Source organism: Paenibacillus sp. NPDC057886 (genome assembly GCF_042796655.1).
Taxonomy (GTDB): Bacteria; Bacillota; Bacilli; order Paenibacillales; family Paenibacillaceae; genus Paenibacillus.
On the sequence record NZ_JBHVMZ010000006.1, the window covers coordinates 288,358 to 346,028 of the forward strand.

50 protein-coding genes and 1 other RNA gene (2 of these 51 only partly in view) are annotated in these 57,671 nt (G+C 48.4%); 49 read left to right on the forward strand and 2 right to left on the reverse strand.

What is annotated here, in order from left to right; all coding sequences use genetic code 11:
- The 17 genes from ACFVQB_RS21480 to ACFVQB_RS21560 form a co-directional block, all read left to right on the forward strand.
- Nucleotides 1–400, forward strand: the 3' end of a protein-coding gene (locus ACFVQB_RS21480) for a stage II sporulation protein P (RefSeq protein WP_379443682.1). Its footprint begins 896 nt before the window's first position; 400 of the gene's 1,296 nt are visible here — the last part of the coding sequence; its start codon lies off the left edge, out of view; its stop codon occupies nt 398–400.
- Nucleotides 401–461: 61 nt separating this feature from the next.
- A complete protein-coding gene (locus tag ACFVQB_RS21485) occupies nt 462–821 on the forward strand; it encodes a hypothetical protein (RefSeq protein ID WP_379443684.1) in 360 nt (119 codons plus the stop codon).
- A gap of 146 nt (nt 822–967) precedes the next feature.
- Nucleotides 968–2,782 (forward strand): translation elongation factor 4, encoded by a 1,815-nt coding sequence (gene lepA, locus ACFVQB_RS21490; RefSeq protein WP_379443689.1) that lies wholly within the window; start codon nt 968–970, stop codon nt 2,780–2,782.
- 68 nt (nt 2,783–2,850) lie between these two features.
- Entirely contained in the window at nt 2,851–4,035 is a 1,185-nt protein-coding gene (gene hemW / locus ACFVQB_RS21495; RefSeq protein WP_090998035.1) for a radical SAM family heme chaperone HemW, read from the forward strand.
- 116 nt (nt 4,036–4,151) lie between these two features.
- Nucleotides 4,152–4,622 (forward strand): N-acetyltransferase, encoded by a 471-nt coding sequence (locus ACFVQB_RS21500; protein ID WP_063567287.1) that lies wholly within the window; start codon nt 4,152–4,154, stop codon nt 4,620–4,622.
- 253 nt (nt 4,623–4,875) lie between these two features.
- A complete protein-coding gene (hrcA, locus tag ACFVQB_RS21505) occupies nt 4,876–5,907 on the forward strand; it encodes a heat-inducible transcriptional repressor HrcA (protein WP_090901675.1) in 1,032 nt (343 codons plus the stop codon).
- Nucleotides 5,908–5,952: 45 nt separating this feature from the next.
- Nucleotides 5,953–6,528 carry a nucleotide exchange factor GrpE gene (gene grpE, locus ACFVQB_RS21510; RefSeq protein WP_076288071.1) on the forward strand — a complete coding sequence of 192 codons (576 nt, stop codon included), beginning with the start codon at nt 5,953–5,955 and terminating at the stop codon, nt 6,526–6,528.
- A gap of 156 nt (nt 6,529–6,684) precedes the next feature.
- Nucleotides 6,685–8,529 (forward strand): molecular chaperone DnaK, encoded by a 1,845-nt coding sequence (gene dnaK / locus ACFVQB_RS21515; protein WP_079349668.1) that lies wholly within the window; start codon nt 6,685–6,687, stop codon nt 8,527–8,529.
- A gap of 129 nt (nt 8,530–8,658) precedes the next feature.
- Nucleotides 8,659–9,780: a molecular chaperone DnaJ gene (gene dnaJ, locus ACFVQB_RS21520; protein ID WP_063567290.1), complete on the forward strand. Its 1,122-nt coding sequence runs from the start codon at nt 8,659–8,661 to the stop codon at nt 9,778–9,780.
- A 150-nt stretch (nt 9,781–9,930) separates the two neighbouring features.
- The gene (locus ACFVQB_RS21525; protein ID WP_379443703.1) at nt 9,931–10,299 is read left to right on the forward strand and encodes a hypothetical protein; all 369 of its coding nucleotides are present in this window, start codon (nt 9,931–9,933) and stop codon (nt 10,297–10,299) included.
- Nucleotides 10,300–10,532: 233 nt separating this feature from the next.
- Nucleotides 10,533–10,712: a YfhD family protein gene (locus ACFVQB_RS21530; protein ID WP_024628492.1), complete on the forward strand. Its 180-nt coding sequence runs from the start codon at nt 10,533–10,535 to the stop codon at nt 10,710–10,712.
- Nucleotides 10,705–11,094, forward strand: coding sequence for a hypothetical protein (locus ACFVQB_RS21535; RefSeq protein WP_379443709.1), 390 nt, complete (start codon nt 10,705–10,707; stop codon nt 11,092–11,094). Before ACFVQB_RS21530 ends, ACFVQB_RS21535 begins: the two co-directional genes overlap by 8 nt.
- 161 nt (nt 11,095–11,255) lie before the next feature.
- Nucleotides 11,256–12,221: a 50S ribosomal protein L11 methyltransferase gene (prmA, locus tag ACFVQB_RS21540; RefSeq protein WP_064636372.1), complete on the forward strand. Its 966-nt coding sequence runs from the start codon at nt 11,256–11,258 to the stop codon at nt 12,219–12,221.
- Between the two features lie 3 nt (nt 12,222–12,224).
- A complete protein-coding gene (locus ACFVQB_RS21545) occupies nt 12,225–12,899 on the forward strand; it encodes a site-2 protease family protein (protein WP_379443715.1) in 675 nt (224 codons plus the stop codon).
- Between the two features lie 145 nt (nt 12,900–13,044).
- The gene (locus ACFVQB_RS21550) at nt 13,045–13,809 is read left to right on the forward strand and encodes a 16S rRNA (uracil(1498)-N(3))-methyltransferase (protein WP_063567294.1); all 765 of its coding nucleotides are present in this window, start codon (nt 13,045–13,047) and stop codon (nt 13,807–13,809) included.
- A gap of 2 nt (nt 13,810–13,811) precedes the next feature.
- Nucleotides 13,812–15,158, forward strand: a complete 1,347-nt coding sequence (gene mtaB / locus ACFVQB_RS21555) for a tRNA (N(6)-L-threonylcarbamoyladenosine(37)-C(2))-methylthiotransferase MtaB (protein WP_063567295.1) — start codon at nt 13,812–13,814, stop codon at nt 15,156–15,158.
- Between the two features lie 111 nt (nt 15,159–15,269).
- Complete coding sequence (locus ACFVQB_RS21560; RefSeq protein WP_379443722.1) at nt 15,270–15,704, forward strand: NUDIX hydrolase; 435 nt, start codon at nt 15,270–15,272, stop codon at nt 15,702–15,704.
- Between the two features lie 51 nt (nt 15,705–15,755).
- Here ACFVQB_RS21560 and ACFVQB_RS21565 read toward each other — a convergent pair whose 3' ends face one another.
- Nucleotides 15,756–16,757 (reverse strand): Na/Pi cotransporter family protein, encoded by a 1,002-nt coding sequence (locus tag ACFVQB_RS21565; RefSeq protein ID WP_379443725.1) that lies wholly within the window; start codon nt 16,755–16,757, stop codon nt 15,756–15,758.
- Between the two features lie 193 nt (nt 16,758–16,950).
- Between ACFVQB_RS21565 and ACFVQB_RS21570 the strand changes: the two genes are divergently transcribed.
- The 31 genes from ACFVQB_RS21570 (at nt 16,951) to rnpB (ending at nt 55,079) form a co-directional block, all read left to right on the forward strand.
- On the forward strand, nt 16,951–17,286 hold the full coding sequence (locus ACFVQB_RS21570) for a hypothetical protein (protein ID WP_379443729.1): 336 nt from the start codon (nt 16,951–16,953) through the stop codon (nt 17,284–17,286).
- Between the two features lie 21 nt (nt 17,287–17,307).
- Nucleotides 17,308–18,684 carry a class I SAM-dependent rRNA methyltransferase gene (locus ACFVQB_RS21575; RefSeq protein ID WP_379443732.1) on the forward strand — a complete coding sequence of 459 codons (1,377 nt, stop codon included), beginning with the start codon at nt 17,308–17,310 and terminating at the stop codon, nt 18,682–18,684.
- Nucleotides 18,685–18,879: 195 nt separating this feature from the next.
- Nucleotides 18,880–22,383: a helicase-exonuclease AddAB subunit AddB gene (addB, locus tag ACFVQB_RS21580; protein WP_379443735.1), complete on the forward strand. Its 3,504-nt coding sequence runs from the start codon at nt 18,880–18,882 to the stop codon at nt 22,381–22,383.
- Nucleotides 22,380–26,696, forward strand: coding sequence for a helicase-exonuclease AddAB subunit AddA (gene addA, locus ACFVQB_RS21585; protein WP_379443738.1), 4,317 nt, complete (start codon nt 22,380–22,382; stop codon nt 26,694–26,696). The genes addB and addA overlap by 4 nt, the downstream gene beginning before the upstream one ends.
- 71 nt (nt 26,697–26,767) lie before the next feature.
- On the forward strand, nt 26,768–27,952 hold the full coding sequence (locus tag ACFVQB_RS21590; RefSeq protein ID WP_379443740.1) for an exonuclease SbcCD subunit D: 1,185 nt from the start codon (nt 26,768–26,770) through the stop codon (nt 27,950–27,952).
- Nucleotides 27,949–31,371 (forward strand): SbcC/MukB-like Walker B domain-containing protein, encoded by a 3,423-nt coding sequence (locus ACFVQB_RS21595; RefSeq protein ID WP_379443742.1) that lies wholly within the window; start codon nt 27,949–27,951, stop codon nt 31,369–31,371. Before ACFVQB_RS21590 ends, ACFVQB_RS21595 begins: the two co-directional genes overlap by 4 nt.
- 516 nt (nt 31,372–31,887) lie before the next feature.
- Entirely contained in the window at nt 31,888–32,187 is a 300-nt protein-coding gene (locus ACFVQB_RS21600) for a hypothetical protein (RefSeq protein ID WP_379444455.1), read from the forward strand.
- Nucleotides 32,188–32,400: 213 nt separating this feature from the next.
- Complete coding sequence (locus ACFVQB_RS21605; RefSeq protein ID WP_024628477.1) at nt 32,401–32,760, forward strand: histidine triad nucleotide-binding protein; 360 nt, start codon at nt 32,401–32,403, stop codon at nt 32,758–32,760.
- Nucleotides 32,761–32,947: 187 nt separating this feature from the next.
- Complete coding sequence (gene rpsU / locus ACFVQB_RS21610; RefSeq protein WP_005547957.1) at nt 32,948–33,121, forward strand: 30S ribosomal protein S21; 174 nt, start codon at nt 32,948–32,950, stop codon at nt 33,119–33,121.
- Between the two features lie 15 nt (nt 33,122–33,136).
- On the forward strand, nt 33,137–33,580 hold the full coding sequence (locus ACFVQB_RS21615; protein WP_053781272.1) for a GatB/YqeY domain-containing protein: 444 nt from the start codon (nt 33,137–33,139) through the stop codon (nt 33,578–33,580).
- Nucleotides 33,581–33,856: 276 nt separating this feature from the next.
- Entirely contained in the window at nt 33,857–35,239 is a 1,383-nt protein-coding gene (locus ACFVQB_RS21620; RefSeq protein ID WP_379443750.1) for an NfeD family protein, read from the forward strand.
- 163 nt (nt 35,240–35,402) lie between these two features.
- Nucleotides 35,403–36,413: a flotillin-like protein FloA gene (gene floA, locus ACFVQB_RS21625; RefSeq protein ID WP_076288088.1), complete on the forward strand. Its 1,011-nt coding sequence runs from the start codon at nt 35,403–35,405 to the stop codon at nt 36,411–36,413.
- Between the two features lie 13 nt (nt 36,414–36,426).
- Nucleotides 36,427–37,020, forward strand: coding sequence for a hypothetical protein (locus ACFVQB_RS21630; protein WP_379443755.1), 594 nt, complete (start codon nt 36,427–36,429; stop codon nt 37,018–37,020).
- A 174-nt stretch (nt 37,021–37,194) separates the two neighbouring features.
- Entirely contained in the window at nt 37,195–37,488 is a 294-nt protein-coding gene (yqfC, locus tag ACFVQB_RS21635) for a sporulation protein YqfC (RefSeq protein ID WP_024628472.1), read from the forward strand.
- Nucleotides 37,485–38,678 (forward strand): sporulation protein YqfD, encoded by a 1,194-nt coding sequence (yqfD, locus tag ACFVQB_RS21640; RefSeq protein ID WP_379443760.1) that lies wholly within the window; start codon nt 37,485–37,487, stop codon nt 38,676–38,678. The genes yqfC and yqfD overlap by 4 nt, the downstream gene beginning before the upstream one ends.
- 6 nt (nt 38,679–38,684) lie before the next feature.
- Nucleotides 38,685–39,656, forward strand: a complete 972-nt coding sequence (locus ACFVQB_RS21645) for a PhoH family protein (protein ID WP_024628470.1) — start codon at nt 38,685–38,687, stop codon at nt 39,654–39,656.
- 15 nt (nt 39,657–39,671) lie between these two features.
- Nucleotides 39,672–41,921 (forward strand): HD family phosphohydrolase, encoded by a 2,250-nt coding sequence (locus ACFVQB_RS21650; RefSeq protein WP_063567029.1) that lies wholly within the window; start codon nt 39,672–39,674, stop codon nt 41,919–41,921.
- Between the two features lie 33 nt (nt 41,922–41,954).
- Nucleotides 41,955–42,452 (forward strand): rRNA maturation RNase YbeY, encoded by a 498-nt coding sequence (ybeY, locus tag ACFVQB_RS21655; protein ID WP_063567028.1) that lies wholly within the window; start codon nt 41,955–41,957, stop codon nt 42,450–42,452.
- Nucleotides 42,452–42,823: a diacylglycerol kinase family protein gene (locus ACFVQB_RS21660; protein ID WP_024628467.1), complete on the forward strand. Its 372-nt coding sequence runs from the start codon at nt 42,452–42,454 to the stop codon at nt 42,821–42,823. Before ybeY ends, ACFVQB_RS21660 begins: the two co-directional genes overlap by 1 nt.
- Nucleotides 42,824–43,059: 236 nt before the next feature.
- Nucleotides 43,060–43,473 (forward strand): cytidine deaminase, encoded by a 414-nt coding sequence (locus ACFVQB_RS21665; protein WP_076288093.1) that lies wholly within the window; start codon nt 43,060–43,062, stop codon nt 43,471–43,473.
- A gap of 41 nt (nt 43,474–43,514) precedes the next feature.
- Nucleotides 43,515–44,414 (forward strand): GTPase Era, encoded by a 900-nt coding sequence (gene era / locus ACFVQB_RS21670; RefSeq protein WP_090901607.1) that lies wholly within the window; start codon nt 43,515–43,517, stop codon nt 44,412–44,414.
- A 101-nt stretch (nt 44,415–44,515) separates the two neighbouring features.
- Nucleotides 44,516–44,656, forward strand: a complete 141-nt coding sequence (locus ACFVQB_RS21675) for a YqzL family protein (RefSeq protein WP_379443790.1) — start codon at nt 44,516–44,518, stop codon at nt 44,654–44,656.
- A 33-nt stretch (nt 44,657–44,689) separates the two neighbouring features.
- On the forward strand, nt 44,690–45,442 hold the full coding sequence (gene recO / locus ACFVQB_RS21680; protein ID WP_379443794.1) for a DNA repair protein RecO: 753 nt from the start codon (nt 44,690–44,692) through the stop codon (nt 45,440–45,442).
- 409 nt (nt 45,443–45,851) lie between these two features.
- Nucleotides 45,852–46,739, forward strand: coding sequence for a glycine--tRNA ligase subunit alpha (gene glyQ, locus ACFVQB_RS21685; RefSeq protein ID WP_063567023.1), 888 nt, complete (start codon nt 45,852–45,854; stop codon nt 46,737–46,739).
- Nucleotides 46,732–48,807: a glycine--tRNA ligase subunit beta gene (gene glyS / locus ACFVQB_RS21690; RefSeq protein ID WP_379443799.1), complete on the forward strand. Its 2,076-nt coding sequence runs from the start codon at nt 46,732–46,734 to the stop codon at nt 48,805–48,807. Before glyQ ends, glyS begins: the two co-directional genes overlap by 8 nt.
- A gap of 207 nt (nt 48,808–49,014) precedes the next feature.
- Nucleotides 49,015–49,503, forward strand: a complete 489-nt coding sequence (locus ACFVQB_RS21695; RefSeq protein WP_379443803.1) for a YaiI/YqxD family protein — start codon at nt 49,015–49,017, stop codon at nt 49,501–49,503.
- Between the two features lie 47 nt (nt 49,504–49,550).
- The gene (gene dnaG, locus ACFVQB_RS21700) at nt 49,551–51,371 is read left to right on the forward strand and encodes a DNA primase (protein WP_379443806.1); all 1,821 of its coding nucleotides are present in this window, start codon (nt 49,551–49,553) and stop codon (nt 51,369–51,371) included.
- 43 nt (nt 51,372–51,414) lie between these two features.
- Nucleotides 51,415–52,554, forward strand: coding sequence for an RNA polymerase sigma factor RpoD (gene rpoD, locus ACFVQB_RS21705; RefSeq protein WP_024628459.1), 1,140 nt, complete (start codon nt 51,415–51,417; stop codon nt 52,552–52,554).
- 184 nt (nt 52,555–52,738) lie between these two features.
- A complete protein-coding gene (locus ACFVQB_RS21710; RefSeq protein ID WP_379443809.1) occupies nt 52,739–53,497 on the forward strand; it encodes a tRNA (adenine(22)-N(1))-methyltransferase in 759 nt (252 codons plus the stop codon).
- A complete protein-coding gene (locus ACFVQB_RS21715; RefSeq protein WP_379443819.1) occupies nt 53,473–54,588 on the forward strand; it encodes a Nif3-like dinuclear metal center hexameric protein in 1,116 nt (371 codons plus the stop codon). Before ACFVQB_RS21710 ends, ACFVQB_RS21715 begins: the two co-directional genes overlap by 25 nt.
- A gap of 81 nt (nt 54,589–54,669) precedes the next feature.
- Nucleotides 54,670–55,079, forward strand: an RNA gene (gene rnpB, locus ACFVQB_RS21720) — RNase P RNA component class A.
- 239 nt (nt 55,080–55,318) lie between these two features.
- Here rnpB and ACFVQB_RS21725 read toward each other — a convergent pair.
- Nucleotides 55,319–56,548 (reverse strand): aminotransferase-like domain-containing protein, encoded by a 1,230-nt coding sequence (locus tag ACFVQB_RS21725; RefSeq protein ID WP_379443821.1) that lies wholly within the window; start codon nt 56,546–56,548, stop codon nt 55,319–55,321.
- Between the two features lie 109 nt (nt 56,549–56,657).
- Between ACFVQB_RS21725 and pdxR the strand changes: the two genes are divergently transcribed.
- Nucleotides 56,658–57,671: the 5' portion of a MocR-like pyridoxine biosynthesis transcription factor PdxR gene (gene pdxR, locus ACFVQB_RS21730; RefSeq protein WP_379443823.1), read on the forward strand. It continues 507 nt past the right edge of the window; 1,014 of the gene's 1,521 nt are visible here — the first part of the coding sequence; the start codon lies at nt 56,658–56,660; its stop codon lies off the right edge, out of view.

Below are 57,671 nucleotides of genomic sequence, written 5' to 3' on the forward strand. Positions count from 1 at the left end.
GTATCTCATCGATATTCACCGTGACTCACAGCGTCATAACAAAACAACGACGACCATTAATAATCTGGGTTATGCCAAAGTATATTTTATTATAGGACATGAAAATCCAAACTGGCAGCAGAATGAAGCCTTTGCGGCCAAAATTCATAAGAAGCTGGAAGCGAAATATCCAGGGGTATCTCGGGGCGTTTGGGGCAAGGACGGCGGCGGGGCCAACAATGGCGAATACAACCAGACGCTTTCTCCCAACAGCATATTGATTGAGATTGGCGGCATCGACAATACGGCTGCTGAACTGGAGCGGACATCCAAAGTACTCGCCGACATGATTGCAGAGGTGTACTGGGATGATCAGAAGGTGGACAAAGCGAGTGTGGAAAAGACGTCACAAGGTGGCTAGAGGCTAATATTCCTAATATGGAAGAATCGAAGAATCGGAGATAAAACAGGAGGCGAGGAATGTGTCCAGATTCGGCAAAAGATTGTTTTCCATCTGTGTATTAATGTTGCTGGGTGTTCTGTTTGGGATGCAGCTGGCAGGCAGCAGCTTTAATAGGGGCGATGATTCGGCCGGCAACCCTGCAGTTGTGAAAACTCAGCCGGTGTCACCGGCTGCCGAGTCTGTTCAGACCACGCCCGTACAACAGGAGGACAAGGAACCCCCAGTGGTCCCTGTTCTGTCACCGAGTCAGGTGCTTGGCGCAGAGCAGAGCAAGGCACCGGTCGACGTGCTGGCTGACAAAACGGCAGGTCTTCTTCAAAATCTGTCCCATAACGGAATGAAGTGGGTAGTATCCTTATTTAGCGGAGTCGCTGAATAAAAGGCTATGAAATACAGGCAAAATAAACCCTTGGGAGTTCGCAATTGTGACGATAATTATAAAGTTGAGGCAACGCGGGATTGATGCACCCTGCATCAACTGTTATAATGAAGTGATTGACACTAGGCTGTTTCTGGGGGTAAGGAATGACTGACATTCGGGCAAGACAACGTAAAATTCGTAACTTTTCAATTATTGCACATATAGATCACGGCAAATCAACACTTGCGGACCGGATCTTGGAGTACACAGGTGCGCTAACTACACGTGAAATGCAAGAACAAGTATTGGACCAAATGGACCTTGAACGGGAACGTGGAATTACGATCAAGCTGCAGGCGGTTGCACTGACTTACAAAGCGGATGACGGCGAAGAGTATCTGTTAAATCTGATTGATACGCCGGGACACGTAGACTTCACGTATGAAGTTTCACGCAGCCTTGCCGCATGTGAAGGTGCCTTGTTGGTAGTGGATGCGGCGCAGGGAATTGAAGCCCAGACGCTGGCTAACGTATATCTGGCATTGGATAATGACCTTGAAATTTTACCGGTAATCAACAAAATTGACCTTCCAAGTGCTGACCCGGATCGGGTTAAACAGGAAGTGGAAGATGTCATTGGATTGGATACAAGTAATGCGGTTTTGGCTTCAGCCAAAGCGGGAATTGGTATCAAAGAGATTCTGGAGCAAGTGGTGCAAAGTGTTCCAGCTCCCCAAGGTGATCCTGAACAGCCTTTGAAAGCGCTGATTTTTGACTCTCACTATGACCCGTACAAAGGCGTAATTGTTTACGTGCGTGTTGTAGACGGCAAGATCAAATCAGGTTCCAAAATCAAAATGATGGCAACAGGCAAAACGTTTGAAGTCATTGAAGTTGGTGCGTTCAAACCTCGCATGACCATCGTGGACGAGCTGAACGTCGGTGATGTTGGGTTTATCGTTGCAGGTATCCGGCATGTAGGTGATACACAAGTCGGGGATACAGTGACAGATGCCAAAAATCCGACACCTGAACCTTTGCCGGGCTACCGCAAAATTAATCCAATGGTATACTGCGGTCTCTATCCGATTGAAACATCGGATTATGTTGACCTGCGTGAAGCGTTGGAAAAATTGCAATTGAACGATGCATCGCTCAGCTTTGAGCCGGAGACTTCCAGTGCACTCGGTTTTGGATTCCGTTGCGGATTTCTTGGACTGCTTCACATGGATGTTATCCAGGAGCGGATTGAGCGTGAGTTCAACATTCCGTTGATTACGACTGCACCAAGCGTAATTTACCACGTGACGTTGACCAATGGTGAAGTCATGCAAATTGACAACCCATCCAACTATCCTGAGGTGGGCAGAATTGATTTTGTTGAGGAACCGTATGTTAAGGCTTCAATTATCGTACCAAATGATTATGTGGGCACCATTATGGAGCTTTGTCAGAATAAACGCGGTGAATATGTCAATATGGAATATTTGGACACAACTCGGGTTACCATTACGTATGAGATCCCGTTGTCCGAGATTGTATATGACTTCTTCGACCAATTGAAATCAAGCACCAAAGGTTATGCATCCTTCGACTACGAGCTGTCCGGTTATCGTCAGTCCAATCTGGCGAAAATGGATATCTTGCTCAATGGTGAGCAAGTCGATGCCTTGTCCTTCATCGTTCACCGTGACCGTGCGTATAACCGCGGACGCATTATCTGTGAGAAGCTGCGCGAGCTGATTCCACGGCAAATGTTCGAGGTGCCGATTCAGGCATCTGTGGGTACCAAAGTTGTAGCTCGTGAAACGGTAAAAGCAATGCGTAAAAACGTACTTGCCAAATGTTATGGCGGTGACATCTCGCGGAAACGGAAACTGCTTGAGAAGCAGAAGGAAGGTAAGAAGCGGATGAAGCAGGTTGGTAACGTAGAGGTGCCGCAGGAAGCGTTCATGGCGGTGCTGAAAATTGATGATTAATAACCAATAAACCAAGCTGAAAGGGAAGCCGGATGGCTTTCCTTTTTTCAAATAGAGGGGGACTTGCCATGACATTGGCAGCACACAGCCGGAAAACAGGTGCACCCCAAGCGGTGTATCTTCACATTCCCTTTTGCACAAATAAATGTTTCTATTGCGACTTTAACTCCTATGTATTGAAGGATCAGCCCGTTATGCAGTATCTTGAAGCGCTGGAACGGGAGATGGAACATACGGTTAAAGCGAATCCGCCGGGAGAAATCAAAACCATATTTGTGGGCGGCGGCACGCCGACTGCACTGAAACCGGACGAAATGGCCGTATTCCTGAAGTCCGTTAAAACCTATTTCCCGAATTGGGCAGATGATATTGAGTTTTCAATGGAAGCTAACCCGGGTACAACTGATGCAGAGAAGCTTGCAGTTATGAAAGAAGGCGGAGTGAATCGCGTCAGCTTTGGGGTACAGGCTTTTCAAAATGATCTGTTGACAGGTATTGGCCGGATTCATAATACAGATGATGTATACCGCAGTTTGGAAAATGCCCGAGCAGCTGGATTGCATAACTTGTCCATTGACCTGATGTTTGGTTTGCCAAACCAGACCGTCGAGATGCTGAACGAGAGTATCGACAAAGCACTGGAACTGGATCTGCCGCATTACTCCATTTACAGCCTGAAGGTGGAAGAGAATACGCTTTTCCATACGTTGTATCAGAAGAATCAGCTACCGCTTCCTCATGAAGACGACGAGTTGCAAATGTATCTTCTATTAATGAAGCGTATGAAAGAAGCGGGTTACGGACAATACGAGATCAGTAACTTTGCCAAACCCGGCTTCGAGAGCCGTCACAATATCACGTACTGGCGTAATGAGGACTATTACGGTCTGGGTGCAGGTGCACATGGATATGTAGGCCGCGAACGCCATATGAATATAAAAGGTATAAACCCGTATGTTGAAGCTTCCAAAGGAGGTCTGCCGCGTCTCGATCATTTTGAGATCAGTCGTGCCGAGGCAATGGAAGATTATCTGATGGTTGGGTTGAGAATGCTGGAAGGTGCTTCATCCTCACGGTTTAATGATCAGTTCGGAGAGCCTATGGAGGAAGTGTTTGCGAAGCCTTTGGGCAAAATGTTGAATGCAGGACTGCTGGAGAAGACGCCAGACGGCTTCCGGCTTAGTGAGCAGGGCATCCTGTTCGGAAATGACGTTTTTGCCGAGTTTATCGGGTCTATATCGCTGAATTCGTAGCTTGAAATTCTATACGCTCTGTTGTATATTTATTCATATTGATTTTACAGAGCGTGTGATTTATACAACTACGAAGTCGGCTTTCCTCTGGAAAGCTTTTATAGGAGGAGAGCAGGATGTCGGCCATATGCAGAAAAGCCGTACCGGAAGATGTTGAACCATTATTTGAAATGATTAAGGGCTATGCAGAGCGTGGGATCATGCTTCCGCGTTCACGGGAAGTACTGCAACGGCAGCTGGAGCACTTTGTTGTAGCTGAAGTGAATGGTCAGGTTGTAGGCTGTGGATCTCTTTGCCGTTTGGGCAATGATCTGGTGGAAGTCAGATCGCTAGGTATCTCTGAAGGTCACAAAGGCATGGGCATTGGCTCACTGTTGCTGGATCGGCTGGTAGAGGAAGCGGAGAAACAGCAAATTCCCAAGGTCATGGCGTTGACATATGAGGTTTCCTTTTTCCTCAAGAACGGTTTTGCCGTTGTGAACAAGGAAATCTTCCCGGAAAAAGTATGGACCGACTGTGTTCATTGCAGCAAACAGGATTGCTGTGATGAGATTGCTGTATTGAAAGAGTTGAATATTTCAGCCTGATAAATGAATGAACCGTATGGATTGAGCCGAGTATACTCTATCTCACCTGCGGTTCTTTTTAATTCGTGAGATGTACAGTAAAGTTGTTATGTCTAGGAGACATTGGTCTATACTATAAATAGATGAGCGTACTCATCGAACTGACTTGACAACGCTCACGTCATTTTGGTATTTTTGTATTACCGCTTAGCACTCATCTAACCGGAGTGCTAACGACATGGGACAGTACAGTCAGAAGGAGGGAATACTCACCATGTTAACAGAGCGTCAACGAATGATTCTGAACGCTATAGTGGATGACTATATCCGTTCAGCTGAGCCCGTAGGGTCCCGGAGCATTTCCAAAAGGGGAGATGTTGGATACAGTCCGGCGACGATCCGTAATGAAATGGCGGACCTTGAAGATATGGGCTTTCTGGAACAACCGCATACATCGGCAGGACGCATACCTTCACACAAAGGCTATCGATATTATGTCGATCATTTGGTTCCCTGGAATCAGGTGGAGCCGCAAGAGCTGGACGATCTGAAGTCATTTTTCGCAGAAAAGCTGAACGTGATGGAACAAGTTATTCAGCATGCCTCAGTTATTTTGTCTCATATGACGAATTATACTTCGATCCTGCTCGGACCGGAAGTTTTTCACACGTCACTTCGCCATTTTCAACTGCTTCCGCTTAATGAAAACGAGGCTGTAGCCATCATTGTAACGAATACGGGTCAGGTGGAGAACAAAACAGTTCAGATTCCACCCGAAATTTCGGTAGCGGAGATGGAGAATGTAGTTCGTTTATTAAACAGCAAGCTGGTCGGCGTGCCGATTTACAAATTAAAGTCTCGTCTCTACACCGAGCTAGGGCAAGAGATGGAACGGCATATTACACGTTATGAGGAAGTCATGCAGGTGCTGAACAGCGCCTTTGACAACGAGCATGACAATCGTCTGTTCCTTAGTGGTGCTACCAATATGTTGACCCAGCCAGAGTTTAGAGATATTGAAAAGGTAAAAGATATTCTTGACCTGCTGGATGAGACACCAACACTTATGAAATTGATGATGCCCGTGCAAGGTGGATCTGGTATTCAGGTGCGAATAGGCACCGAGAATGATCATGAAGCCTTCGCCAATTGCAGCCTGATAACGGCATCCTACTCACTGGATGGAGAGGCTTTGGGCTCCATCGGAATTTTGGGACCTACGCGAATGGATTACGCACGTGTCATTCATATTTTAAATACATTATCCCGTGATTTGACGGCCATGCTAACGCATCGTTTCAAATAAGGATACGGGAATGAACCATTTCATTCTTATAAGGAGGTGAACATCTTGAAAGAGGAGCAATCATTCGCAGCAGAAGAACAGGAACAGCAAGCAACTACAGCAGCGGAGCAGGAGCCTGTCAACGAAGCCGGAGCTGCAGAAGCACAGGCGGAAGAGATGACAGATCAGGAGCAAGATGAGATCGCACGTTTGAAGGCGGAAGCTGAGGAACATCAGCAACGCTTTGTCCGTGCGCAAGCTGATTTTGATAACTTCCGTCGTCGTACACAGAAGGAAAAAGAAGAATTGGCGAAATACGCTTCGATGAAGCTGGTCACCGAACTGGTGCCGGTCATTGATAACTTCGAGCGTGCCATGGCTACTGTACCGGAAGGTACGGAAGTCGAGTCCTTCTCCAAAGGCATCGAAATGATCTTCCGTCAGCTGGAGACTGTGCTGAACAATGAAGGTCTGACGTCAATGGATACGGTAGGACAACCGTTTAACCCCGAATTCCACCAGGCGATCATGTCAGTGGAGAGCGATGAGTATGAAGAAGGTACCGTTGTTGAGGAAGTCCAAAAAGGCTATATGCTGAAGGATAAAGTACTTCGTCCGGCTATGGTTAAAGTTAGCTCATAATTTCTATTACAGAATGAAGTGAGTTCACTCTTGATTGTACGATGCCACCGAAGTTTAATATAAAGGTTAGTACACACATAGAGCACGATTAGGAACAACAAATACAAATAAGGATCAATCTGATCCATTTAAATTGTCGAGGGAGGAAATTTTCCGATGAGCAAAGTAATCGGTATTGACTTAGGAACAACAAACTCATGCGTAGCGGTTATGGAAGGCGGCGAGGCTGTCGTTATTCCAAATCCGGAAGGCGCACGTACAACCCCATCCGTAGTGGGTTTCAAAAAAGATGGAGAACGCGTTGTTGGTGAAACGGCTAAACGTCAAGCAATCACGAATCCGGATCGTACGATCATCTCGATCAAACGTCATATGGGTACGTCCCACAAAGAAACAATCGATAGCAAAGACTACTCTCCACAGGAGATCTCTGCAATCATCCTGCAAAAACTGAAATCCGATGCTGAGGCTTATCTGGGTCAAACGGTAACTCAAGCGGTTATCACGGTACCAGCTTACTTCAATGACAGCCAGCGTCAAGCAACGAAGGATGCAGGTAAAATCGCAGGTTTGGAAGTTCTGCGTATCGTCAACGAGCCAACAGCAGCAGCTTTGGCATACGGTATGGAGAAATCCGAAGACCAAACGATTCTCGTATATGACTTGGGTGGCGGTACATTCGACGTATCCATCCTTGAACTGGGTGACGGCTTCTTCGAAGTTAAAGCGACTAGTGGTGATAACCAACTGGGTGGCGATGACTTCGACCAAGTAATCATTGATTATCTTGTAAGTGAGTTCAAAAAAGATCAAGGCATTGACTTGAGTAAAGATAAAGCAGCGGTTCAACGTTTGAAAGATGCAGCGGAAAAAGCGAAAAAAGAACTTTCCGGCGTATTGACTACAACCATTTCCCTGCCGTTCATTACTGTGGCTGATGGCGTTCCTCAACATTTGGAGTTGAACCTGAGCCGTGCGAAATTTGAAGAAATCTCTGCTGGTCTGGTTGAGCGTACGCTTGAACCAACTCGTCGTGCATTGAGCGATGCTGGAATGACAGCCAACGATATCGACAAGATCGTCTTGGTTGGTGGTTCCACACGTATTCCTGCAGTACAGGAAGCGATCAAAAAACTGACAGGTAAAGAGCCTCACAAAGGTGTTAACCCGGATGAAGTTGTAGCTTTGGGTGCTGCTGTACAAGCGGGCGTACTGACAGGTGACGTGAAAGACGTTGTATTGCTTGACGTAACTCCATTGTCCCTGGGTATTGAAACTGCGGGTGGCGTATTCACTAAGATGATCGAGCGCAACACAACGATCCCTACAAGCAAATCCCAAGTATTCTCCACTTATGCAGACAACCAACCAAGCGTTGAGATTCACGTTCTGCAAGGGGAGCGCGAAATGGCAGCGGGTAACAAATCCCTCGGTCGCTTCATGCTGGGAGATATTCCTCCAGCTCCACGTGGCGTTCCACAAATCGAAGTTAGCTTCGATATTGATGCCAACGGTATCGTTAATGTATCTGCAACAGACAAAGGTACAAACAAAACTCAAAAAATCACCATCACTTCTTCCAGCGGTCTGAGCGATGCTGAAGTTGAGCAAATGATGAAAGATGCTGAGTTGCATGCTGAAGAAGATAAAAAGCGCAAAGAACTCGTTGAAGCGAAAAACAGTGCAGATCAACTGATCTACTCTGTTGACAAAACGATTAAAGATCTTGGCGAAAAAGCAGATGCTGGTGAAGTTGAAAAAGCGAATGCTGCAAAAGAAAAACTGCAAGGCGTTCTGGCTTCCGACAATCTGGAAGACATCAAAGCCGCTACAGAAGAACTGACAGAGATCGTTCAACAGCTGTCCGTAAAACTGTATGAGCAAGCACAAGCGCAAGAGCAAGCAGCTCAAGGTGCTGAAGAGCAACAAGGTTCTGCAAAACGTGACAACGTCGTAGACGCTGATTACGAAGTTGTGGATGAAGATAAAAAACAAAATTAATTCACGATTCCTAGTGAATTAATCATCGGTGACGTTCGGATCGAGGGGAAAGTCATAGCCGGGGCTCCCGTGCTTTGGCTTTCCTTTTGTCACGATGTGCGATATGGTGAATGATATGGGGGTGGAAGAGTGGCTGAAAAACGTGATTATTATGAGGTACTCGGCGTCGGCAAAAATGCCAGCGACGAGGAAATCAAAAAGGCATACCGCAAGCTTGCCCGTCAGTATCACCCTGACGTAAACAAGGCTGCTGACGCGGAAGCCAAGTTTAAGGAAGTTAAAGAAGCTTATGATGTGGTCAGTGACGGCCAGAAGCGGGCACAGTATGATCAATACGGTCATATTGATCCAAATCAGGGCGGCTTCGGCGGCGGTGGCGATTTTGGCGGCGGCGGCTTTGGCGACATCTTCGATATGTTCTTTGGCGGTGGCGGTGGACGACGTGATCCGAATGCTCCGCAACGGGGGAACGATCTGCAATACACCATGACGATTGAGTTCAAGGAAGCGGTATTTGGTAAGGAAACGGACATTACCATTCCGCGTACCGAAGGCTGTGATACCTGTCATGGCTCAGGTGCGAAACCAGGAACCAAACCGGAGACCTGTTCCGTCTGTCAAGGTAGCGGTCAACAGGAAGTGGTCCAAAATACACCGTTTGGCCGTATGGTCAACCGTCGTGCTTGTTCGAACTGTAACGGTTCGGGACAAATTATCAAGGAAAAATGTACAACGTGCAGCGGCAGCGGTAAAGTACGCAAACAACGCAAAATTCATGTTCGCATTCCAGCGGGTGTAGATGACGGCGCTCAATTGCGTATGACTGGTGAAGGTGAAGGTGGTCTTCGCGGAGGACCAGCAGGAGATCTGTATATTGTCATCCGTGTGAAATCACATGATTTCTTCGAGCGTGAAGGCGATGATATCTATTGCGAAATTCCGCTCACTTTTGCTCAGGCCGCATTGGGAGATGAGATTGAAATTCCAACGCTGTCCGAGAAAGTGAAGCTGAAAGTACCTGCCGGTACACAAACAGGAACATATTTCCGTCTTAAAGGCAAAGGCGTACCACGCCTGCGCGGCATGGGGCAAGGGGATCAGCATGTGAAAGTCGTTGTAGTTACGCCTAGCAAGCTAAATGACGAGCAGAAAGACCTGCTTCGCCAAATCGCTGCGCTGGATGGAGAACAAACTCATGAGCATGAGCAATCCTTCTTTGACCGGGTGAAACGGGCCTTCCGTGGAGACTGAGTCTTAATGATTAATTTAAAAAGGACACCACAGCGGTTTTTCCGCGGGGTGTCCTTTTTTGCATAATATGGGCACGGTTGCGGAAAGATACCAGACATGAGCATTCAGTGGTTTACTGATGTGCCGAAACTAGGGAAGTAGGTGAACCGGATGACCGAGAAAAATATTTTGGCTTATTTCCATAGCCCGGAGCAGGCGGAAGGGGTGGCCAAAAAACTGGAGGCATTACGAGTGGAAGACCTGTCTATCAACCGATTCAGTCGTTATGCGGGTGTCGGGCCAAGTGGAGCATCCTATACGCCAGGCGTATCAGGCAGTTTTTCTTCCTGGGTACCAGGTGCTCTAGGTACAAATGCCAGCGCGGGAATTATGGCCGCAGCAGATCCTTCTGCAAGTGGTATGAGCGATGGCGGACAAGAGGGCCCGACAGGCAGAGATGTATTACTGACCGTTGTCGTTGACGAGGCGGTACATCATCGTGCCCTATCCATTATCGAACAAGCCGGCGGTATGATTTAGTTTCACCAAATCTATATAAGATGGACAGAGAATTACACTTTAACGGAGAGTGTAGAACCAATCTGAAGAAGCGAAGCGTTCGCCTTTATCCCCGGATTTCTCCCTTTAAGAAGGGAGATGAAGAAATCTGGGGATAACAGCGATCGGAGGATGGTACTACAATCGGAGTGGTACAGTGTAACAAGTATTAGTTCATTTTATATAGATAACTATTTTGAAGGAGGAACATAACGATGGCAGAACATGAACGTCCAGGCAAGATTTTGACGAAAACGGAAAAGATGAAGCGAATGCAGTCCGCCAAAAATGAGGATGTGGAATTCAGTGCCGAAGCTGCGGATCATGAAGATATAGAGGCTTTGCGCCGCAGTGAAGCGGCCGATCGTCGTCAGGGTCGGGAGATTCATGACTGAAGATCGCTCTGCAGTGATTATCGAAGCGATGTTTACGAGCTGGTCCGAGGCTGAATCTGCTCGCAGAGCTCTGGAATTGCTGCACCCAAACCAGTTGAGTATCGAGAGTCTGAATGACTCATCGTCTTCAATGGATTTGGGAGCGCCTGAGGGCACGGATAACTCGACCATGGCTGTGATTGGGGGATTCAGCGGTGAGCTGAATGTACTTTCCCTCATTAGCGACGAGACCGAGGTGTTGTCGGGCGGACAAGTGTATGACGATTCGGATGCTGGCTCAGGCAGGCCCAAGCAAGAAATCTTGCTGACCGTATCCGTATCCAGTGACTCTCTCCCGCAAGCTGCAGAGATGATTACCCAGAATGGTGGACGCTTTTGCTAACAAGTTAAACGACTTTAGTCATAATTAAAACAGGGTATTCGCGCAGTCAGGCTGCGGTATCCTGTTTTTGTTGTTTCTTTTACTGCTGCGGTTTTGTACTCCTGCTTGCTTGTGTAGTACAATGGTTGGGATGTTTGAAAAATGAGGAGGAAAAACGAAGTATGTTATGGCATGAACTAACAATACATACCACAGAAGAAGCTGTGGAGATGATTTCGAATTTTTTACATGAAGCGGGTGCTGGAGGGGTCTCGATTGAAGAGTCCGGTACTTTAAATAAAAAACGGGATACGACGTATGGCGAGTTGTACGAGTCTCCTTTGAATGATATTCCTGAAGGCTTTGCGGTCATTAAAGGATACTTCTCCGAAGGTACGGACATGGATGCATTGCAATCTGAAGTAAGTCCACGCATTGAGCAACTTTCCGAATTCGATATCCAAACAGGTGAGGTTCGTTTTGAGACTCGAACAGTGGATGAAAATGACTGGGCGAATGCCTGGAAACAATATTTCAAGCCAGTACGTGTCTCGGAACGTCTAACCATTAAACCGACATGGGAAGAGTATACACCGGAAAGCCCGAATGAGAAAATTATTGAGCTTGATCCAGGCATGGCGTTTGGTACAGGAACACATCCAACCACTTCGCTTTGTCTGCGTACACTGGAATCGGTAATTCAGGGTGGCGAGGAAGTCATTGACGTAGGTACAGGCTCTGGCATTTTGGCCATTGGGGCTGTCCATCTCGGTGCAAAACATGTGCTTGCGCTGGACCTCGATCCGGTTGCGGTAGCAAGTGCTAAAGAAAATGTGGAACTGAATGGGCTGGGACAACAAATTACGGTTAAAGAGAGTGATCTGTTGTCTGTTCTGGGTAGTCAGGACCCTGCTCTGGGCGTGAAGCTTCCGGTGAAAGTCATTGTTGCCAACATTTTGGCCGAGATTATTATGTTGTTTGTGGATGATGTCTATCATGCGCTTGAGTCTGGCGGCGTTTATATTACTTCAGGCATTTGGAAAAATAAAGAGCAGCTCGTCCATGACGCGCTCGTTGCTTCCGGCTTCGAAATAAGTTCGGTTCATCGCGATGAGGACTGGATCGCGTTTGTGGCCAGAAAGAGGTAACCGATGGACTTAAACTCGTTCTTTCGTTATCCACTGGATCAACTGCCGTTTTTCCTGTTGACGATCCTGATTGCTTTTACGGTCCATGAATTTTCTCATGCTTATTTTGCCAACAAGTTCGGCGATCCCACAGCCAAGCTGCTGGGCCGGGTTACGCTGAATCCGGTCGTACATTTTGACTTGTTTGGTGTGCTGCTGCTCCTTATTGCCGGTTTCGGTTGGGCACGTCCTGTTCCAGTGAATCGTGCGAACTTTGACAGACCAAGATTAATGGGTGTTATTGTATCCGTGGCAGGTCCTTTGAGCAACTTGCTGCTCGCGATCATCGGTACGATCATCTATGCATCCCTGGTTGGTTCGGGAGCATTGGGTGGTATTGAAAATGAGCGTTTGTTAACAGCGATCTCCACCTTCTTTTACATGTTTAACCTGACGAACTTTTTCCTATTTTTGTTTAACCTTATTCCATTGCCGCCGCTGGACGGTTATCGAATTCTAGAGGACTTACTGCCCCCTTCAATTAGCCGCAAGCTGCAGGGAGTTGAGCAATGGTCCGTATTTATTTTCCTGCTGATTCTTGTAATCCCACCGTTGCAAAGAGCAACGATTCAGCCTTTATACCAATTGGCCTATGATATGTATGTTGATTTTTCATATTTGATTTTGAAACTGTTTTAAGAGGAATCATTAGGAGCGCTTTTGGACTGAAATACTGGTCAGAAGGACATAAAAGTTGTATGATCATCTGTGGCGATTGGATTCACGCCTGCCATTAGGTGGGGGGAATTCCATTCATAACAGGATAGAATGGGTGGACAGACTAATGCAGCGTTATTTTGTATCTGCAGAACAGTTTAATGAACATTCCGTGGTCATCACGGGTGATGATGCGCGCCATATCGGCAAAGTGATGCGTGGTAAACCTGGAGATAAACTGATTGTCAGTGACGGAAACTCCAAAGAAGCTTTGGTGGAGATTGAAAGCATCGAAGCCCAGCAAGTAACAGCGAATATTGTGGAACCTCTCGAAATGGACCATGAAGCGCGGATACGTGTAACCGTGGCTCAAAGCTTGCCAAAAGGCGATAAGATGGAGACAGTCATTCAAAGATGTACAGAGATCGGAGCGGTTTCATTTGTTCCTTTCCTGTCTGAGCGTACGATTGTGCAATATGATGCCAAGAAAGAAGGCAAACGGTTGGAGCGGTGGCGGAAAATCGCCAAGGAAGCCGCTGAACAAAGCCATCGGAACCGCATTCCATCCGTCGAGCAGCCACTTTCCTGGAAAGGGCTGCTATCTTCTTTTGAGGGCTACAGTCTGGTATGTTATTGTTATGAAAAGGAAAACGGCAAGCAGTTAAGAGACGCATTGAAGCCGTTTGTGGAGCAGCTTGCACCTGGTGCGAGTGCTGAAGTGTTGATCGTTGTTGGACCTGAGGGCGGATTCTCGGAGAGGGAAACGATTGAAGCCGATCAGGCGGGTGCTGTATCCGTTGGACTGGGCAAACGCATTTTGCGGGCCGAGACAGCCGGAATGGCGGCGCTAACTTGTGTCTTATATGAATCCGGAGAAATGGGGGGAATGTAATTATGCCATCCGTGGCGTTTTACACCTTAGGCTGCAAAGTTAATTTTTATGATACAGAGGCGATTTGGCAATTGTTCAAAAATGAAGGATACGATCAGGTAGACTTTGACGAACAGACAGCGGATGTATACTTGATTAATACTTGTACAGTAACCAATACCGGCGACAAAAAGAGCCGCCAGATTATCCGTCGTGCCATTCGGCGCAACCCGGATGCGATAGTAGCCGTTACAGGCTGTTACGCGCAAACTTCTCCAGCAGAGATTTTGGACATCCCTGGCGTGGATCTTGTTATCGGTACACAGGATCGGGACAAAATTTTGCCATATGTCAATGAAATTCAGGAATCTCGTCAACCCGTCAATGCTGTGCGCAATATCATGAAAACGCGGGTGTTTGAAGAGATGGACGTACCGGATTTTGCTGATCGTACCCGTGCATTTCTGAAAATTCAGGATGGCTGCAATAACTTCTGTACGTTCTGCATTATTCCGTGGTCGCGTGGACTTTCCCGTAGCCGGGAAGCAAATAGCATCATTCAACAGGCTCATCAACTCGTACATGCCGGATACAAGGAAATTGTCCTGACAGGCATTCATACTGGTGGATACGGGGATGACATGGAGAATTACGATCTGACGGATCTGCTATGGGACTTGGACAAAGTGGAAGGTCTGGAGCGTATTCGGATCAGCTCGATCGAAGCGAGCCAGATTGATGATCGGATGCTGGATGTGATCAAACGTTCAGACAAACTTGTGCGTCACTTCCACATTCCGCTACAAGCGGGCGATGATACCGTACTGAAACGTATGCGCCGTAAATATACGACCGAAGAGTTTTACAATAAAATGCTTCGCATTCGGGAAGCGATGCCTGATGTAGCGATTACAACCGACGTTATTGTAGGGTTCCCGGGTGAGACGGATGAGATGTTCCGTAACGGCTACGAGCTGATGAAGAAAATCGGTTTTTCCGAAATGCATGTATTCCCATATTCCAAGCGGACTGGAACACCGGCAGCACGTATGGAGGATCAGGTGGATGAGGAAGTAAAAAATGCACGTGTGCATGAACTGATTGATCTATCCGAGCAAATGCAGCTGGCATATGCCAAGCAGTTTGTAGGGCAAGTGCTGGATGTCATTCCTGAAGGTGAAGCCAAGGGTCGTGAAGGTAGTGGTAAACTGCACGGTTACAGTGACAATTACATTCAGCTGGTCTTTGATGGTTCCATGGATATGGTCGGCAAAGTATGCCGTGTCAAAGTGACCGAGGCGGGTGTGAATGAAAGCCAGGCTACGCTGGTTCGTGTGTTGGAGGAAAATCTCAAGTCCGCAGCGATGTAATCGAGGCGTCAGAAACAAGGATTTCATTTCCTTGGGGAGTGTACCCGTGGAGATGAGGTCCTTCTTTTTCCAAAAAAAGATGAAGACAATTCCGTAATGGGGGAGAGCAACATGAACAGAAAAGAAATTTCGGCAGGCGGAGTCGTCTACCGCACGGGAGAAGACGGAAAGCTTCAAATTCAACTGATTGTAGATCGCTACGGCAAAACGACTCTCGCCAAGGGCAAGATGGAAGACGGAGAAACGGTGGAACAGACCGCACTGCGTGAAATTCTGGAAGAGACAGGCATGGTTGGCCGAATTGTAGAACCCGTCGATATCATCGCCTATACGTATCAGCATGCAGAGTTTGGTCCCGTGGATAAGGAAGTTCATTACTATCTCGTTGAAGCGGAAAGCGGCGAACTTCAGCCTCAGATTGAAGAAATCAAAGGTGTGGATTGGTACGCTCCGGAAGAAGCTTGGTCCAGACAGAAGCATAATGGATACGATAATAACGATGACATTTTACGTGTGGCGCTGAACAAATTAGGCATTAACGTATAGCTGTTTTCTTTTGAGTTACGTATCGCTACTGTTTGTCTAGAGTTCTGAGCATCAGGCCACGGGTGACTTCGCCACTGGGGTGGAGACCGGTGGTTTTTTGTGCCAAATCGGCAAGTAACAGAACGGCAAGGCAAGCAGTGAACTGGAGACGTTAAAAAGGGTCTGGGCATGCGCAATCTGTGCCCCGTTATCCGCTGACAGCCAGGCCGAAGCTGCATGCAGCTGGCCGATCAGCGGCATAAACAGCAGCGCTCCCGCTATGTTTAATACAACATGGGAGGCTGCGACAAATTTGCCTGCGGATGCTCCTCCAGCGGCAGCAATCACGGCGGTGATACAGGTCCCCACGTTCGATCCGATCACAATGGCGATGCCGATCTCTACAGGAAGTACCCCTGTGGCTGCAAGCGTAATTGCCATGCTGATAACGGCTGCGCTGCTATGAATGAGCGCTGTCAGACAGGCACCTGCCAGAAAGCCCCACCACAAGCTGTCGGCTGAGCGATCCAGAAACCACTGGAATACGCCCATACTTCGCAGGGGTACGGCAATCGATTGCATCACTTGAATGCCTGTCATGACGAGGGCAAATCCGGCTGAAGCGAGTAAGCTGTATTGCATGGTAGAAAGCGTCCGGCGTGTGCGTTCAGGAGCAAGCTGATTTCGTTCACCAAGCACAACAAAGACGGCCCAGCCTGTCAGGGACAAGGCAAGCAGAGGCAGGGAAACTCGTCCGATCTGCAGTCCGACGAGCTCGGTGGTCAGGCACGTCCCGATGTTGGTGCCGAGAATAATACCAAGGGTGCGCCCGTAGGTAATTAATCTGGCGTTCGCCAGACCAATGGTTAATACAGTGACGGCGGTACTGCTTTGCAGCAGGGCTGTAGCGCCCGCGCTAAAAGCCATGCCTTTCCAGGGAGCAGAGGTAGCCCGGCCCAGCCAACCAGCCAGCATGGGCCCGGCCATCCGCTGTAAGGCTGTTTCCATCAGCTTCATCCCACCAAAAAAGATAAGTAGCCCATATAACAGGGGCAGCACAACATCTCTGAACATGAGTTAACATCATTCCTTCCGTGCATATCCTTATTCTCATCCTATGAGTAGATAAGGACAACCATGACAGGCTAACGGAATTCTGGAGTCAACAGCGTTTGAAATACCGATAAGTTATCTAACGGTCGCCGAAATTACCGCACCCCAATTCAAAAGATACGGTGATTCTGCAAACGTAGCGGAGGGGATGGAATTGGAACTGAAGAAGCGAAGCGTTCGCCTTTATCCCCGGATTTTCCCTTTCGAGAAAGGGAATCAGAAAAATCTGGGGATAACAGCGATCGAAAGTCCGATTCATCCTCGAAGCGGACACCCAAATTACCGCGCCCCAATTCAAAAGATACGGAGATTCTGCAAACGTAGCGAAGGGGATGGAATTGGAACTGTAGAAGCGAAGCGCTCGCCTTTGTCTCCAAATTTTGACCTTTTGAATAATAAATCAAAAAAATTGGGAGACAACAGCGATCGAAAGTCCAATCCATCCCCGAAGCGGTCACCTTTGCACCAATCCTATCTTTTGAATCAATAAATTAAAGGAAGTGGATCTATCTTGCCATCAGTTACACTGGAACGTAGCCGCAAAAAGCGGCTTGAACATGCACATCCATGGATATATAACAATGAAATTTCCTCTGTTGATGGAAACCCCGAGCCGGGAGATCTGGTCAACGTATTGAATCACCAAGGTCGCTATCTCGCGACGGGATACTATAATCCTGCATCTCAAATTACAGTTAGAGTCGTAGCCTATCAACCTTTGGAGTTTGAACAGATGGACACCTCGTTTTTTGCAGCGCGTTTCCGCGATTGCTTGCGCCACCGGGAGCGTTTTATCCAGGATGGAGAGGCATACCGTCTCGTTTATGGGGAAGCTGATTTCCTGCCAGGACTGATCGTTGACCGTTTTGGTAGCATCCTTGTTGTTCAATTGCTCACATTGGGCATGGACCGTTGTCGTGAAGCGATAGTACAAGCTCTAATTGAAGTGATGCAGCCGGAAGGCATCTATGAACGCAGTGATGTATCCATTCGTGAGCTGGAAGGTTTGGAGCAGACGAAGGGACCATTGTACGGGGATTGCCCGCGTCATGTCACGGTAACCGAGAACGGATTGCTCATTAAGGTGGATATCGTGGAAGGCCAGAAGACAGGGTATTTCTTCGATCAGCGCGAGAATCGTGCAGCCATCGAACCACTTATGAAGGGTTGGGGGTACAAGAGTGGTATTACGCTCCAACAGACTGAGCAGGATGGGACGCAGCAGTTGCTTCCTGTGAATAAAAGTGGCAAGGTTGTGACGTTCCCTTATTGGGATGGGGCCACTGTGCTGGAATGTTTCTCCCATACAGGTAGCTTCACATTGAACGCCTGCAAATATGGAGCCAAAAAAGTAACATGCCTTGATATCTCAGAGCATGCGATTGAAAGTGCACGTACTAACGTAGAGCTGAATGGTTTCACTGACCGGGTCGAATTTGTCGTTGCGGATGCATTCCAATACTTGCGTGAGCAGGTGAAAGGCCTCGATGAGCGTAACGTACGTGCCCGTGCTGGCGAACAGAAAGTGGATACGTCCAAAGCGCTTGCAGCTGGTGGTAAAACATTTGATGTGGTTATCCTTGATCCGCCAGCCTTTGCCAAAACGAAATCAGCAGTCAAAGGCGCATGCCGTGGATATAAGGACATCAATCTGCAAGGAATGAAGCTGGTGAATGAGGGCGGATATCTGGTAACGGCAAGTTGTTCATACCACATGCGTCCGGATCTCTTCCTGGAAACCATTGCGGATGCAGCCGAAGATGCAGGCAAAGTGCTGCGTCTGATCGACTGGAAAGCAGCCGGTAAGGATCACCCGCAAATTTTGGGCGTAGACGAAGGCCATTATCTGAAATTTGCCATCTTCGAAGTACGCAGCAAAAAGAATTAATCGAGCGATTTCAATTTAGATCGAACATACATTTACGCAAAGAGCCCACAGTTTTCATAAGCTGCGGGCTTTTTGCTATGCTTATGCAGATGGTCTCTGGGATTGCCGGATAGTGGCAAACGTATGTTCCGAACCAAGTCAGATATGTTATACTGGGAATTAAAATCTTGTTCGTGATGGTTTGGAGGATTAAACATGTCCGTACACTTTGTTATTGGCCGGGCAGGCAGCGGCAAGAGTGCGCTGATTACCCGGGAAATCACATCCCTGCTTCAAAAGGAACCGCAAGGTAAACCACTAATTCTGCTGGTCCCGGAACAAAGTTCGTTTCGAACTGAACAGTCACTGGTGTCTTCAGGGGCTATTAAAGGTACCATGCGTGCTGAAGTGCTTGGTTTTCGCCGATTGGCCTACCGGGTAATGCAGGAGGCAGGTGGTTCTGCACGTATTCCCATTGGAGCTGAAGGGAAAAAAATGCTGCTCTACAAAGTGCTCCAGCGTCGTAAGGAAGAATTGAAGCTGTTTGGAGCATCGGGCAGTCAGCTGGGATTTATAGGAGACCTGAATGATTTATACAGTGAGTTTAAACGTTATGAACTTGATCCCACTTCACTGGAAGAAGGACTTTCCGCTTGGAATAATTCCTCTTCTGCACCGATTCTGGGAGACAAGATGCATGACTTGCTTCTTATATACCGTGACTATGAAAAGGAATTAACCGAACTATATATCGATGATGAAGACACGTTGACTGAACTGACAGAGCGATTGCCAGAAAGCACGCTGCTGCAAGATGCACAGATCTGGATTGATGGATTTCAAAGATTTACCCCGCAGGAAATGAGTGTGATTGGAAGACTGATGCTGCAAGCTTCTTCGGTAACGATTGCACTGACGTTGGATCGTGCTTACGACCACGGCGCACTCCCTGGAGAACTGGAGCTGTTTTATCCCACAGCGAGTGCATACGCACGTCTCAAAGGCATGGCTGAGGATCTGGGTGTCCTTAATGAGACAACCGTGCTTCAATCGGAAATTTTGCCTAGATATGAAGGCAGTCCTGGACTGGCACATTTGGAGGCTGGCTTTGATCGCAGAGTTCGGTGGAAGAGTGAGGGGCGTGATGCGGGTGTCCGACTTTATGCCGCTGAGAACCGCCGGGCTGAGATGGAAGGGGCACTTCGTGAGATGCGTCGTCTGGCGCAAGATGAAGGTGCGCGTTACCGGGATATGGCAGTGCTCGTTCGTCAGTTGGATACATATGCCGACATTGCTGAGCCCCTATTCAGGGACTATGGCGTGCCTGTCTTTCTGGATCGGAGAAGAAATGAACTACATCATCCATTATCGGAATTTATTCGTTCAGCACTCGATATCGTTCGCCGCCGCTGGCGTTATGAGGATGTGTTTCGCTGCGTGAAAACGGATCTGCTTCTCCCACGGGACGGTTCCATCACGCGTGAAGATATGGACCAGCTCGAAAATTATATATTGGCTTGCGGAATTCACGGATACCGCTGGACAGATGGCAAGCCATGGAAGTATGTACCCAGCCTGTCCCTGGAAGACAATGATCAGGATGTCCGCAGCCGGGGCCGGGAGCAGATGCTGTCCTTAATGGAAAAATGCCGTACGGTGATTGTTGATCCACTGGGTGCTTTTGAGAAACGAATGAGCAAGGCCAAGACAGCCAAAGACCAATGTGCGGCGCTTTACAGATTGCTGGAGGATGCCGAGATTCCTTGGAAGCTGGATCAGATGTCTGCAGAAGCCAAGGCCCTAGGTGATCCGGAACGGTCGAGAGAGCATCGTCAAATGTGGGGTGCCGTCCTTGATCTATTAGACCAGATGGTTGATATGATGGGGGCCGAACGGCTGGATATCGATCTGTTTGCCGGGCTTATGGAGACCGGATTGACCGAACTGAAGTTGGGACTCGTTCCTCCAGCGCTTGATCAAGTGTTGGTTGGATCGATGGATCGTACACGTCTTCAGAATATCAAGTACGTATTTATTCTGGGTGCAGTAGATGGTGAACTGCCTGCTGTGCCTCAGGATGATGGTGTATTAACTGAGCAGGAACGGCTGTTGTTGACGGAGAGAGGTTTGGGGCTTGGGCCGGGAGCAACAAGACAAATGCTGGACGAACGCTTTCTGATATATACAGCCCTGACAGCGGCGAGCAAGCAGTTATGGCTGAGTTATCCCGTTGCAGATGATGAAGGGAAAACATTACTAGCCTCGGAAATTGTACGACATGTAAGGAAGATGTTCGGTCTGCATGAGCAGCCATTACTTGCCCAGCCGCCGGTTACGGATGCTGAAGAGGTACACTGGTCTTATGTTATCCATCCTGGTCAAAGCCTCTCTTATCTCATCGGACAATTGCGCAGATGGCGTCGTGGAGAAGATATTCCCGAAATGTGGTGGGCGATCTATAACTGGCATGTCTCTCGGGAGACGAGCAGACCTCAGCTGGAACAATTGCTTGGCTCGGTCTTTTATCGCAATCGGGCGTTACCTCTGCGTACCGCTACCAGCCGTAAATTATATGGTACAGAGGTAAGGACGAGTGTCTCCCGAATGGAGCGTTTTGTGGCGTGTGCGTTCTCCCATTTTGCTTCTCATGGGCTGCGGCTGAAAGAGCGCCAGCTGTACCGCTTGCAAGCTCCTGATATTGGACAATTGTTCCATGCTGCCTTAAGTCAGCTTGCAATACGTTTGCGTGAGCAGAATCGAAGCTGGGGCAGTCTGTCTCCGGATGAATGTCGAAAGGAAGCGGAGCACACTGTGGAGCAAATTGCACCACAGTTGCAGGGAGAGATTTTGCTTAGCACGAAACGGTATGGTTACATCTTCCGCAAGCTGAAGGATATCGTTAGCCGGGCCTCGGTTATTTTGGGTGAACAGTCCAGACGGGGAAGCTTTGAACCGATTGGGCTGGAGCTTGATTTTGGACCTGGTAAACCCTTGCCTCCGCTACGTTTTGAATTGGAAAATGGCTGTGTGATGGAGATTGTGGGCCGTATCGACCGTGTGGATGTGGCTGAAGGAGAGAACGGCCTGCTGCTGCGAGTCATTGATTACAAATCGAGCCAGACCGATCTCAAACTGCATGAGGTGTATTATGGCCTGTCATTACAGATGCTCACGTATCTGGAGGTGCTGCTTAGTGCTGCCGAGGAATGGCTTGGGGAATCGGCGATGCCTGGAGGAACGCTCTATTTCCATGTGCATAACCCGTTGCTTCAATCCGCAAATGGCATGACTTCTGAGCAGGCAGGACAAGAACTGTTGAAACGGTTCAAAATGAAAGGCTTGCTGCTGGCGGACCGGGATGCGATCGCTCAAATGGACAATACCCTGGACAAAGGCTATTCAGCTATTATTCCGGTTGCGCTTAAGGCAGATGGCAGCTTTTATAGCAATGCTGCTGTAGCTACGCCAGAACAATGGGATACCTTGCTTGCTTCAGTTCGCAGCAATATACGTGAGATTGGCACCCGGATTACGGACGGGGATGTGGCGATTGAACCTTACCGTATCCAGCAGGAGGTTGCATGCACCTTCTGTCCGTACAAGCCAGTCTGTCAATTTGATGAAAATATCGAAGGTAATGAATATAATCTGTTGTCCAAACCGGGCAAACAGCAAATCTGGGACATGCTGTCTCATGACAAAGGAGGGGAAACATCATGACGATTATGCCAAAACCGGAGGGAAGCTTCTGGAGTGATGACCAATGGAGTGCCATCTCACAGAGTGGGGAAGACATCCTGGTTGCTGCTGCAGCGGGTTCCGGGAAGACGGCCGTATTGGTTGAACGGATTATTCGTAAGATTGCAGACCCTTCCCGCGGATTCAGCGTAGATCGTTTGCTGGTTGCAACATTTACGAAAGCTGCTGCGGCGGAGATGAAGCAGCGGATACGGGAAGCACTGGAACGTGCACTTGAAGAGCAGCCTTCCGAAGAACATTTGCGCAAACAACTTTCACTACTTGGGCGGGCATCCATTACAACACTGCATTCATTCTGTATGGAGGTCATTCGTCGTTATTATCAGCAAATTCCGCTAAACCCGGCTTTCCGGATTCTGAATGAAAATGAAGCCGAGATTATGCGGCAGGAATTGTTGGAGCAGTTATTTGAAGAAAAGTATGGCGAAGAAGACGAAGGCAGTACATTCCGCGAATTGGTGGATTGGTTCAGTGGGGAACGAAACGATGATGCCATGCATCGACTTGTGCAGCGTTTGTATGATTTCTCACGCAGTCATTCCTGGCCGGATCATTGGCTTGCGGAGATGGCATCTGCTTTTCAGGTGGAAAGTGTCGAGGCACTTGGGCATTCTGCATGGGTTCAGAGTATTTTGCGTGATGCCGCTCTTGCCCTGAGTGGTGCTGCTGGTTTGCTGCGTCAAGGGATCAGCATATCGATGCAGCCGGAAGGTCCGAAACCTTATGCAGATACATTAAAAGAAGATCTGGCAATGGTCGAAGAGCTTCTGTCAGCTGTTGAGGTCATGCCGTGGGAAAGATTGCCTGAAGTGTTTCAGCCAGCAGCATTTGGCAAGCTGAAGCCTTGCAAAAAGGACCAGACAGACCCGGGGTTACAAGAACAGGTCAAGGAACTGCGTGAGGCTGCGAAAAAAGCCGTTACGGATCTGAAAGGGTCATTGTTTGGAAGAAGTGCGTTTTCTTTCTGGCAGGAGCTGGAGCAGGCGGCACCACTAATGCAGGAACTGTCCAAGCTGGTTAGTGCATTTGGAGAGCGATATCGGCAGGCCAAGCAGGAACGCGGTCAGGTCGATTTCAGTGACCTGGAGCATTACTGCCTTCATATTTTGCGGCATGAGGATTCAACCCCTGAGCTATCCATGCCTTCGGATGCAGCAATGGAATATCGGGCACGTTTCGATGAAGTGCTGCTGGATGAATATCAGGATACCAATACGGTGCAGGAAGATATCGTCAGACTGATTTCCAGAGAAAATCCAGGAAACCGATTCATGGTCGGTGATGTAAAACAGAGTATTTACCGTTTTCGTCTGGCTGAACCCGGTCTGTTTCTGAACAAGTATCGTCAATACGCAGCGAATTCGGATATGGAAGTGTACGGAGAGAGAGATTCATTGCATGCAGGAAGACGTATTGATCTTGCACGTAACTTCCGTAGTCGTGCAGAAGTAGTCCATTCGGTCAATATGTTATTCAAGCAGCTTATGAATGAAGGGGTAGCTGAGATTGCCTATGATGAACGAGCGCAGCTCGCTTATGGGGCTACTTTCCCGGCAGAGACGCTTGGAGATGAGGCATACACACCTGAACTCATGTTGATCGATCGTCAAGGCGGAGGACCTGATCTGACGGAAAGCACGGACGAGAATGGGGATGCTCTGCCTTCTGCCGAGCTGGAGAGTGCCGAGCTCGAAACCGCCCAGCTGGAGGCTCGGGCCATGGCTCGACGTATTCGTGAAATGGTTGGAGATACGGATAAACCAGCCCTTAACGTTTATGATAAAGCCCTCAAATCCATGCGACCTGCGCGTTACGGAGACATTGTTATTTTGCTGCGTTCTGCCCTGATGTGGGCTCCACTCATGATTGAGGAATTCAGGCAGCAGGGTATTCCTGCCGGAGGGGAGCAGAGCAAAGGGTATTTTCAGGCAACGGAAGTGGAAGTGATGTTGTCCCTGCTGCAGATTGTGGATAATCCAAGGCAGGATATACCGCTTGCTTCCGTGCTTCGTTCGCCGATTGTCGGATTGGATGAAGAGGAATTGGCTCAGATTCGCCTTGGGGATAAGAGACAGTCTTTCTATGATGCTGTTGTATCAGCTACAGGAGAATTCACTGGTTCGTTGAATGTTTCCGCACAGCATAGCGAGCAAGCCTTGAATCCTGAGTCATCTGCAATCCAGCTGCAATGGCCGGAAGTCTGGTCAGAAATGGAACAGGGACAGCGGGAATCGGCAGTATCCGCCGAGGCTGACCTTATCGAACGTATACATGAATCCTCTGAACATGCAGATACAGATGAGGTTCTGGATGCTGGTATAAATGCAAGTGTGAGACGTATAAGTGACGATGCGGATAGGGAGAACAGTACCAGCACAGAGCTGCAACAAAAGTTAATTCGATTTATGCATCAGTTGGAACAGTGGCGGCTTGAAGCCAGACAAGGCAGCCTGAGTGAACTGATTTGGCGAATGTATCGGGAAACGGGTTATCTGGACTGGGTTGGCGGCCTTCCGGGAGGCATGCAGCGTCAAAGTAACCTGAAGGCTCTGTATGATCGCGCGCGGCAATATGAGCAGGCAACGGCCAATCGTGGATTGTTCCGCTTCCTGACCTATGTATCCAGACTACGTGAGAACGGAGGAGATCTCGGCACCGTAGCAGGTGGTTCTGGTGAGCAGGATAATGCCGTACGCGTCATGACGATTCATCGGAGTAAGGGCTTGGAATTCCCTATTGTTTTTGTCGGGGGCATATCCAAAATGTTCAATCAGCAGGATCTGAACTCGCCGTTTCTGATGCATAAGGAGCTGGGGTTTGGCCCGAGGTTTGTGGATCGTGAGAATCGAGTTGCCTATCCAACCTTGGCTAATCTGGCAATTCGTCGTCGTGCTCAGTTTGAGCTGCTTGCCGAAGAGATGCGGGTGCTCTATGTGGCCCTGACCCGTCCAAAAGAGAAAATGATTCTGGTTGGTACTGTGAAAGATGTTGTTAAAAAGGCAGTAGCCTGGTCTCAGATTAAGGACACTCCGGAACGGGTATTGCCTGACTATCTGCTTGCAGCCGGACGGAGTTATCTGGACTGGATCGGTCCATCCCTGATGAGACATCCGGATGCAGCTTTGCTACGTGAACTTGCGGGAGGCACTGATTCATATGCTGCCTGCCTTGTGGATGATGGATCACGCTGGGGCATTTCCGTCATTTCTGCTGATCAAGTATCTCGAGAAATAGTTGTGGATCAGACGCTTGGTGAAGAAGACGGCATAACAGAAGTTCGGAAACATCGCATTGCTGCCCTGAAAGCAGTTCAGCCTGTGGAGCTATTTTCTTCTTCAACTGAAGAAGAGACGGTCGAGGATGCACAAGATGCAACCCCACGAGACATCAGAGAGAAAGATGTACTTACAGTAGGTGTGCAAGAGGGTGTACAGTTGCTTCGCGAGGTAGATAAACGGCTTTCATGGACATACCCTCATCAAGCAGCAACTCAAGTGGCTGCCAGCACATCGGTTACCGAGCTGAAAACATTGCTAGCCATGCAAGACCATCAGTCGCTACAGATGATGGAGGAAATTGAAGAACAATCCGAGGCTTCTGTGGATTCTGAAAACCGTGGAGTGAAGGATGGAGGATCGTCCTTTAAATTGCATCTGCGTCGTCCCAAATTCATGGAGGAGAAGCAATTGACTGGAGCCGAGCGGGGAACGGTGTATCATACGTTGATGCAGCATCTTCCTGTGGACGGCTCACCCGTCGATTCGCAAATCGTTGAGCAGACACTTTTACGGTTAGTTGAGCTCCAGATTTTGCTCCCTCATCAGGCAGAGGTTATTGAGTCTGATCTACTGGCCGGATTTTTCAACACAGAACCTGGGACAGAATTGTTGCGTGCGGAGTGGGTGAAACGGGAGATCCCGTTTATTTATGGACTTCCGGCTCATCATTCTCCTGCTGAATGGCTCCATGATCTGTTACCAGATGCTGGCATGCAAACGTTGGAGGAAGACGGTAAGATCCAGGCATCACTAGAAAAAGAGACGGTGCTGGTACAGGGGATTATTGACTGTCTGTATGAGGTGGATGGTGAGCTTGTTTTGCTCGATTACAAGACAGATCGGGTGTTGGAACATCGCGGTGGACTGGACAAACTGACGGAAAACTATCGTTTCCAGCTGGAGCTGTATGGCCGGGCTATTGAAGATATTCTGGGTCGGAAAGTCGACCGGAAGTGGCTGTACTTTTTTGATGGCGGACATGCTGTGAAACTATAAAGTGAAATTTTAAAACGGGCGGATGGAATTCGTATCATTGGATTTTGCATGAGAGAGGGGTTGAACGGACGATGCGTATTTTGCACACAGGGGACTGGCATCTGGGGAAAACGCTGGAGGGACGGAGCCGGCTGCGAGAGCAGGAGGATTTTGTGGATGAGCTTGTTAGACTCGCGGATGAGCAGCAAGCAGATGCCATATTGATGGCTGGAGACGTGTATGATTCTGTAAATCCGCCAGCCTCGGCGGAACAGCTTTTTTACGAGGCTGCAGCGCGTCTGACGGAACATGGGCGACCACTTGTGGTGATTGCGGGGAACCATGATCAGCCGGAGCGAGTGGCTTCGGTGACCCCGCTTGTAAACAGACAGGGAATTACACTTGTAGGTATGCCTACTTCAGAAACAGTTACAATTCATGCAAAGCGAACGGGAGAGACTGCGCAGATTGCTGCATTGCCATATCCCTCGGAAGCGCGACTGAACGAACTGCTGACAACGGATGGGGACGAGAATGTGCTCCGCCAGGCATACAGCCGCCGGGTTGGTATGTTAATGCAGCGTCTGGCAGGTTCTTTTCGTCCGGATACGGTGAATTTGGCGATGAGTCATATTTATGTTCTGGGCGGAGTGGAAAGTGATTCGGAACGTCCCATTCAAGTAGGTGGTGCTTATACGGTTGACCCTTCTGCATTGTCGACAGGTGCGCAATATACAGCACTGGGGCATCTCCATCGTGCGCAGGCAGTTAAAGGGGAAGGTGTGATTCGGTACAGTGGTTCTCCACTGGCCTACAGTTTCTCCGAAGCGGGGCAGAGCAAGTCTGTCACAATGGTTGATCTGGCACCTGGAGGAGCTGCAAATGTGGAAGAAGTGCTGTTGACCTCCGGACGTCCACTTGTGCGCTGGAAGGCGCGTGGCGGTCTGGCTGAGGTTTATCGGTGGCTGGATGAAGGGCGCGATCCTCTGGCTTTTATTGATATGGAAGTATGGCTGGATGACGCCATGTCTCTGAAAGAAATCCAGCAGCTCCGTAAATCGCATGACGGGATTATTCATATCCGTCCGGTGTATCCCGAGATGGCAGCCGCAGGGCTTTTGGAGCAACGATCCGAGCTTCCGGTACATGAGCTTTTCCGCAAATTTTATCAGCGTCAGACAGGTGGGGCATTACCTGAAGACAGTCTGGTTCAGCTGTTCCTGGAACTCGTCGATGAGGACGAGCCGGGTGTGCGTGAGGAGGTCGAGGGAAATTGAAGCCGATTTTATTGAAAGTTGCCGGCCTGCAAAGTTATCGGGAGACTCAGGAGATTGATTTTACTGTATTAACGGAAACGGGACTGTTCGGCATTTTTGGTCCTACAGGCAGTGGGAAATCATCTTTGCTCGACGCGATTACGCTGGCGATGTACGGGAAAGTGGAACGTGCGGTTAACGGTACCCAGGGAATCATGAATCACGCTGAGGATTCGTTGTCCGTTGCTTTTACATTTGAACTTGTATCAGCAGAAGGCACAAGAAGATTTCGGGTGGAACGACGTTTCAAACGAAACAACGAGGTTTCAGTGAACAACACAATCAGCAAATTCATTGAGACCGTCAACGGAGAGGAACAGGTGCTGGCTGATAAACTGGCAGACGTGAACCGCTGCGTTGAAGATGTCATTGGGTTGAAAATGGATGATTTTACGCGAGCCGTTGTGCTTCCACAAGGTAAATTCGCTGAGTTTCTGTCGCTGAAAGGCAGTGAACGACGCCAGATGCTGCAACGCTTGTTCCATCTGGAGAAGTATGGAGATCAGCTTGCCATCAAGCTCAGCCGGCGGGTGAAGGACAATGATATGGTTCATCAGTCATTGGCCGCGGAGCAGCAGGGGCTTGGGAATGCCAGCAAAGAGACGTTGGCAGAAACGGAGCTTCTTCTTCAAGCTGCTGTGAAACAGTCTGAATTGTCACGCAAAACGCTTGATGAAGCGATGAAGGAAGCCGAACAGCTCGGCAAAGTCCGTGAGTTAAGCCATGAACGTCAAGCCCGTATGGAGGAGCACGAAAAGCTGAAAGCACGTGCACCACAGATCGAAGCTGGGGAACAACGGTTGAAACAGGCCGGGGCGGCAGATGCGATACTTCCTTCATTGCAGACGATGCGTGATGCATCAGCGCAGCAGAAGTTGCGTGAGGATGCAGCCGGGATTGCTCACCAGCAAGCGGTGGAACACGAACGGTTGTCTGTACTGGAAGCAGAGAAAGCCGAGACGGCACGTGTCCAGATGGCTGAGGAAGAACCCAGGCTGCTGCTTCGATTGGAACAGCTGGAACAAGCCAAGGAGTTACAGCGGGAACGAGATGGGCTCCGAGAGGATAGCACACGCCTTAAGCAGCTTTTGGACAAAGGACAGGCTGAACAGAGCGTCATCGGGCAGCAGCTGGAGAAGGAAAAAGAACTACAGCAGCGTGGCCGCAAACGGAGGGAAGAATTACAGGAAAGTCTGAAGCCGAATGAAGTGAAGTCCGAAGAACGCAGACAGCTGCAGGCTGCACTGGAGTTGAAGCATCGTCTGGATACTGCGGCGGAGCAATTGCGCCAGAACAAGGCTGAGATGGAAGCCCATAAGCAGTCGGCTGAACAGGGGGCCGGTAAGCTGAGGCTGGCTGCCCAGGAAGAGAGCCGTCTGAGTGAACAGCGTCAGCGTCTGATCGAACAGGCGGCAGCGGGTCTTGAGGCCATGCTTGCCTGTGAGCAGGACATTGTTCGCGAACAGAGCCTGCTGGCCAGGGCGGAGGAGCAGCTGCGCGGAACCATGCGTGAGCAGGAGCTGCACCGGCTCTCCTCCGCCTTGCGCGCCGAGCTGCGCGACGGCGAGCCTTGCCCGGTGTGCGGCTCCGCACACCACCCGCTCCCGGCTGCGTCGCCGGGAGAAGGTCCGCCCGCAGGCGATGCGGACCCGGAACTGCTGCGCAGCCTGCACGCGGAGCTGCAGGAGCTGCGCTTTGGGCTGCGCCAGCAGCTGCACGAACGTCGCAGCCTGCTGACGCAGCTTGGCGCTGCTGCGGCCGGCGAAGCCCCGGCCGCAGCCGAGGCCGCGCCTGCGGCTGCGGAGCCGGAGCCCGCCGGGTCGCCCGTACACGGGCGCTCTCCGGCGGACTGGGCGGAGCGTGCCGCCGCACTGCGCGAAGCCGCGCGGGCGCTGGCCGCAGCCGCAGCGCCGCTGCAAGCGGAAGCCGCCGCGTTGCAGCAGGCGGCTGTAAGCGCGCAGCAGCGCCGCATGGAAGCGGCTGCTGCGCAGGAGGCCGGCCAAGCCGGACTCGCACAGGCAGAGCGCCGGTTGGCCGAGAGTGAGGCCGCCGCAGCCGCATTGCACGGCCGCTGGGCCGCGGAACTGCCAGGCATCGCTCAAGAGCAGGCCATGGCCCTTCATCAGGCGATGCAGGAGCGCGACGCGCGCGCAGAAGACATCAAGGAACGGCTGAACAAGAGCGTGACGTTCCTTGAAGAAAAGGAGCAGTTGGTACAGTCCCTCCAGCAGAAGCTGGTTGAATTGGACAAACAGCTGATTCAATGGCAAACGGAATGGCAAGGCAACAGCAAACAGCTTGCCGAGAAGGAAGAACGTCTGCGTCAATGGGTTGGCGAGCAACGGGTCGAGGATCTGATTGCTACAGCCCAGACTCGACTGGATGGGCTGCGGAAAATTGCTGCCGATTCAGCACAGCGTTTCAAGGAAGCGGATGCGTTGAAACAGGAATCGGCCAAGAAGGATGTCATGGCTCATCAAGCAGCAGCCTCGGCAGCAGAGCATTTGCAGCAGGCACAGGAACGATGGAAGCAATTGCTGGATCAATCGCCATTCGACTCCGAGAATGCCGTTGTGGAAGCAGCCCTTCCTTCCCAAGAAGCAGAGCGGCTGGCCGCGGAAATTCAGCAGCATCGGGAGCGTGATCGAGAAGTTGTTTCGCAATTGCGTGAGTTGGAACAAAAACTGGGTGGAGCTGTTGTATCCGAAGAACAATGGTTGGCATGCACAGAGCGGTTGCAACGGTCTCGTGCAGAGGATGAAGCGGCTCTTAGAGCCAAGGCGCGTGCAGAACGGGATCTGGAGGATGTTCAGCAGCGACACGTTCGCTGGACCGAGTTGGAGAACAAACGGGTGGAAGTGAGCCGACAAGGTGAAATGCTTAGCAAACTGCAAGCAGCTTTCAGAGGTAATGCGTTTGTTGAGTATATTGCAGAAGAACAGCTGATGCAGGTTAGTCAGGCTGCTTCACAGCGCCTGCGCTTTCTGACCAAACAACGTTATTCACTTGAGGTGGATTCAGGCGGAGGCTTTGTCATCTGTGACGATGCAAACGGTGGAGTTAAACGTCCGGTGTCCACCTTGTCTGGTGGAGAGACGTTCCTGACCTCGTTGTCACTGGCCTTGGCTCTGTCTGCCCAGATTCAGCTGCGCGGCCAGTACCCGCTGCAATTCTTCTTCCTGGATGAAGGTTTTGGCACATTGGACCCTGAATTGCTGGATACCGTCATTACATCATTAGAAAAACTGCATGATGACCGTCTTGCCGTCGGTATTATCAGTCACGTTCCAGAGCTGCGAGCGCGCTTGCCACGCAAACTTGTAGTTATTCCAGCGGGCGAAGCCGGAGCTGGCTCTCGCGTAGTATTGGAAACATTATAGGAACTTGATCACAGAACACATACGATTGAATGAGTCCAAATCGAGATTGATTCTCCTCATTAACTAATCTTTAAATTTTAATCCTAAGGGGAAGCCCCTGATCGATCGAATGAGGTTTGTTGGTTTGAATCCCATTTATATACTCGTTGTGAAAGTTGAGTGAGATAGCTCACAGATACAGGTTCATCCTGTTGTTATACTACAGTTAAGCCGACAAACTTTATGTTAAGCACCCCGGCGGACGTCTAATCAGGAATAATCCTGGTTAGACGTCCGCGACAGCAGACTTCCGGATGGAAACTGCAGCGGGGTGCTTCTTTTTTTCATTTTTTTAATTTACAGGGTACAACTTCTATCCTGAGATCACTTCTTAGGCACTTATCTTGAAACTCTTGTCATTCTCAGTGTCATTTCGCCCAGATCTGAATACCATGAAAGGGTGATGAAGAGCAGAACAGATTCGGGAGGCGATCGAACGTGGAAAAGGTAGAAGCGAAGAAACTGTGTAAGGAACACATGCATCGCTATGTATGTATACAGATGCATGACGGTGCCCATTATGATGGCATTGTGGAACATGTGGATGATGACATGATTTATTTGGCTGTTCCCGTGGGGCATGAAGCTGTGGTTAATCATGCAAATGCAAACTGGGGACCCAATATGATGCCGGTTACTTATCCAGCGCATTCACGGGGATTTTTTCCGGGATATGGATATCCATATCCTTACTATGGTTATGGTCGCAGACGATTTAATAGGCTGGTACTTCCTCTGATTGGCCTCACTGCCTTAACCTTATTACCTTATTATTAATAGAATTGTGTGACGGTGTAATGCGTATGATACAAATAATGACCTTTCTCATCTGTGGTGAACGCTGAGCATTCCACCAAGATGTGAAAGGTTTTTTTTGTTGAAAATTCCGATCTTAGTCACATAGCTGAACAGGTAAATTGGACGTGAGTTTTCAGTTCCGTTATGATAGAAGGGTATACATAATTTTTATTTCAAAGGAGGGTATGAACAATGGATTGCTTATTTTGCAAAATTGTAGAGGGCAGCATTCCCTCCAATAAGGTACTGGAGAATGATCATGTCATCGTCTTTCATGACATCCAGCCCGCTGCACCGACCCATGTACTCGTTATTCCCAAGAAACATATCGCTTCCATGAATGAAGTAACTGCGGAAGACTTACCGTTGATCGGTGAGATTCATTTGGCTGCGCAGGAAGCGGCCAAGCGTCTCGGCGTGGAAGAAACAGGTTACCGACTGATTAATAACTGCGGCAAGGATGGAGAACAAACCGTTCATCATCTGCACTATCATTTGCTCGGTGGGACCCGACTTGGCGTGTTGACAAGTTTGTCAGACTCACACAAATAACGATCCAAGTTACTTTAAATCAGGACTGATCCATATATGCATAAAGGCATGAATATGGAGCTGAAGTTCACATAAAATAAATGATCATTACGTTAAGGTTGACACCTTTATTACCTTTCGCCTATAATGAAAGGTGATGAACCGTGTTATTGCTCTTGGACGGTCTGGTCGGAGGGAGGGAAAACTGGTGTCTGAAACTAAAGTTCGCAAAAACGAGACTATTGATGCTGCACTTCGTCGCTTTAAACGTTCCATCGCAAAAGATGGCGTATTGGCTGAGGTGAAGAAACGTAAGCATTATGAGAAGCCAAGCGTAAAGCGCAAGAAAAAGTCCGAGGCTGCTCGTAAGAGAAAGTTTTAGGAGGATTTTAACTACATGAATCTTAGCGAACGATTGAACGAAGATATGAAGCAAGCGATGAAGAGTAAGGACAAGTTCAAGCTCTCCAACATTCGGTTGATTCGTTCGACGATCAAGAATCTTGAAATAGATTTGAAAAGAGATTTGGATGATAACGAAGTGCTTGATATTCTGAGTCGTGAAATCAAACAGCGCAAAGATGCCCTCCAAGAATTTGACAAAGCGGGCCGTGAAGACCTCGCGGCAAATGCAAAAGCGGAAATTGAATTACTCAGTCAGTACCTTCCCGCACAGCTTACCGAAGAAGAAATTAAAGTTATTGTACAGCAGACCATCCAGGAAACCGGTGCTTCTTCGAAAGCCGAGATGGGGAAAGTCATGTCTGCCCTTATGCCGAAAGTCAAAGGCAAAGCGGATGGCAAACTGGTAAATCAAGCAGTTCAACAATTTCTGCAATAAAGCAAATCAATAAACACCTCCTGACTTGTCAGGGGGTGTTTTTTCCGTTTTACATCATTGATCCGGTACTCAGTTTCCATAAGAAATATGAAAAGTGATTAGGAATCGTTCATTTGTTCAGGGAAATTCACAAATATTGCTTTTAAATGGATAATATATATGATTATGGATTTAAAATGTTGCAATTGCTTCCGGTTTCAAATATAATTTTAAGATTTTGAAACGAAATGTTGCATTGTACGTAATAAATACCATAAGCTGGACAGTATAACATTAATGGAAAAGGGGGGACTATTTGTGAAGGGAAAGCGCCGGAAGAAGCTTACGGGGTCATTGTTGCTCATGATGCTACTGACGCTGCTGCTTCCTGTCTGGATTGGATCACCGTCAGCGCATGCAGCTGAGAAAAGTGGCGCCGTATATATCATTCCGGTGGATAAACCAATCGAGCAGGGACTTGGCAAGTTTATGGAACGCGGGTTCAAGGAAGCAGAAGAGATGAATGCTGGCCTGATCGTTCTGGATATCAATACGCCGGGAGGACGTGTCGACACGGCAGAAGAACTGGGTAACTTAATTAAGCAAAGTCCAGTTGAAACCGTTGCATTTGTCCGTGGAGATGCTGCTTCAGCCGGGAGTTTTCTGGCTTTGAATGCAGATAAGATCGTAATGTCACCAGGCAGCATGATTGGTGCGGCAGCGATGGTGGACAGTACGGGTAAACATGTCGATGATCCGAAGCTGGTTGCGTTCTGGAAGAGCAAGATGCAGGGAGCGGCTGAGAAAAGTGGTCGTGACGGCAAAATTGCAGCCGGAATGACGGATGTTAACATGGTCGTGGAGATGCCTGAGATTAATAAAACCAAGGAAAAAGGTGAAATTATTGCTCTCTCGGCCGAAGAAGCGCTGAAAGTGGGTTATGCGGACCATATCAGCAACACGCCGGAAGAAGCCGCAGCCTGGCTTGGTTACAGTCAGGATGATGTATTCACCGTCCAGAGAACAGCCGCAGAGAACATATCCACATTTCTCACCAATCCTGTCGTCATGACGGTATTGCTATTCCTCGGAATAGCCGGTGTAATCATTGAGTTGATTGTACCTGGGTTCGGAGTGCCTGGTATTGTTGGTATCGTGTGCTTTGTGCTTTATTTCTCAGGGAATTACATTGCCGGTTTTGCCGGAGCGGAGACATGGGTATTATTCACTGTCGGACTCATCATGATGATTCTGGAGATGTTTATCCCAAGCTTTGGTATTCTGGGTATTTTGGGGTCAATTGCGCTTGTCGCTGGTGTCGTGCGAGCCGCCTATGATACAAGTGATGCATTTATATCGTTAGGTATTGCTTTTGGAGCCGCGCTGGTAGTCATTGCAATCGTTGTTATTCTGTTTAAGGATCGAGGCATATGGAATCGGTTCATATTAAGTGATAGGCTGTCTGCTGATCAAGGGTACTCTTCGGCGACAGAACGCAAAGAGTTGATCGGTCTAGAGGGCATTAGTCTGACTCCACTTCGTCCTTCGGGAACAGCGATGTTTAATGGAGAACGCGTCGATGTGGTGTCGGATGGAGATTTCATTCCGATTGATACGCCGATTATTGTGATTAAAGCGGAAGGTACCCGGATCGTTGTTCAACAAGCGTTACCGGTGTAGCCCGCTCTGTTGCCGGAGTTGATTAAGGCCTCGGCAATGTACATAATCATTCTGCGGAGGCTGCCAGTGGAATGGTGTAAATCAATGCACAGCAGCAAAGATCCACACCGTTTTTATCATGTTTCTTACAAAAAATTAATTTGAAAATGGAGGAATTTTGACTATGGAACCAACCTTGATTACGGTTTTGCTCATTGCGGTAGTTGCGATTATCGTATTGAGCGTATTCTTCAGCTTTTTCCCGGTTATGCTCTGGATCTCAGCCCTTGCATCGGGCGTACGCGTGGGGATTATCACACTGGTAGCGATGAGACTAAGACGTGTAACGCCTAGCCGGATCGTAAATCCACTGATTAAAGCAACTAAAGCTGGACTTCAATTGACAATGAATCAACTGGAGAGTCACTTCCTGGCCGGTGGTAACGTAGACCGGGTGGTTAACGCTCTGATTGCTGCACAACGTGCGAACATTCCACTCGAATTCGAACGCGCAGCTGCGATCGACCTTGCAGGTCGTGACGTATTGCAAGCCGTACAGATGAGTGTAAACCCACGTGTTATTGAAACGCCAATTGTTTCTGCGGTAGCCAAAGATGGTATCGAAGTTAAAGTAAGAGCGCGTGTTACGGTTCGTGCCAATATTGACCGCCTCGTCGGTGGTGCTGGTGAAGAGACGATTATTGCCCGTGTCGGCGAAGGTATCGTAAGTACGAACGGTTCCTCGAATTCCCATAAAGACGTCCTGGAAAATCCGGATCTGATCTCCCGTACCGTATTGTCCAAAGGTCTGGATGCAGGTACCGCTTTTGAAATCCTGTCTATTGATATCGCGGACGTGGATGTAGGTAAAAACATTGGTGCCTTCCTGCAAACGGAGCAGGCAGAGGCTGACAAACGTATTGCCCAGGCGAAAGCGGAAGAACGTCGCGCTATGGCCGTAGCTCAAGAGCAAGAGATGAAAGCGCGCGTAGTGGAAATGAGAGCGCGTGTGGTTGAGTCCGAATCCCAAGTACCTTTGGCGATGTCCGAAGCACTGCGTAGTGGTAAGATCGGTGTCATGGATTACATGAACCTGAAGAACATTGAAGCGGATACTCAAATGCGTAACACATTAGGAAAACCTGGTGAAGGTTCGAATTCCAACGATCAGGGTGATTCCAAAAACGGAAGATAGGCGGTGAGTGCATATGGGCCTATTTGAATGGATTTTTAACAATCTGTATATTGTAGCAGTCATCGCTTTTGCACTTTTTTCCTTCCTTGGAAAAGCAGCCAAGTCGGCCGATCCGAACAAAAAGCGTCCAAGTAACGGGATGCCAACGTTTGGAGGGAGTGGTGATTCAGATCGGGATGATCGCTCGCGGGGCAATACCGCACCTCAGCAGTCATCGGGTCCTTCAGATCCCCGCTATGATGAACGATACGATGACGATCAGTATGATGATCGATATGATCAACCCTATTCGCAGCCAGCGACGACATCTGCCCGTCCCATGAATGACGATTTTGGAGGACAGGGTTCTCTGGGTGGAATGGAAAACTCCCTTGAAGAACAAATGAAAGTGATGGAGCAAAGACAACGGGAAATTCGTGAGCGACTAGATCGTATTTCTACTGCAAATACACCGGTTGTGTCTGACTCCAGTTGGGATGAAGTTTCATCTAGCGAGTCTGGACCGTCCCAGCTTCGTCGGGAAGACATTCGTACTGGTGTGTTATGGGCAGAAGTTCTCGGTTCTCCGCGCTCTAAACAGCCCTTTGGAACACGAGGCAAACTATAACTTCATACTGTTTCAATAAGTGAAAAGCCGTCTCTGGTGAGCATATATCCAGACGACGGCTTTTTTTCTGTTTCAGCCTCGTTTTTATTTTCATATCTAACATGGTTCGTAGTTTTCATAATTTCAAGAATTGGCGCATAAGTTGAACTGTAGAGGAAGGGGGAAGACCTTCGAATGACCCGGATCAGCCGCAAGCTGCGCAGATGGACCAGTGAAGTTCTGGATCTGCCGCAGGACGTGCTTTACGATATGCCACGGTTAACCCTGATCGGCACAAAGCAATTGTATATAGAGAATCATCGTGGTGTCATTCATTTTACACCGGATCGAATCGTTCTGGCTCTCTCACAAGGCCAGCTGGAGATCAAAGGAACTGAACTGATGATTCGCAATATTTTGCCGGATGAAGTGGCTGTTGAAGGAACAATTCTGGATATTCATATGAATGGAGCGGAGGGGAACGGATGAAGCAGCCCAGTCTGTACAAACTGCGCGGAGCAGTCCGAATCACGGTCACTGGGGGGGATATTGAAGCATTGATCAACACGGTGGCAGAGCAGGGACTGGAAGTATGGGACCTGCGTGCCCATGACGGACGCAAGGCAGAAATGAATATTCTGCTACCGCATTTTTTTAGGCTGCGTCCTTTGCTGAAACGGACAGGCTGCCGGGTAAAGGTGACACACCGGAGTGGATTTCCTTTTTTTGCAGCCCGTTTATTGAGAAGAAAGTTCTTTCTGGGCGGCATGCTGTTTTTTATAGCAGCTCTGTTTGCGTTGTCATCCATGGTTTGGAATGTAGAAGTCAAAGGAAATGTGACGATTCCCACGGATGAAGTGCTCGCGGCAGCAAAGAAAGAAGGTATATACCCCTTTCAGTGGGCATTTCGTATGCAAAGTCAGGACAAGCTATCCAGACAGCTCGCGCTGGCACTGCCGGATGTAACCTGGATCGGGGTGAGCAAAGAAGGGACAACCATCACCATCCAGGTTGTGGAGTCAGCACAGCCCAAGCGTGAACCGCTGCTGAACCCGAGGCATCTGGTCAGTAAAACAGACGCTGTAATCACTCAAATTTACGCGGAGCAGGGGCGCCCTGTCGTGCAGAAGGACATGCGTGTCAAGAAGGGACAGGTACTGATATCCGGTATTCTGGGAGATGAAGAGAATACAAAGACTATTGTTGCCAAAGGGGAAGTGCGCGGACTGGTATGGCGTGAATATCAGGTTGAAGTCCCCCTTGTGCAAAAACATAATACGATGACTGGAGAGAGCAAAGAACGTTTTTACATTGTGTTGGGGAAATGGGCGGTACAACTTTGGGGATACGGGAACACACCCTTCACCTCGTTTGATACTGAAAGTGATCATGAGCCGCTGACCTGGAGATCCTTCACACTTCCCATGGGATGGCTGACAGAGAAAGATTTGGAAACTCGGGAACAAGAGGAGCAACACACGATTGAATGGGCTAGAACGAAAGGATTGGAAGGAGCAAGAAACGATATTATCGCCAAAAACGGCAAAGGAACGAAAATTTTAAGCGAAAAAATTTTGCATGAGAAGAAAGAGAATGGTAAAGTTTATATGAAAGTATTATTTGAAGTGGAAGAAAGCATTGCGGAAGAACTTCCGTTAGTCCATAGTCAAGGAGAATGAGGCTATTTGTCAGAGCAAACACGCAGCATACGAATCTCCCTCCAAAGTGCGGGAGAGGGTCAATCTCTTTTTGGACCCCAAGATATTTTTCTGAAACTGATTGAATCCGAGATTCCAGCCCAAATCGCATCCCGTGAAGCGGAGATTGTGATCCATGGCAACATTCAGAATGTGGAATCGCTTGAACAATTATTTGATGTGTTGTTGCAATTGGTACGTAACGGATATGTGTTAACCGAAAGAGACGTTAAGTATGCCATTGAGCTTGCAAAGGAACTGCGTGCAGACCAGCTTCTAGATCTGTTCAAAGGTGAGATTACAACGACGTACCGTGGGAAGCCGATCCGGGTTAAAACGATTGGACAGAAACACTATGTAACTACAATTAAAAAACGTGATGTTGTATTTGGTATCGGTCCTGCCGGTACAGGTAAAACGTATCTTGCTGTTGTGCTGGCTGTGGCAGCACTTAAGGAAGGAAGCGTCAAGCGGATCGTACTCACAAGGCCAGCTGTTGAAGCGGGAGAGAGTCTTGGTTTCTTGCCTGGTGATCTTCAGGAAAAAGTTGATCCTTATTTACGGCCCTTGTACGATGCCTTGTATGATGTTATGGGACAAGAGCAGACTGCTAAGGCACTGGAGCGCGGTTTGATCGAAATTGCACCTCTAGCCTATATGCGGGGACGTACACTGGATGATTCGTTTATTATCCTGGATGAAGCCCAGAATACGACACCGGAGCAGATGAAAATGTTTCTGACTCGTCTTGGTTTTGGCTCCAAAATGGTCATTACCGGTGACGTGACACAAATTGATTTACCTCGCGGCAAAAAGTCGGGGCTTGTGGAAGCCAATACAATACTGGGCCAAGTGGAAGAGATTGGATTTGTCTATTTTGCCGAGCAAGACGTTGTACGGCACTCCCTCGTCCAGAAAATTATCGTTGCCTATAACCACGCCGCAGAAAATCAAGAATAGAAAGGGATTGTCTCGATGACCTCGAAGGAACTGTCAAAAGGCAAATCTTTTCAAAATAGAGCTACAGGATGGAAGTATAGCGTGTGGGCACGCTATCTTCTGTTTTTGTTTCTGGTGATCCTCTTCTACGTAAGCCTTGCTTCCAAGCTGCTCCCTGAGCGGTATGATATTCAGGAAGGCACACGAAGTGAAGTGAATATTGCTGCGCCCATGCAGATCCCGAATACCAAGGCTACGCTGAAAGCGCAAGAAGAAGCCGCTGAACGTGTGCAGCCGATGTTTCAGATCGTGCAGATGCGGAACGAAAATCTGATGACCACTCTGCTTGATCGTATTGATCGACTGAATCAGGATGATCAGATTTCCAGTCAGGACAAGATTGACATCTATCGTGATGAAATACCGCAGCGTCAGAAAGACTTTGTTTCCAATTTTATCAACAACAACCGGAAAGCGGGTACATATTCCGAAACTCTTTTGGAAGAGATCAGAAATGTGGTACAGGAGCAAAGCTACCGTATCCCGGAAGAGACCTATATCAAAATTTCACGTCTGACTTCGGATGATATTCAGGAGATGAAGGCCGTCGCTCGGGATATCGTCTCCAGATTAATGACCGACCAGATTAGCGAGGCTACAACAGCTCGTGCCAAAGTGGCCGAGATGGTGAGTGTGAGCTCCCTAAGCAAGCGTACGCAGCGTGAGGTTGTGCAGGAGCTTGCACGTCTTGTGGTAACGTCGAACCGCTTCTACGATGAAGAGGGTACAAAAGAAGCTAAAGTACAGGCTCGTGAGAACACTCAAACGGTATTTATCAAGCAAGGAGATACGCTTGTTGCCAAGGGTGAGATGATCACCCCAGAGATGTACACCCTTCTGGGCGAGAACGATTTGCTGAAAAACGAAGTAAACTACTGGCCTCAGCTAGGACTGCTTATGTTGTCCTGTCTGTTGTCGGCAGCAATTCTCATGTATATTCAGCAATTCAGCGGAACGCATTTCAAGTATAACAATGCTCAACTGCTGATGCTTGTTCTCATATTTATTATTACGATTGTGGTTATGCATGTTACTGCGATACTCCAGACTAGTGAGAATTCATACGTAGGCTTTCTTGCTCCTGTTGCCGTAGGAGCAATGTTAATTGCATTGCTGCTGGATACATCGCTTGCCTTTGTCTGCTCGATTATTATCGGCATGCTGTCGAGCATTATTTTGAATACACATCAGGGTCAAATTTTTGATTTTGAACTTGGATTCTTCGCGGTGTTGGTATCGTTTGTTGCAATCTTCGCCACCCATCGGGCAAGTCAGCGGTCTACGATCCTGAAAGGCGCTATTATGGTCTGTCTGTTCGGATCAATCGCAGTCTTCACGCTGGCTCTGATTGACTCAAGTGACTGGAACCGGACGACAACGTTGTATGGCATTGGATTTGCGTTTGCCGGAGGCGTGCTGACCGCCATATTGGTCATTGGGCTGATGCCATTTTTCGAAACCTCATTTGGCATCTTGTCTGCGCTGAAACTGGTGGAACTGTCTAATCCCAATCACCCGTTATTGCGCAAACTGCTAACAGAGACGCCAGGCACGTATCACCACAGTGTGATGGTAGGAAACCTGTCAGAAGCCGCCGCGGAGGCGATTGGTGCCAATGGGTTGTTATGTCGGGTCGGCTCGTATTACCATGATATTGGCAAGACCAAGCGACCGATTTATTTTATTGAAAATCAAAACAATATGGAAAATCCGCATGATTCGATTGATCCAAAGCTGAGCAAGTCCATTATCGTTGCTCACGCACGGGATGGTGTGGAAATGCAGAAGGACTACAAGCTGCCGAGGCCTATTCGGGACATTGCTGAGCAGCACCATGGAACAACCTTCCTTCATTACTTCTATCACAAAGCGCTGCGTCAGGCCGAGGAAGCAGGGGTGGAACCTGATTTTACGGAAGATGATTTCCGTTATCCGGGTCCCAAGGCTCAGTCCAAAGAGTCGGCGATTGTTGGTATTGCTGACAGCGTGGAAGCTGCAGTTCGTTCATTGCGGAAGCCTACTGTGGAACAAGTGGAATCCATGATCGAAAAAATTATTAAGGGTCGGCTGGATGATCATCAGTTTAACGATTGTGATCTGACGATGCGGGAACTGGATATCGTCGCCAAGACCCTTAAGGAAACCGTCATGGGCATATTCCACTCCAGGATCGAATATCCGGAGGAAATGAAGAAACCGAAGCCAACCTCGCCTGAAGCGGGTTGATTCGCTAATATGAGAAGACAGGAGTATGAAAGAATGAGTCTTAACCTAGCATGGAATAATGAACAACAGGATAAAGAAATTACCGAACCGATGATCGCAATGCTGGAGCAGCTGCTGAACCTTGCAGGGGAAGCAGAGGGTGTTGCGGACGGGGAAGTGGCCCTGACTTTCGTAGATGATGAGCAGATTCATGAGCTGAACCGTGACTATCGCGGCATTGATCGTCCAACAGATGTATTGTCATTTGCGATGAATGAGACTGTGGATGAGGAACTGGATATCATCTACGAATTGGACGAGGATGAAGAAATGGAAGAAATGCCAGATGTTCTGGGGGATATTATTATTTCTGTTCCACGGACTATTCTGCAGAGTGAAGAATATGGCCATTCATTTGAACGTGAGCTCGGGTTCCTGTTTGTTCATGGCTTCTTGCACCTGCTTGGATATGATCATCAGGATGAAGCCAGCGAAGCCGAAATGATGGGCAAACAGGAAGCGGTACTCGCCCAAGCCGGGTTGACACGATAATGAAAAGGCGCTCCTGGGGGATGGTATTCCGCAATGCTGCGGAAGGAATCGTATACGGGCTGCGGACTCAGCGGAATGTAAGAGTTCATACAGGAGTCGCCATTTTGATGTGTGCAGCCGGCTTTTTTTTCGGGATATCCAGAACGGACTGGATGTTTGTACTGACAGCCGTTTTTCTGGTTCTTGTGACGGAGCTGATGAATACAGCAGTGGAAGCTGCAGTAGATCTGGCGCATCCGCATATACATCCGCTGGCAAAAGCGGCGAAGGACACCGCGGCCGGTGCAGTTTTGCTGGCTGCGGTGTTCGCCGTCATCATCGGGTGTATCGTTTTCATTAAGCCAGTGATGAGCTGGCTGGGTTTGCTTTGATCTGATTTTAAAATTACACACAATTATATAGTTACTTGATGCAAACACGATAACGGAGAGGTCAGAATAAACCTGAAGAAACGAAGTGTGCGCCTTTATCCCCGGATTTTCACTTTAAAAAAGTGATTCATAAAAATCTGGGGATAACAGCGCTCGGAAGGTTGTTCTGGCAGCGGAGTGTCCAGTGTAAATGCACTAGTTAACTTTATAGTACACCCCAGAGGGAGAGATTAATTATGGATAATGGTTTGTTGATGCAAGAAGCAATTAAGGCACGTACGAAAGCGTATACGCCTTATTCTCATTTTGGTGTAGGTGCAGCTTTGCTTGACAGTGAGGGACATGTGCATCATGGTTGTAATATTGAGAATGCTGCTTATACGCCAGGCAACTGTGCTGAGCGTACAGCCATGTTCAGTGCAATTGCAGGAGGTAAGCAACCACGGAGTTTTAAGGCTATGGCGATTGTAGGAGATACAGACGGCCCGATTGCTCCGTGCGGTGTATGTCGTCAAGTGATGTACGAACTGTGTGATCCGGATATGAAGGTCATTCTGGGTAACTTGAAAGGTGATCTGCAGGAGACTACAGTTGCCGAACTATTGCCATGGGCTTTTGGACCGTCTGATCTGAACTCTGCTAAAAAGTAAAAACCAATACATTCCAGGCCTAGGCGCCTGAGGAGGAACATATGAAAAAACAAGCATTCAAATCCGGCTTTGTAGCCATTATTGGACGTCCCAATGTAGGTAAATCCACACTGATGAACCAAGTCATTGGACAGAAGATTGCGATCATGTCGGACAAGCCGCAAACAACGCGTAATAAGATTCATGGTGTATATACATCGGAACAACAACAAATCGTTTTCCTGGATACCCCAGGGATTCACAAACGTCAATCCAAGCTGGGCGATTACATGAACCAGACCGCTTTGAACACACTCGGAGAAGTCGAAGCTGCTCTGTTCCTGATCGATGCTTCGGAGGGCATGGGCGGTGGTGACCGTTATATTGCAGAACAGTTGAAAAATGTGCGGACGCCTGTCATCCTTGTCATGAACAAAATTGATAAAATTGAGCCGGAAGCTTTGCTTCCGCTGATTGAAGAATACCGCAAGCTGCATAATTTTGCTGAAATCGTCCCTGTTTCTGCGATGCTCGGCAGCAACGTAAGTACCTTGCTGGAGCAGCTCGGCAAGTATTTGCCGGAAGGTCCGCAGTACTATCCAGATGACCAGGTTACAGACCATCCGGAGCAGTTCGTTTGTGCCGAGTTAATTCGGGAGAAAATTTTGCAAATGACGCGCGAAGAAGTGCCTCACTCTATTGCGGTAACAATTGAGGATATGAAAGTACAGGACAACGGCGTCGTTTATATTTCAGCCGTTATTTTTGTGGAGCGTGATTCGCAAAAAGGGATCATTATCGGTAAACAGGGTGCCTTGCTTAAAGAAGTGGGGAAACGTGCCCGCCAGGATATTCAAAACCTGTTGGGTTCCAAAATCTTCATGGACCTGTGGGTTAAAGTGAAGAAGGACTGGAGAAACCAGGAGCGTGTACTGCGTGATCTTGGCTTCGGTCGGGAATAATGAATTCAGTATCCAGTAATTGCAACACATAGTTTACCTTGCAAGACTCCATCCTATCTGGTAGTAGCAGACGTCATTTTCGAAGAGAGGATGAAATTCCGATGCGAGATTTTTCGTGGAAGGTTTTTGCGATGACGGGGGATGTGGAATCCTATCTGTTGTATGCCGAGGCGTGTAGCTCGACGGGACAGGAGTCAGAACCTGCAAGGGAAGTGATTGAAGATGAAGAAGCCGAAGGTTAATTGGCTAATTCGGGAATGGTTAGGTGACGAGGCATGCTATACAGGGTGGAAGGGATTGTCATCCGCAGCATGGACTACGGCGAGGGGAACAAAATCATTACGCTTTGCACCGAAAGCGGCGGGAAAGTAGGGGTACTCGTCCGCGGTGCCAAAAAGCCCAAAAGCCGACATGCTGCACTGGTGCAGCCATTTACTTACGGTCAATATGTATATTTTCGCAACACCGGTCTGGGAACACTAAATGCAGGTGAGATCATCGAATCTTATCATGAGCTGCGTGAAGATTTGGTTAAGGCTTCCTATGCATCATATGCTTGTGAACTGCTGGATCGTGTGTTGCAGGATGAAGAGACAGGTACGTTCTGGTTCAAACAGTTGAAAGCCTGTCTTCAGGCGTTGAAGGAAGAGAAAGATCCGGTCGTTATCACAAGTCTGTATGAAATGAAAATATTACAGGCAGCCGGGTATGGACCTCAGCTTGATGATTGCATCTCTTGTGGTCACGAACGTCCGGATGAGCAATTATTTGTTAGTCCAAGGCTTGGCGGCGTTCTGTGTCGTGCTTGCAAACACTTTGATCCTCCGGCGATGTCCGTGAGTCCGAAGGCGTTGAAACTCTTACGTCTGTTTGCACAGCTGGATTTGCAAAGGCTTGGTAATATATCGGTGAGCGAAGGTACCCGTGATGAGATCAAAAAGATCATGCGGGCCTTTATGGATCATCAGCTTGGCTTGAATCTAAAATCCCGTTCTTTTCTTGATCAAATGGAAAAGTACGGGATTTGAGTCGTCTTGATGTGAAATAAGGAATATATCTTGACTTCGTACTTATTTTTATATATTATGAACTATAATTTCTCTTTTGGAGACATGCATTGAACGAGAAAGTAGGAGACTTGATTTATTACATTCAGGAGCAGAAGAGGTCGGTTGACCTTACTAATCTTGTGTGAGCGAGCCGGGGATGGTGGGAGCCGGGTTGAATCGGTCTGTGAAACGGCACTCGGGAGCATGAATGACACGGAAAAGTGGGCTTGAATGAACAGGATCTCTGTTTATATCTAAGCCAAGTAGGGTGGAACCGCGGGAATAGCTCTCGTCCCTATGTCTGTATAACAGGCGTAGGACGAGGGCTTTTTATTGTCTGTACCGTTCTAGGCTTGTTCATCACAAACCATCGAAAAGGAGCATGATTATGAATTTTCAGCAGATGATCCTCACGCTGCAACAATTCTGGGCCGCGCACAACTGTATTATTGTTCAACCATATGATACGGAAAAAGGGGCAGGTACGATGAACCCGATGACCTTTTTGCGTTCGCTTGGACCCGAGCCTTGGAAAGTAGCTTATGTAGAGCCGTCCCGCCGTCCTTCGGATGGTCGTTATGGAGAAAATCCAAACCGTCTCTATCAGCATCATCAATTCCAGGTTATTATCAAGCCTTCTCCGGACAATATTCAGGAGATTTACCTGGAAAGTCTGAAACAGTTGGGCATTGATCCGCTCAAACATGATATTCGGTTTGTTGAAGACAACTGGGAAAACCCTTCCCTAGGCTGTGCTGGTCTTGGCTGGGAAGTATGGCTGGACGGTATGGAAATCACCCAATTTACGTATTTCCAACAAGTCGGTGGAATCGAGACGAATCCGGTAGCAGTTGAAATTACGTATGGTATGGAGCGTCTTGCTTCGTACATTCAGGAAAAAGAAAATGTGTTTGAGCTGGAATGGGTAGACGGCATTACATATGGTGATGTGTTCCGTCAGCCTGAATTCGAACACTCCAAATATACGTTTGAAGTATCTGATGTCAAAATGTTGTTTACGCTCTTCAACATGCATGAAGAGGAAGCGAACAAGGCTATGGCACAAAATCTGGTTTTCCCGGCATATGACTATGTGTTGAAATGTTCACATACGTTCAATCTGTTGGATGCGCGCGGAGCAATCAGTGTAACGGAGCGTACCGGGTACATTACCCGTGTCCGTAATCTGGCTCGTCAAGTGGCTGCAACATATGTGGAAGAGCGTGAGAAGCTCGGCTTCCCGCTGATCAAGAAAGGGGGAGCTGAGCATGTCTAAGGATCTGTTGTTTGAAATTGGTCTGGAAGAAGTGCCTGCACGCTTCATGCGAGCAGCAATTGAACAGCTGCAGGATCGTGTCGTGAAATGGCTGGATGCATCCCGCATTGCTTATGGTGAAGTGAATGCCTATGCCACACCGCGCCGACTGGCTGTTTTGATCAAGGATGTTGCCGAGAAACAGGAAGACGTGGAGGAAGAAGTTAAAGGACCTTCCCGTAAAATAGCATTGGATGACAGTGGAAACTGGAGTAAAGCTGCCCTCGGATTTGCCCGTAGTCAGGGTGTTGAACCGGATCAGTTCACATTCAAGGAACTGAGTGGCGTGGAATATATCTACGCTACCAAGAGCAGCAAAGGCGTGGAAACGTCCTCTGTAATCGGTCAGGGTTTGCTGGCTATACTGCATGCCATGACGTTCCCGAAATTTATGCGTTGGGCTTCGTATGATTTCAAATTTGTACGTCCGATTCGCTGGATTGTCGCTCTGCTGGGCAGCGATGTTATTGAATTGGAAGTTGCAGGAGTAAAGTCTGACAATGTAACACGTGGACATCGTTTCCTCGGAAAAGAGGCGGTCATTTCGGATCCCGCTTCGTATGTGGAAGTGCTTCGTTCCGAGCACGTCATTGCGGATATCAAAGAACGTGAGCAGATGATTGTATCCCAGATCCAGGCACTGGCTGCCGAGAAAAAATGGGATATTGCGATCAAGGAAGATTTGCTGGAAGAGGTCCTGTTCCTGGTTGAGACACCAACGGTGCTGTTCGGAACATTCGAATCCTCGTTTTTGAATATTCCACAAGAGGTACTGATTACTTCGATGCGTGAGCATCAACGTTATTTCCCGGTGCTTGATAATGATGGACAATTGTTGCCATACTTCGTTACGGTTCGTAACGGCGGTAGCGATTCACTGGATGTCATTGCAAAAGGGAACGAAAAGGTACTTCGTGCACGTCTGTCTGATGCCAAGTTCTTCTACGAGGAAGACCAGAAGCTGGAGATCAAGGATGCATTATCGAAATTGGAAAGTATCGTCTTCCAGGAAGAGCTGGGAACGGTTGGAGATAAAGTTCGCCGTATTCGCAAAATTGCGGATGGTCTGGCTAGCAAGCTGCAAGTACCAGCCGATGTAGCCGAAGCGGTGAATCGTTCTGCGGATATCTGCAAATTCGACCTTGTTACACTTATGGTGGGAGAATTCCCTGAACTGCAAGGTGTGATGGGTGAAGATTATGCCCGTAAAGCTGGTGAAAAAGAAGAAGTGGCCAAAGCGGTATTTGAGCATTATCAGCCACGTTTCGCCGGGGATCAATCTCCTGCTTCGCTCGTTGGTGCTATCGTAAGTGCAGCGGATAAAATGGATACAATTGTAGGTTGCTTCTCGATCAATATCATTCCTACAGGATCTCAAGATCCGTACGCACTGCGCCGTCAGGCAGCAGGTATCGTTCAAATTTTGCTGGATCACAATCTGCCGCTGACATTGTCCGATGTATTCGGCGTTGCACTTCAAGTGCATGCTCAGATGAACCTGTTGAAACGTGCGGATGAAGAGGTGCGTAAAGATTTGCAGGACTTCTTCGGTCTTCGTGTGAAGAAACTGTTGTCGGAAACGGTTCGTTATGATGTAGTGGACGCAGTGATTTCCTCCGGATTTGATGATATCAGCGCTGTAGTACCAAAAGGTGAGGCACTCATGGCAGCTGTCCAAACGGGAGATGCCTTCAAAACAACCGTCGAATCCTTCAACCGTGTCGGTAATCTGGCTGCCAAAGCATCCAATGCTTCGGTACATGCAGAACTCTTCACAGAAGAAGGAGAGCGTCAACTGCATGAGGCATGGAGCAAGACCAATGAAGAATATCGTCAGGTATTGTCTCAGCATGCTGCTGCTGAAGCGCTCGCGATTGCATCGGCTTGGAAGGAAGCTATCACCGTATTCTTCGATTCGGTTATGGTTATGGCTGAAGACGAAGCTGTGCGGGCGAATCGTCTGGCACTGCTTGCAGCCATTGACCGTGATCTGAAAGCTTTTGCTGACTTCTCCAAACTGGTCTGGTAGTCGGGTCTGTTTTTACTTCAAGAGGACAGATCTGCGGCAAAGCATAAATTCAGTATTAAAGAAGGATATATGAGGGTATAAATATACGGAACGGATTGTGAAAAATTTATATTTACAGCCGTTCCGTATTTTAGCCTTTGATTTCCATAGACCGGTCAGAAGGATTTTGACTGGCTGGGGTCGTATATTACAATATGCAGCTATTTTATGAAACCGGGTGGTCTGGGTTTGAGTGAGTTGAATGTACGCCACATTGTTGTGGATGGTGATGCTTGCCCGGTCAAGACTGAGATCGCAGAAACAGCTCTCCGATTCAAAGTTCCTGTATTGATGGTCTCTTCATTTGATCATTTTCTTCAGGGCGGAGAAGGAGTACGCACCGTTCAGGTAGATCGAAGTGATCAGAGTGCAGACCTGTACATTGCCAATCACATCAAGCCATACGATGTGGTTATTACACAGGATTATGGACTGGCCGCGCTCGCACTTGGCAAACGTTGTTATGTTTTATCATTTCGTGGTCGTGAATTTAATGATCGTGACATTGATTTCATGCTGGATTCCCGTCATACTGCGGCCAAAGCACGAAAAAGAGGGCATTATGGAAAAGGCCCAAAGCCTTTCACAGAGCAGGATCGGGAAATTTTTCAACATAAACTGACAAAACTTTTGAAAGATTTGCAGGAGAATGTGTAAGTTTATCGAATAATATTTACGTGTTAAAGAGATGAAGGTGGACCAAGATGAGTACCGGACAAGGCGGTATACCCGAAAGCATTATTGAATCGGTGTTACAGCAGCATGATATCGTCGATACGGTGAGCCGATTTGTACATCTGACCAAACAGGGGAAATATATGAAAGGCCTCTGTCCTTTTCATTCTGAGAAGACGCCTTCGTTTACAGTTACGCCTGAGAAACAAATTTTCTATTGCTACGGTTGCGGCACGGGTGGAAATGCCATCAAATTCAGGATGGAAATCGAAGGGTTATCCTTTCCCGAGGCTGTCAAGACGATGGCAGAAGAAAGCCACATTTCAATGGGGGACTGGCAAGGGCGTGAATCGGCTCATGTTAATCCAGAGACTGAACGTTTATTGGAAGCATATGAGCTTACCGCGAAGCTGTATCATTTCTTATTGAAAAATACAGAGCACGGTAAAGTGGCTATGGAATATTTACGCTCACGTGGGTTTAGCGACAAACTCATTGACCAATTCCAGATTGGTTACGCGCCTAATCGCTGGGATACCTTGGTACAATTTCTAGAAAAGCGTGAATTTCCGCTTGGAGAGATGGAAAAGGGTGGTTTACTGTCACCGCGAAACGAAGGTCAGGGGTATGTGGACCGTTTCCGGGACAGGGTCATGTTTCCGATTAATGGCAGGAGCGGAAAGCCGATTGCATTTGCAGGTCGCATTTTGGGAGACGGGCAACCGAAGTACCTAAATTCACCGGAAACCCGGTTATTTAACAAAAGCCGTGTTCTCTACAATCTGCATCATGCCAAAAATGCAATTCGCAAACAAAGGCAGGCCATATTGTTCGAAGGATATGGCGATGTTATCTCCGCCTGGGATCAGGATATCCAGAACGGTGTAGCGGCAATGGGCACCGCGCTCACTGAGAATCAGGCACTGATGCTTAAAGGCATGTGTGATGAAGTCATTGTATGTTATGACGGCGATCGAGCCGGACAGGCTGCGGCACTCAAAAACTTCCCTATTCTTGAGGAAGCGGGATTGCAGGTCAAAATTGCTCTGATACCGGATGGGCTCGACCCGGATGATTTTATCCGCAAGCATGGTGGCGAGCGGTTCCGAAACCAGATTGTGGACGGTGCCGTAACAACTACAAAATTTAAGCTTATAAACCTTAAAAAAAACCATATACTGCTAGAAGGCGGCGGACAAATCGCTTATTCCAAGGAAGCGGTGAAACTTATTGCTCCTTTGTCTTCTCCTACAGAACGGGAAGTATATCTTCGGGAACTGGCTGCGGAAGTGGATGTATCATTTGAAACACTGAAGCAGGAGTGTAATGAAGAACGGGAGGCCATGAAAAATAACCTCCAGTATGGGGATAATAACCCGAAAAGGTGGAATAATGGTAGGCAACAAAATAGGCAGGTGCCTACACCCAATCTGTTGCCGGCTTACCACGCTGCTGAACGCAAACTGCTCGCCTGGATGCTTCAGGATGATGAGGCTGCCCAGTACGTGAATGAGCATCTTGGTGAAGCTTTTAACTTGGATGATCATGCAGCTATTGCTGCTTATCTATATGCCTATTATGCGCAAGGCAAACCGTCGGATACAAGCCGTTTTATGTCTTCACTGCATGACGACCGACTGGAAAAGACGGTCAGTTCAATCTCGATGATGGATGGTCCAGGTGAATGGAGTATTCAAGTGCTCGACGATTGCATCAGGGAAGTGCTGAAATATCCGCGTAAGAAAGAGTACGATTTGAAAAAAGAAGAAATGATTGCTGCAGAGCGGGCAGGTGATTCTGTACGCGCGGCACAAATTGCAATTGAAATGATTGCCCTAGAGAGACAGTGAACGTCTGAATGTTGGATGTTTCTAGGGAGGAGGGAGTCGAGTTATGGCGAATGATCAGCATACTGAACTAGAAACAGAATTGACGCTGGATCAGGTTAAGGATCAATTGATTGAATCAGGTAAGAAAAGAGCTTCGTTGAACTACAAGGAAATTATAGAAAAACTCTCCCCATTTGAGCAAGACGCAGAGCAAATGGATGAGTTCTATGAACAACTGAGCGACCTGGGTATTGATGTCGTGAACGAAAATGATGAAGAGGTAACCCTTCGCCCTAGTGAAGATTCCGAGAACAACACCAGAGAGGGAGACGATGAATTCCACTTTGATGATGATCTGAGCCTTCCACCAGGAATCAAAATCAACGACCCTGTTCGTATGTATCTCAAAGAAATTGGTCGTGTACCTTTGTTGTCTGCGGATGACGAAGTAGAACTGGCTAAACGGATTGAAAACGGGGATGAAGAAGCGAAACGTCGTTTGGCTGAAGCTAACCTTCGTCTCGTTGTCAGTATCGCCAAGCGTTATGTTGGACGTGGAATGTTGTTCCTGGATCTAATTCAGGAAGGTAACATGGGTCTGATCAAAGCCGTTGAGAAGTTCGACCATAAAAAAGGTTATAAATTCAGTACGTATGCGACATGGTGGATTCGCCAAGCGATCACCCGTGCGATTGCAGACCAAGCGCGTACCATTCGTATCCCTGTGCATATGGTGGAGACGATTAATAAGCTGATCCGGGTATCCCGTCAGCTGTTGCAGGAACTTGGGCGTGAACCGACACCAGAAGAAATCGCTGCCGAGATGGATCTGAGTGTGGAAAAAGTTCGTGAGATTACGAAGATTGCTCAGGAACCGGTTTCCCTGGAAACACCAATTGGTGAGGAAGATGATTCCCATCTGGGTGATTTCATCGAGGATCAGGAAGCATTGGCTCCGGCGGATGCTGCTGCTTATGAGTTGCTGAAAGAACAACTCGAAGATGTCCTGGATACATTGACTGAGCGTGAAGAGAATGTACTTCGTTTGCGTTTTGGTCTGGACGATGGACGTACAAGAACGCTGGAAGAAGTGGGCAAGGTATTTGGTGTTACGCGTGAGCGTATTCGTCAAATTGAAGCCAAAGCTCTTCGTAAATTGCGTCACCCTAGCCGCAGTAAACGGCTTAAAGATTTCCTCGAATAACATCACTATGGGAGACTTTCCGCAAGACGCTTAAGCGGCGGCGGGGTCTCCTTTATTTTTAAATTGAACATCTAAATTTCTTGGTTTTGGTAATTCATCCTTGAAATGTTTTATTGGATTTCATTTTATCGCTTTTTGTTGTTCAATGCAAATCAATAAATTAAATGAATGGTGTAGGTGCTTCATGAAACTTTCGAATCGATTACAGCGAATACATGATCAAATTCCCGAAGGCAGCCGCTTGGCTGACATTGGCTCAGACCACGCTTTGCTTCCGGTAGCGGCAGTACGCAGCGGGAAAGCAGCAGGTGCAGTAGCCGGAGAAGTCAACCCCGGCCCTTATGAAGCTGCACGCAAGCAAGTCAGCGATGCAGGCCTGAAGGAACGAATTACAGTACGTCGTGGAGATGGCTTGGATGTCATCTCTGCAGGAGAAGTGGATGTGATCACCATTGCCGGTATGGGAGGAGCACTCATTGCCTCCATTCTGGATCGTGGTCTCTCCAAACTGGATGAGGTCAAGCTTCTTATTTTGCAGCCGAATGTTGGTGAGGATATTCTCAGACGCTGGTTGCTCAAGCATCACTGGGTGGTGGTTGCAGAACAGCTGCTTGAGGAAGATGGCAAAGTGTATGAGATTATTACTGCAATGCCGCAAGAACTCAGTCCGATCGCCAATGAGGAAGTGTATCGCGCACGTCCGCTTGAAGGCGGAGTGGAATTGACATCAGATTTGCTGCTGCGCATGGGGCCATATTTAACAGACCGTCCAACGGATGTGTTTTTTGCCAAATGGGAGAGCGAAATCGTCAAGCTGCAAAGTGTTGTGCAATCCATCTCCAAATCCGATCAGGAGTCTTCACGGGACAAGGCGGCTGAGGTGGAGCGTCTTATTGTGAACTTGAAGGAGGTACTTTCATGTTTGCCAAAGGTCAAACTGTAATTCAATTGATGGAGCAGCTTGCTCCTAAACATCTGGCCGTGCCGGACGATCGGATCGGTCTTCAGCTTGGCAGTTTGCAAAAGGAAATTACGCACGTTCTTATCGCGCTTGATGTTACGAACGAAGTTGTAGATGAGGCCATTCGGATTGGAGCCAATCTGATTATTGCGCACCATGCCATCATTTTCCGTCCGGTCAAATCATTGAATACCGACACACCCATGGGGAAACTGTACGAGAAGCTGATCAAGCATGATATTGCGGTGTACATTAGTCATACCAATCTCGATGTGGCTGAAGGCGGAATGAATGACTGGATGGCCGAGGCCATTGGAATTGAGAGCAAGGAATCACTTGAGGATGTACATACAGATCATTTGTTCAAACTGGCTGTATTTGTACCCCGCACCCATCATGAGCAGGTGCTTCAGGCGATCCTCGAAGCGGGCGCTGGCAGTATTGGTCAGTACAACAAGTGCAGCTTCAACACGGAAGGCACAGGTACTTTTGTACCGGGAGAGGGGACACAGCCTTTCATCGGTACACAGGGACAGATGGAGCGTGTAGAGGAAATGCGGATTGAGACCATCGTACCGCAGAGTCTGCGCAGCAAGGTTGTACAAGCGATGCTTAAGGCTCATCCATATGAGGAAGTGGCCTACGACCTGTATGCAATGGATTTAAAAGGCCGTACGCTGGGTCTGGGGCGCTTGGGACCGCTCAAACAACCAATGACACTCGGTGAGCTGGTGGAGGTCGTGAAGGCCCGACTGGATGTGCCATACGTTCGGGTAGTAGGCGATCTCAATCGGCAGATCAAAAAAGCAGCAGTGCTTGGCGGCTCAGGTAGCCGTTATACCCTACCTGCACGCTTCAAAGGTGCTGATGTCATCGTAACTGGAGACATTGATTATCATACGGCTCACGATGCACTGATGGCGGGCATGTGTATCATTGACGCCGGGCATAATGCCGAGAAAATCATGAAATCCAAAACTGCGGACTGGCTGCGTTCACGTTTGGAAGACAAACGTTATGAGACGAAAGTAACTGCATCCGAGGTAAACACGGAAGTATTCCAGTTTATCTAAAAGCACTCGGTTACATTGCTTCCAGTAAGATTAAGCTTGTTTGTAAACTCAAATGCCTGTATACTATGTAATGTTGTTCGGAAAGCTTGACAGACAATCGCTGGTGGCCTTCGTTGCCACGAGAGGAAAGTCCGGGCTCCACAGGGCAGGATGCTGGATAACGTCCAGTCAGCGCGAGTTGAAGGATAGTGCCACAGAAATGGACCGCCGATGGCCGGATTTTCCGGCACAGGCAAGGATGGAACCGAGGTGTAAGAGACCCCGAGGAACGCTGGTGACTTCGTTCCTGGTAAACCCCATCTGGAGCAAGACCTAATGGGACACAGTCGACTCTTCGGAGAAGGCAGCCTTAGCCCGAGGTGTGTCTAGGTTGGTCGCTTGAGCTGTGCAGCAATGTATGGCCTAGATAGATGATTGTCGCTTGTGGTGGGAGGGTAGTTCCCGTCTGAACCACGAAGAGCACAGAACCCGGCTTACGGTAAGCTTTCCTAACTACAACACTACAGTAACAAATGCAGTCCACTTATCAGTCAAGGGCAAAGCAGAACGATTGTACCTGATGTGCCTGACTGATCAGAAGGACGCGATTAAACTTTAAAAGAATTCCTGCACTTGCAGGTCATATAAATAAGGCGTCAGACTTCGAGCTTTCTCGGGTCTGACGCCTTATTTTTGTTGTTATTCTTTAGAATGAGAAATTGTTCCTAATGATACAGTGGATGACAGTTCGTTATAGTGTAACTACACTGTCCGACTGTAATGATGCATGCCAGCGTTGAATGGCACGATCCATACGCTCTACAGCCTCGGGAAGCAGATCTGGATCAGTATGAGTAAAGTTGATTCTCATACGGTTCAGCTCCGGTGTACCCGCATAGAAGGAATCCCCCGGTACAATGCATACTTTCTCCTGTATTCCATAAGTAAACAGATTGCTGGCCAGCATGCCCTCAGGTAGCTGCAGCCATAGGAACATTCCTCCCTGGGGTGAGTTCCAAGAGATACCCTCCCATGATTTTGCAGCCATGAGAGTGGTCATTTTTTGCATCCGTTGTTCATAATCCAGTGAGATATTGCGAATATGCCCGTTCAAATCGAAAGACTCCAGTAGCGCATGAAGTGCTCTTTGGTCGATGCTGCTGGAATGCAAATCTGCACCCTGTTTGGCGCGGGCAGCTATTTTGATGACATCCGGAGCAGCCAGTATCCAGCCAGTGCGGAGGCCTGGAGCTACTGTTTTGGAAAATGTGCTGGTGTAGATGACATTGGATGGACCCTCATAGGATGCTGCATCCAGCTGCGCCAGTGCAGGGGCATCCAGTTGTTCCGGTTTAAAGCGGATTTCACCATAGGGATCGTCTTCCAGGATCAGTACCCCATATTTCCGGCACAGGTCTACGGCTTGCTGACGTCTGGCGCGACTCCATACTTTGCCCGACGGGTTGGAGAACGTAGGGTTAATGTAGACGAGCTTGGGACGATGCAATTGCAGCTGTTCCTCCAGTGATTCAGGCAACATCCCGTCATCGTCACAGGCAACACCGTGCGCCTCAGCCTGATAAGAATGAATGACTTGAAGGGCAGCCAGATAGGTTGGTGATTCAACCAGTACGCTGTCCCCTGGATCGAGCAAAATGCGGCACACCAGGTCAATGGATTGCTGAGATCCGGTAGTCAGAAGCATATGATCAGGTGAAGCGGGAATGCCCTTGGATTCAAGACGTTCGGCAATTTTGGCGCGTAATGGTCGGAAACCTTCCGTCTCTGCATATTGAAGAGCCGCTGAACCGCCCATGAATACCTTTTCGTAGGCGTCGCGGATGGCTTCAAGCGGGAATGATGTCTGTGCAGGTAAACCTCCGGCAAGAGAAATCATTCCAGGGGCTTGTGCAGCCTGTAACATGTCGCGAACGACAGAGGACGGGGTATTTTGTGCCATTTTGGACCAAGGGATATTCATATTATTCTCATCTCCTGTTATTCACTGTTATACTGATATTATAAACTATATTAGACGGAATGCAGTATAACAGTAAAATGCTGATCATAACAGTTGGGAGGGTGCATGTGTGCATATTGAATTGAAACGGGGAAGCAGTACCAAATTGTATGTTCAGATTGCCCTTACACTTGCTGACCGAATAAGGTCTGGACTAATCGAGCCTGGAACCCGTCTGCCTTCGGTTCGTAAAATGACGACAGATCTGGGCGTCAGCCTGGTCACCGTGTCCAAAGCCTATGCCGAGCTCGAAGCCATACAGCTGATTACATGTTCCCAGGGGAAGGGGTGTTATGTACGTGGGGCGCAAGAGCTGGAGAAAACGGAAGATATGGAGAGGACTCACCGTTCTCAAGCAAAGAATGAATCCAGCACGCCATGGAACTGGCAGATGGCTCTTGTGGATTATCTACCCAGAGCTCAGCTCTGGAGACATTTTGATGCATCTCCACAAGTTAGATATGAGCTGCATATGTCGGCAATTCAGCCTGAATTGTTGCCAACTCGTGAGATTATCGACAGTGCGTACCGGCTTTCCTCGGATCATCCAGAGCGCATGGCTGCCTATGGGTCCTTTCAGGGAGATCGGGAACTGCGTCAGACGTTTTCCGGGCATTTTGCGGAAAGAGGTTTGCGGGTAATGCCCGAACGGATGCTGATTACGAGCGGTACCCAGCAGGGAATCGATCTTGTCGCGCGTACGTTTGTTGGTCCTGGTGACGTCGTTTACATGGAAGCACCAAGCTATACGGGAGCGATAGATGTGTTTACAAGCAGAGGAGCGAAGATCATTACGGTACCGATGGATGACGATGGTATGCGTATAGATCTGTTAACCCGGTTATGTGATACATACCCGCCCAAGTTGATATATACTATTCCTACGTTTCACAATCCTACAGGCATAACGATGAGTGCCAAACGGCGTGCACAACTGCTTAATCTTGCTCAGAGTTATCATTGTCTCATCCTGGAGGATGATCCGTTCGCCGATCTGTATTTCCGTGATCCGCCCCCTGCTTCCATTAAATCCATGGATGGGACGGGCCATGTGATATATATCAAAAGCTTCAGCAAAGTACTC

Excerpts from the sequence above, each read along its gene's own strand:
- hrcA (WP_090901675.1), top strand. The coding sequence starts at position 4,876 with ATGTTAACAGAGCGTCAACGAATGATTCTGAACGCTATAGTGGATGAC.
- ACFVQB_RS21590 (WP_379443740.1), top strand. The coding sequence starts at position 26,768 with ATGCGTATTTTGCACACAGGGGACTGGCATCTGGGGAAAACGCTGGAG.
- ACFVQB_RS21630 (WP_379443755.1), top strand. The coding sequence starts at position 36,427 with ATGGGCCTATTTGAATGGATTTTTAACAATCTGTATATTGTAGCAGTC.
- dnaK (WP_079349668.1), top strand. The coding sequence starts at position 6,685 with ATGAGCAAAGTAATCGGTATTGACTTAGGAACAACAAACTCATGCGTA.
- ACFVQB_RS21725 (WP_379443821.1), bottom strand. The coding sequence starts at position 56,548 with ATGAATATCCCTTGGTCCAAAATGGCACAAAATACCCCGTCCTCTGTC.
- addA (WP_379443738.1), top strand. The coding sequence starts at position 22,380 with ATGACGATTATGCCAAAACCGGAGGGAAGCTTCTGGAGTGATGACCAA.
- ACFVQB_RS21650 (WP_063567029.1), top strand. The coding sequence starts at position 39,672 with ATGACCTCGAAGGAACTGTCAAAAGGCAAATCTTTTCAAAATAGAGCT.
- era (WP_090901607.1), top strand. The coding sequence starts at position 43,515 with ATGAAAAAACAAGCATTCAAATCCGGCTTTGTAGCCATTATTGGACGT.
- ACFVQB_RS21560 (WP_379443722.1), top strand. The coding sequence starts at position 15,270 with ATGAACAGAAAAGAAATTTCGGCAGGCGGAGTCGTCTACCGCACGGGA.
- rpoD (WP_024628459.1), top strand. The coding sequence starts at position 51,415 with ATGGCGAATGATCAGCATACTGAACTAGAAACAGAATTGACGCTGGAT.
- ACFVQB_RS21615 (WP_053781272.1), top strand. The coding sequence starts at position 33,137 with ATGAATCTTAGCGAACGATTGAACGAAGATATGAAGCAAGCGATGAAG.
- ACFVQB_RS21565 (WP_379443725.1), bottom strand. The coding sequence starts at position 16,757 with ATGTTCAGAGATGTTGTGCTGCCCCTGTTATATGGGCTACTTATCTTT.
- ACFVQB_RS21530 (WP_024628492.1), top strand. The coding sequence starts at position 10,533 with ATGGCAGAACATGAACGTCCAGGCAAGATTTTGACGAAAACGGAAAAG.
- ACFVQB_RS21605 (WP_024628477.1), top strand. The coding sequence starts at position 32,401 with ATGGATTGCTTATTTTGCAAAATTGTAGAGGGCAGCATTCCCTCCAAT.
- addB (WP_379443735.1), top strand. The coding sequence starts at position 18,880 with ATGTCCGTACACTTTGTTATTGGCCGGGCAGGCAGCGGCAAGAGTGCG.
- ACFVQB_RS21695 (WP_379443803.1), top strand. The coding sequence starts at position 49,015 with ATGAAACCGGGTGGTCTGGGTTTGAGTGAGTTGAATGTACGCCACATT.
- ACFVQB_RS21545 (WP_379443715.1), top strand. The coding sequence starts at position 12,225 with ATGGACTTAAACTCGTTCTTTCGTTATCCACTGGATCAACTGCCGTTT.
- prmA (WP_064636372.1), top strand. The coding sequence starts at position 11,256 with ATGTTATGGCATGAACTAACAATACATACCACAGAAGAAGCTGTGGAG.
- floA (WP_076288088.1), top strand. The coding sequence starts at position 35,403 with ATGGAACCAACCTTGATTACGGTTTTGCTCATTGCGGTAGTTGCGATT.
- ACFVQB_RS21620 (WP_379443750.1), top strand. The coding sequence starts at position 33,857 with ATGGAAAAGGGGGGACTATTTGTGAAGGGAAAGCGCCGGAAGAAGCTT.
- ybeY (WP_063567028.1), top strand. The coding sequence starts at position 41,955 with ATGAGTCTTAACCTAGCATGGAATAATGAACAACAGGATAAAGAAATT.
- dnaG (WP_379443806.1), top strand. The coding sequence starts at position 49,551 with ATGAGTACCGGACAAGGCGGTATACCCGAAAGCATTATTGAATCGGTG.
- lepA (WP_379443689.1), top strand. The coding sequence starts at position 968 with ATGACTGACATTCGGGCAAGACAACGTAAAATTCGTAACTTTTCAATT.
- ACFVQB_RS21675 (WP_379443790.1), top strand. The coding sequence starts at position 44,516 with ATGCGAGATTTTTCGTGGAAGGTTTTTGCGATGACGGGGGATGTGGAA.
- recO (WP_379443794.1), top strand. The coding sequence starts at position 44,690 with ATGCTATACAGGGTGGAAGGGATTGTCATCCGCAGCATGGACTACGGC.
- ACFVQB_RS21710 (WP_379443809.1), top strand. The coding sequence starts at position 52,739 with ATGAAACTTTCGAATCGATTACAGCGAATACATGATCAAATTCCCGAA.
- ACFVQB_RS21665 (WP_076288093.1), top strand. The coding sequence starts at position 43,060 with ATGGATAATGGTTTGTTGATGCAAGAAGCAATTAAGGCACGTACGAAA.
- yqfC (WP_024628472.1), top strand. The coding sequence starts at position 37,195 with ATGACCCGGATCAGCCGCAAGCTGCGCAGATGGACCAGTGAAGTTCTG.
- ACFVQB_RS21550 (WP_063567294.1), top strand. The coding sequence starts at position 13,045 with ATGCAGCGTTATTTTGTATCTGCAGAACAGTTTAATGAACATTCCGTG.
- ACFVQB_RS21525 (WP_379443703.1), top strand. The coding sequence starts at position 9,931 with ATGACCGAGAAAAATATTTTGGCTTATTTCCATAGCCCGGAGCAGGCG.
- ACFVQB_RS21660 (WP_024628467.1), top strand. The coding sequence starts at position 42,452 with ATGAAAAGGCGCTCCTGGGGGATGGTATTCCGCAATGCTGCGGAAGGA.
- ACFVQB_RS21500 (WP_063567287.1), top strand. The coding sequence starts at position 4,152 with ATGTCGGCCATATGCAGAAAAGCCGTACCGGAAGATGTTGAACCATTA.
- ACFVQB_RS21600 (WP_379444455.1), top strand. The coding sequence starts at position 31,888 with ATGCATCGCTATGTATGTATACAGATGCATGACGGTGCCCATTATGAT.
- glyQ (WP_063567023.1), top strand. The coding sequence starts at position 45,852 with ATGAATTTTCAGCAGATGATCCTCACGCTGCAACAATTCTGGGCCGCG.
- yqfD (WP_379443760.1), top strand. The coding sequence starts at position 37,485 with ATGAAGCAGCCCAGTCTGTACAAACTGCGCGGAGCAGTCCGAATCACG.
- mtaB (WP_063567295.1), top strand. The coding sequence starts at position 13,812 with ATGCCATCCGTGGCGTTTTACACCTTAGGCTGCAAAGTTAATTTTTAT.
- ACFVQB_RS21535 (WP_379443709.1), top strand. The coding sequence starts at position 10,705 with ATGACTGAAGATCGCTCTGCAGTGATTATCGAAGCGATGTTTACGAGC.
- glyS (WP_379443799.1), top strand. The coding sequence starts at position 46,732 with ATGTCTAAGGATCTGTTGTTTGAAATTGGTCTGGAAGAAGTGCCTGCA.
- hemW (WP_090998035.1), top strand. The coding sequence starts at position 2,851 with ATGACATTGGCAGCACACAGCCGGAAAACAGGTGCACCCCAAGCGGTG.
- ACFVQB_RS21715 (WP_379443819.1), top strand. The coding sequence starts at position 53,473 with ATGTTTGCCAAAGGTCAAACTGTAATTCAATTGATGGAGCAGCTTGCT.